The 56,333-nt window shown below is 70.0% G+C and carries 52 protein-coding genes and 4 pseudogenes (1 of these 56 running past the window's edge); 32 read left to right on the forward strand and 24 right to left on the reverse strand.

The features are described 5' to 3' along the window. Positions 1–210 precede the first annotated feature (210 nt). The gene (gene glgX, locus ACGFY9_RS29305; RefSeq protein ID WP_393759076.1) at positions 211–2,502 is read right to left on the reverse strand and encodes a glycogen debranching protein GlgX; all 2,292 of its coding nucleotides are present in this window, start codon (positions 2,500–2,502) and stop codon (positions 211–213) included. A gap of 152 nt (positions 2,503–2,654) precedes the next feature. Between glgX and ACGFY9_RS29310 the strand changes: the two genes are divergently transcribed. The 7 genes from ACGFY9_RS29310 (at position 2,655) to ACGFY9_RS29340 (ending at position 9,813) form a co-directional block, all read left to right on the forward strand. Next, positions 2,655–3,887, forward strand: a complete 1,233-nt coding sequence (locus ACGFY9_RS29310) for an Ig-like domain-containing protein (RefSeq protein WP_393759078.1) — start codon at positions 2,655–2,657, stop codon at positions 3,885–3,887. Between the two features lie 168 nt (positions 3,888–4,055). Continuing rightward, positions 4,056–5,303, forward strand: coding sequence for an Ig-like domain-containing protein (locus ACGFY9_RS29315; protein ID WP_393759080.1), 1,248 nt, complete (start codon positions 4,056–4,058; stop codon positions 5,301–5,303). An 80-nt stretch (positions 5,304–5,383) separates the two neighbouring features. Continuing rightward, the gene (locus ACGFY9_RS29320) at positions 5,384–6,151 is read left to right on the forward strand and encodes an enoyl-CoA hydratase/isomerase family protein (RefSeq protein ID WP_393759081.1); all 768 of its coding nucleotides are present in this window, start codon (positions 5,384–5,386) and stop codon (positions 6,149–6,151) included. A gap of 309 nt (positions 6,152–6,460) precedes the next feature. Then, complete coding sequence (locus tag ACGFY9_RS29325; RefSeq protein ID WP_393759083.1) at positions 6,461–6,964, forward strand: ATP-binding protein; 504 nt, start codon at positions 6,461–6,463, stop codon at positions 6,962–6,964. Between the two features lie 158 nt (positions 6,965–7,122). After that, positions 7,123–7,914 carry a polysaccharide deacetylase family protein gene (locus tag ACGFY9_RS29330; protein WP_393759085.1) on the forward strand — a complete coding sequence of 264 codons (792 nt, stop codon included), beginning with the start codon at positions 7,123–7,125 and terminating at the stop codon, positions 7,912–7,914. Next, positions 7,914–9,092: a hypothetical protein gene (locus tag ACGFY9_RS29335; protein ID WP_393759087.1), complete on the forward strand. Its 1,179-nt coding sequence runs from the start codon at positions 7,914–7,916 to the stop codon at positions 9,090–9,092. Before ACGFY9_RS29330 ends, ACGFY9_RS29335 begins: the two co-directional genes overlap by 1 nt. A 112-nt stretch (positions 9,093–9,204) precedes the next feature. Beyond that, entirely contained in the window at positions 9,205–9,813 is a 609-nt protein-coding gene (locus ACGFY9_RS29340; protein ID WP_393759088.1) for an ADP-ribosyltransferase, read from the forward strand. A gap of 20 nt (positions 9,814–9,833) precedes the next feature. Here the strand turns inward: ACGFY9_RS29340 and ACGFY9_RS29345 are convergent, their stop codons facing one another. Beyond that, entirely contained in the window at positions 9,834–10,469 is a 636-nt protein-coding gene (locus tag ACGFY9_RS29345; RefSeq protein WP_393759090.1) for a GNAT family N-acetyltransferase, read from the reverse strand. A gap of 58 nt (positions 10,470–10,527) precedes the next feature. Between ACGFY9_RS29345 and ACGFY9_RS29350 the strand changes: the two genes are divergently transcribed. The 4 genes and pseudogenes from ACGFY9_RS29350 (at position 10,528) to ACGFY9_RS29365 (ending at position 13,251) form a co-directional block, all read left to right on the forward strand. Beyond that, positions 10,528–11,445 (forward strand): MerR family transcriptional regulator, encoded by a 918-nt coding sequence (locus tag ACGFY9_RS29350; protein ID WP_393759092.1) that lies wholly within the window; start codon positions 10,528–10,530, stop codon positions 11,443–11,445. A gap of 48 nt (positions 11,446–11,493) precedes the next feature. After that, complete coding sequence (locus tag ACGFY9_RS29355; RefSeq protein WP_393759094.1) at positions 11,494–11,706, forward strand: EF-hand domain-containing protein; 213 nt, start codon at positions 11,494–11,496, stop codon at positions 11,704–11,706. 222 nt (positions 11,707–11,928) lie between these two features. Next, positions 11,929–12,472 (forward strand): annotated as a pseudogene (locus ACGFY9_RS29360) (FadR/GntR family transcriptional regulator). Positions 12,473–12,552: 80 nt separating this feature from the next. Further along, positions 12,553–13,251, forward strand: a complete 699-nt coding sequence (locus ACGFY9_RS29365) for an NADPH-dependent F420 reductase (RefSeq protein ID WP_393759096.1) — start codon at positions 12,553–12,555, stop codon at positions 13,249–13,251. 20 nt (positions 13,252–13,271) lie between these two features. Here ACGFY9_RS29365 and ACGFY9_RS29370 read toward each other — a convergent pair whose 3' ends face one another. Continuing rightward, a complete protein-coding gene (locus ACGFY9_RS29370) occupies positions 13,272–13,829 on the reverse strand; it encodes a GH25 family lysozyme (RefSeq protein ID WP_393759098.1) in 558 nt (185 codons plus the stop codon). Between the two features lie 35 nt (positions 13,830–13,864). Next, entirely contained in the window at positions 13,865–14,905 is a 1,041-nt protein-coding gene (locus tag ACGFY9_RS29375; protein WP_393759100.1) for a phosphatidylinositol-specific phospholipase C domain-containing protein, read from the reverse strand. A 287-nt stretch (positions 14,906–15,192) separates the two neighbouring features. Between ACGFY9_RS29375 and ACGFY9_RS29380 the strand changes: the two are divergent. The 3 genes and pseudogenes from ACGFY9_RS29380 to ACGFY9_RS29390 all read left to right on the forward strand — a co-directional run. Beyond that, a pseudogene (locus ACGFY9_RS29380) lies at positions 15,193–15,737 on the forward strand (LLM class flavin-dependent oxidoreductase). Between the two features lie 24 nt (positions 15,738–15,761). Then, positions 15,762–15,974 (forward strand): hypothetical protein, encoded by a 213-nt coding sequence (locus ACGFY9_RS29385; RefSeq protein WP_393759102.1) that lies wholly within the window; start codon positions 15,762–15,764, stop codon positions 15,972–15,974. A gap of 397 nt (positions 15,975–16,371) precedes the next feature. Continuing rightward, positions 16,372–17,178 (forward strand): annotated as a pseudogene (locus tag ACGFY9_RS29390) (sensor histidine kinase); the annotation flags it as partial. Here ACGFY9_RS29390 and ACGFY9_RS29395 read toward each other — a convergent pair. Next, positions 17,120–18,088: an aminoglycoside phosphotransferase family protein gene (locus ACGFY9_RS29395; protein ID WP_393759104.1), complete on the reverse strand. Its 969-nt coding sequence runs from the start codon at positions 18,086–18,088 to the stop codon at positions 17,120–17,122. The pseudogene ACGFY9_RS29390 and the gene ACGFY9_RS29395 overlap by 59 nt on opposite strands. 544 nt (positions 18,089–18,632) lie before the next feature. Between ACGFY9_RS29395 and ACGFY9_RS29400 the strand changes: the two genes are divergently transcribed. Together ACGFY9_RS29400 and ACGFY9_RS29405 are read left to right on the forward strand one after the other, a co-directional pair. Beyond that, positions 18,633–18,989, forward strand: a complete 357-nt coding sequence (locus tag ACGFY9_RS29400; RefSeq protein ID WP_393759106.1) for a PRC-barrel domain-containing protein — start codon at positions 18,633–18,635, stop codon at positions 18,987–18,989. A gap of 53 nt (positions 18,990–19,042) precedes the next feature. Continuing rightward, positions 19,043–19,330, forward strand: a complete 288-nt coding sequence (locus ACGFY9_RS29405) for a hypothetical protein (RefSeq protein WP_393759108.1) — start codon at positions 19,043–19,045, stop codon at positions 19,328–19,330. 20 nt (positions 19,331–19,350) lie between these two features. Here ACGFY9_RS29405 and ACGFY9_RS29410 read toward each other — a convergent pair whose 3' ends face one another. The 9 genes from ACGFY9_RS29410 to ACGFY9_RS29450 form a co-directional block, all read right to left on the reverse strand. Then, on the reverse strand, positions 19,351–20,562 hold the full coding sequence (locus tag ACGFY9_RS29410; RefSeq protein ID WP_393759110.1) for a N(5)-(carboxyethyl)ornithine synthase: 1,212 nt from the start codon (positions 20,560–20,562) through the stop codon (positions 19,351–19,353). 143 nt (positions 20,563–20,705) lie between these two features. Beyond that, positions 20,706–21,281 carry an NADPH-dependent F420 reductase gene (locus tag ACGFY9_RS29415; RefSeq protein WP_393759112.1) on the reverse strand — a complete coding sequence of 192 codons (576 nt, stop codon included), beginning with the start codon at positions 21,279–21,281 and terminating at the stop codon, positions 20,706–20,708. After that, positions 21,278–22,513 (reverse strand): beta-ketoacyl-[acyl-carrier-protein] synthase family protein, encoded by a 1,236-nt coding sequence (locus ACGFY9_RS29420; RefSeq protein WP_393759114.1) that lies wholly within the window; start codon positions 22,511–22,513, stop codon positions 21,278–21,280. The genes ACGFY9_RS29415 and ACGFY9_RS29420 overlap by 4 nt, the downstream gene beginning before the upstream one ends. Continuing rightward, positions 22,510–23,436: a formyltetrahydrofolate deformylase gene (gene purU, locus ACGFY9_RS29425; RefSeq protein WP_393759116.1), complete on the reverse strand. Its 927-nt coding sequence runs from the start codon at positions 23,434–23,436 to the stop codon at positions 22,510–22,512. Before purU ends, ACGFY9_RS29420 begins: the two co-directional genes overlap by 4 nt. Position 23,437: 1 nt before the next feature. Beyond that, positions 23,438–24,712, reverse strand: a complete 1,275-nt coding sequence (locus tag ACGFY9_RS29430; protein ID WP_393759118.1) for a beta-ketoacyl-[acyl-carrier-protein] synthase family protein — start codon at positions 24,710–24,712, stop codon at positions 23,438–23,440. Further along, a complete protein-coding gene (locus tag ACGFY9_RS29435) occupies positions 24,709–25,173 on the reverse strand; it encodes an SRPBCC family protein (RefSeq protein ID WP_393759120.1) in 465 nt (154 codons plus the stop codon). Before ACGFY9_RS29435 ends, ACGFY9_RS29430 begins: the two co-directional genes overlap by 4 nt. Beyond that, the gene (locus ACGFY9_RS29440; RefSeq protein WP_393759122.1) at positions 25,160–29,158 is read right to left on the reverse strand and encodes an amino acid adenylation domain-containing protein; all 3,999 of its coding nucleotides are present in this window, start codon (positions 29,156–29,158) and stop codon (positions 25,160–25,162) included. Before ACGFY9_RS29440 ends, ACGFY9_RS29435 begins: the two co-directional genes overlap by 14 nt. A 32-nt stretch (positions 29,159–29,190) precedes the next feature. Further along, the gene (locus ACGFY9_RS29445) at positions 29,191–29,496 is read right to left on the reverse strand and encodes an acyl carrier protein (protein ID WP_393759124.1); all 306 of its coding nucleotides are present in this window, start codon (positions 29,494–29,496) and stop codon (positions 29,191–29,193) included. 50 nt (positions 29,497–29,546) lie between these two features. Beyond that, on the reverse strand, positions 29,547–31,373 hold the full coding sequence (locus ACGFY9_RS29450) for an acyl-CoA dehydrogenase family protein (protein WP_393759126.1): 1,827 nt from the start codon (positions 31,371–31,373) through the stop codon (positions 29,547–29,549). Between the two features lie 715 nt (positions 31,374–32,088). Between ACGFY9_RS29450 and ACGFY9_RS29455 the strand changes: the two genes are divergently transcribed. From ACGFY9_RS29455 to ACGFY9_RS29475, 5 genes are all read left to right on the forward strand, one after another. Next, positions 32,089–32,580, forward strand: a complete 492-nt coding sequence (locus ACGFY9_RS29455; RefSeq protein WP_393759128.1) for a MarR family winged helix-turn-helix transcriptional regulator — start codon at positions 32,089–32,091, stop codon at positions 32,578–32,580. Between the two features lie 285 nt (positions 32,581–32,865). Further along, positions 32,866–34,482, forward strand: a complete 1,617-nt coding sequence (locus ACGFY9_RS29460; RefSeq protein ID WP_393759130.1) for an MFS transporter — start codon at positions 32,866–32,868, stop codon at positions 34,480–34,482. A 436-nt stretch (positions 34,483–34,918) separates the two neighbouring features. Continuing rightward, positions 34,919–35,839, forward strand: coding sequence for a phosphotransferase (locus ACGFY9_RS29465; protein WP_393759132.1), 921 nt, complete (start codon positions 34,919–34,921; stop codon positions 35,837–35,839). Continuing rightward, positions 35,836–37,737, forward strand: a complete 1,902-nt coding sequence (locus tag ACGFY9_RS29470) for an ATP-binding cassette domain-containing protein (RefSeq protein WP_393759134.1) — start codon at positions 35,836–35,838, stop codon at positions 37,735–37,737. The genes ACGFY9_RS29465 and ACGFY9_RS29470 overlap by 4 nt, the downstream gene beginning before the upstream one ends. A gap of 28 nt (positions 37,738–37,765) precedes the next feature. Continuing rightward, positions 37,766–38,821, forward strand: a complete 1,056-nt coding sequence (locus ACGFY9_RS29475) for an NUDIX domain-containing protein (RefSeq protein WP_393759136.1) — start codon at positions 37,766–37,768, stop codon at positions 38,819–38,821. A gap of 354 nt (positions 38,822–39,175) precedes the next feature. On the opposite strand, the gene ACGFY9_RS29480 is transcribed toward ACGFY9_RS29475, so the two are convergent. From ACGFY9_RS29480 to ACGFY9_RS29490, 3 genes are all read right to left on the reverse strand, one after another. After that, positions 39,176–39,505: a GAF domain-containing protein gene (locus ACGFY9_RS29480; RefSeq protein WP_393759520.1), complete on the reverse strand. Its 330-nt coding sequence runs from the start codon at positions 39,503–39,505 to the stop codon at positions 39,176–39,178. 105 nt (positions 39,506–39,610) lie between these two features. Next, the gene (locus ACGFY9_RS29485) at positions 39,611–40,276 is read right to left on the reverse strand and encodes a response regulator (protein WP_393759138.1); all 666 of its coding nucleotides are present in this window, start codon (positions 40,274–40,276) and stop codon (positions 39,611–39,613) included. Beyond that, positions 40,273–41,490, reverse strand: coding sequence for a sensor histidine kinase (locus tag ACGFY9_RS29490; RefSeq protein WP_393759140.1), 1,218 nt, complete (start codon positions 41,488–41,490; stop codon positions 40,273–40,275). Before ACGFY9_RS29490 ends, ACGFY9_RS29485 begins: the two co-directional genes overlap by 4 nt. A gap of 165 nt (positions 41,491–41,655) precedes the next feature. On the opposite strand from ACGFY9_RS29490, the gene ACGFY9_RS29495 reads away from it, so the two are divergent. The 3 genes from ACGFY9_RS29495 to ACGFY9_RS29505 are packed head-to-tail and all read left to right on the forward strand — an operon-like array spanning position 41,656 to position 43,707. Continuing rightward, positions 41,656–41,859, forward strand: coding sequence for a hypothetical protein (locus ACGFY9_RS29495; protein ID WP_393759142.1), 204 nt, complete (start codon positions 41,656–41,658; stop codon positions 41,857–41,859). Continuing rightward, a complete protein-coding gene (locus ACGFY9_RS29500; protein ID WP_393759144.1) occupies positions 41,852–42,679 on the forward strand; it encodes an ATP-binding cassette domain-containing protein in 828 nt (275 codons plus the stop codon). The genes ACGFY9_RS29495 and ACGFY9_RS29500 overlap by 8 nt, the downstream gene beginning before the upstream one ends. Continuing rightward, on the forward strand, positions 42,676–43,707 hold the full coding sequence (locus ACGFY9_RS29505) for an ABC transporter permease (RefSeq protein ID WP_393759146.1): 1,032 nt from the start codon (positions 42,676–42,678) through the stop codon (positions 43,705–43,707). The genes ACGFY9_RS29500 and ACGFY9_RS29505 overlap by 4 nt, the downstream gene beginning before the upstream one ends. A 258-nt stretch (positions 43,708–43,965) precedes the next feature. On the opposite strand, the pseudogene ACGFY9_RS29510 reads toward ACGFY9_RS29505, so the two are convergent. The 4 genes and pseudogenes from ACGFY9_RS29510 to ACGFY9_RS29525 all read right to left on the reverse strand — a co-directional run. Further along, positions 43,966–44,097 (reverse strand): annotated as a pseudogene (locus ACGFY9_RS29510) (carboxyl transferase domain-containing protein); the annotation flags it as partial. Between the two features lie 198 nt (positions 44,098–44,295). Continuing rightward, positions 44,296–44,742 (reverse strand): hypothetical protein, encoded by a 447-nt coding sequence (locus ACGFY9_RS29515; protein WP_393759148.1) that lies wholly within the window; start codon positions 44,740–44,742, stop codon positions 44,296–44,298. A gap of 426 nt (positions 44,743–45,168) precedes the next feature. Next, the gene (locus tag ACGFY9_RS29520) at positions 45,169–45,894 is read right to left on the reverse strand and encodes a hypothetical protein (protein WP_393759150.1); all 726 of its coding nucleotides are present in this window, start codon (positions 45,892–45,894) and stop codon (positions 45,169–45,171) included. A 26-nt stretch (positions 45,895–45,920) separates the two neighbouring features. Then, on the reverse strand, positions 45,921–47,417 hold the full coding sequence (locus ACGFY9_RS29525; protein ID WP_393759152.1) for an NACHT domain-containing protein: 1,497 nt from the start codon (positions 47,415–47,417) through the stop codon (positions 45,921–45,923). A 231-nt stretch (positions 47,418–47,648) separates the two neighbouring features. Between ACGFY9_RS29525 and ACGFY9_RS29530 the strand changes: the two genes are divergently transcribed. The 8 genes from ACGFY9_RS29530 to ACGFY9_RS29565 all read left to right on the forward strand — a co-directional run bounded on the left by ACGFY9_RS29530 (position 47,649) and on the right by ACGFY9_RS29565 (position 53,709). Then, positions 47,649–48,563: an LLM class flavin-dependent oxidoreductase gene (locus tag ACGFY9_RS29530; RefSeq protein ID WP_393759154.1), complete on the forward strand. Its 915-nt coding sequence runs from the start codon at positions 47,649–47,651 to the stop codon at positions 48,561–48,563. A 4-nt stretch (positions 48,564–48,567) separates the two neighbouring features. Then, positions 48,568–49,104, forward strand: a complete 537-nt coding sequence (locus ACGFY9_RS29535) for a hypothetical protein (protein ID WP_393759155.1) — start codon at positions 48,568–48,570, stop codon at positions 49,102–49,104. Continuing rightward, positions 49,091–49,945 (forward strand): hypothetical protein, encoded by an 855-nt coding sequence (locus ACGFY9_RS29540; RefSeq protein ID WP_393759157.1) that lies wholly within the window; start codon positions 49,091–49,093, stop codon positions 49,943–49,945. Before ACGFY9_RS29535 ends, ACGFY9_RS29540 begins: the two co-directional genes overlap by 14 nt. Then, complete coding sequence (locus ACGFY9_RS29545; RefSeq protein ID WP_393759159.1) at positions 49,942–50,820, forward strand: RimK family alpha-L-glutamate ligase; 879 nt, start codon at positions 49,942–49,944, stop codon at positions 50,818–50,820. Before ACGFY9_RS29540 ends, ACGFY9_RS29545 begins: the two co-directional genes overlap by 4 nt. Further along, positions 50,817–51,527, forward strand: coding sequence for a hypothetical protein (locus ACGFY9_RS29550; RefSeq protein WP_393759161.1), 711 nt, complete (start codon positions 50,817–50,819; stop codon positions 51,525–51,527). The genes ACGFY9_RS29545 and ACGFY9_RS29550 overlap by 4 nt, the downstream gene beginning before the upstream one ends. A 405-nt stretch (positions 51,528–51,932) precedes the next feature. Then, entirely contained in the window at positions 51,933–52,499 is a 567-nt protein-coding gene (locus ACGFY9_RS29555) for a dihydrofolate reductase family protein (RefSeq protein ID WP_393759162.1), read from the forward strand. Between the two features lie 234 nt (positions 52,500–52,733). Beyond that, complete coding sequence (locus ACGFY9_RS29560) at positions 52,734–52,883, forward strand: hypothetical protein (RefSeq protein WP_393759164.1); 150 nt, start codon at positions 52,734–52,736, stop codon at positions 52,881–52,883. A gap of 397 nt (positions 52,884–53,280) precedes the next feature. Further along, the gene (locus ACGFY9_RS29565) at positions 53,281–53,709 is read left to right on the forward strand and encodes an ester cyclase (protein ID WP_393759166.1); all 429 of its coding nucleotides are present in this window, start codon (positions 53,281–53,283) and stop codon (positions 53,707–53,709) included. Between the two features lie 163 nt (positions 53,710–53,872). Here ACGFY9_RS29565 and ACGFY9_RS29570 read toward each other — a convergent pair whose 3' ends face one another. From ACGFY9_RS29570 to glyA, 3 genes are all read right to left on the reverse strand, one after another. Further along, on the reverse strand, positions 53,873–54,367 hold the full coding sequence (locus ACGFY9_RS29570; protein WP_393759168.1) for a hypothetical protein: 495 nt from the start codon (positions 54,365–54,367) through the stop codon (positions 53,873–53,875). A gap of 307 nt (positions 54,368–54,674) precedes the next feature. Continuing rightward, on the reverse strand, positions 54,675–56,042 hold the full coding sequence (locus tag ACGFY9_RS29575; protein WP_393759170.1) for an L-serine ammonia-lyase: 1,368 nt from the start codon (positions 56,040–56,042) through the stop codon (positions 54,675–54,677). Between the two features lie 92 nt (positions 56,043–56,134). Beyond that, positions 56,135–56,333, reverse strand: the end of a protein-coding gene (gene glyA, locus ACGFY9_RS29580; protein ID WP_393759172.1) for a serine hydroxymethyltransferase. Its footprint extends 1,076 nt past the window's final position; only the last 199 of its 1,275 coding nucleotides appear in the window; its start codon lies off the right edge, out of view; it ends in the stop codon at positions 56,135–56,137.

Raw genomic sequence — 56,333 nt, forward strand, 5'->3', positions numbered from 1 at the left:
GGTGCCACCAGGACCGGCGACAGCACCCCCCGGATCATCAACAACAGGGGCAAAGAGTCCTACCGGACCTGGAGGCCACGAGCCCGAACCGGGCTTTACAAAGAAGGTAATGGGCACCCCCATGTGATCAGCCGATCCGCCCCAGGCCAGCCACCCGCCCCGGAGTTCACGGACCTGAAACGTCGCCCCGGCCGGAACCGCGGCGGCCCTTCAGCTCACCACTTTCAGCAACAGCACAGCCCGCGCCGGCACCGTAATAGCCGCCCCCGCCCGATGAACCACCCCCGGCGCCTCCCTCTGCTCCTCCCGTGACGTGTCGACGACCACCTCGTACCGCTCCGCCCACGGCGGTCCCGGCAGCGCGAAGCTCACCGGGCGGTGGCCCGCGTGCAGGACGGCGAGGAAGCTGTCGTCGACGATGGGGGCGCCGCGTTCGTCGCGGCCGGGGATGTCCCGGCCGGAGAGGTACATGCCGAGGGTGGCGGCGGGCGCGTACCAGTCCCGTTCCGTCATCTCCGTGCCGTGTGCCGTGAACCAGGCCAAGTCCCTTATGCCGTCGGCCGAATGGGCCCGCCCGGAGAAGAACGCCCGGCGACGCAGCACCGGATGGCGGTGGCGCAGGTCGATCAGCCGGGCGGTGAGGTCGGTCAGCGCCGCCCAGCCGGGGTCCTCCCGCAGGCCCCAGTCCACCCAACTGATCTCGTTGTCCTGGCAGTAGGCGTTGTTGCTGCCCCGCTGCGTCCGCCCCAGCTCGTCACCCGCGACCAGCATCGGCACGCCCGTGGAGAGGAGGAGGGTGGTGAGGAGGTTTCTCAACTGCCGTCGCCGCAGCGCTTTTACGCGCTCGTCGTCCGTCTCGCCCTCGACCCCGCAGTTCCAGGACCGGTTGTCGTCGGTGCCGTCCCGATTGCCCTCGCCGTTGGCCTCGTTGTGCTTGCGCTCGTACGACACGAGGTCGCGGAGGGTGTAACCGTCGTGCGCTGTAATGAAGTTGACCGAGGCGTAGGGGCGGCGGCCTCCCCACGCGTACAGGTCGCTGGAGCCGGACAAGCGGTACCCGAGGTCCCGTACGTCCGGCAGCGCGCCGCGCCAGAAGTCCCGGACGGCGTTGCGATAGCGGTCGTTCCACTCCGTCCACAGGGGCGGGAAGGCGCCCACCTGGTAGCCGCCCGAGCCCACGTCCCAGGGCTCGGCGATCAGCTTGACCCGTCGTAGCACCGGGTCCTGGGCGATCACCGCGAGGAACGGGGACAGCATGTCGACGTCGTGCATCGAGCGGGCCAGCGCCGCCGCGAGGTCGAAGCGGAAGCCGTCGACGCCCATCTCGGTGACCCAGTAGCGCAGGGAGTCGGTGATGAGCCGGAGCACGTGCGGCTGGACGACGTGCAGGGTGTTGCCGCAGCCGGTGTAGTCCGTGTAGCGGCGGGCGTCGCTCTGGAGGCGGTAGTAGCCGCGGTTGTCGATGCCCTTCAACGACAGCATCGGGCCCAACTCGCCCGCTTCGGCGGTGTGGTTGTAGACCACGTCGAGGATGACCTCGATACCGGCCTCGTGCAGCGCCCGCACCATCCGCTTGAACTCGCCGACCTGTTGACCCGCGGTGCCCGTCGCCGCGTAGGCCGCGTGCGGGGCGAAGTAGCCGATGGAGTTGTAGCCCCAGTAGTTCCTCAGCCCCTTGCGCAGCAGATGGTCCTCGTGAGCGAACTGGTGGACGGGCAGCAGCTCCACGGCCGTCACGCCCAGCTTCACCAGGTGCTCGATGGCCGCCGGGTGCGCCAACCCGGCGTAGGTGCCCCGGAGTTCCTCGGGTATCCCGGGGTGCAGTTTGGTGAAGCCGCCGACGTGGAGTTCGTAGATGACCGAGTCCGCCCACGGTGTCTTCGGGCGGCGGTCGTCCATCCACTCGTCGTCGGTGGTGTCGTCGTGGACGACGACGCCCTTCGGGACGTGGGGCGCGGAGTCCCGGTCGTCGCGCACGGTGTCCGCGACCTGCTGCTGCGGCCAGTCACGGACATGCGCGTACACCTCGGGCGGCAGCCCGAACTCGCCGTCCACCGCGCGGGCGTAGGGGTCGAGGAGCAGCTTCGCCGGGTTCCAGCGGGCGCCGGTCCACGGGTCCCAGCGGCCGTGCACCCGGAAGCCGTAGCGCTGCCCGGGCAGCACACCCGGCAGGAAGCCGTGCCAGATCTCGTGCGTCAGCTCGGTCAGCGGAGCCCGGGTCTCCACCCCGTCCTCGTCGAAGAGACACAGCTCGACCGCCTCCGCACCCCCCGCCCACAGCGCGAAGTTGGTGCCCGCCACCCCGTCCGGGCCGACCCGGTACCGGGCCCCCAACGGCATCGGTGCCCCCGGCCACACGGGCATCGGCGGTCCGGTGTGCGGGGCGCCGTTCAGCACGGGTGCGGCGCGTGGCGACGGCACGGCCTCCACCGCGTGCTCCATCGGCACGCCGTCGTCGACGTGCCCCTCCTGCACGGCCTCCTGCTCGGCTGCGCTCGACACCGTCCGGCCTCCTGCGGCTCATGGAACGACGAGGTGAAGGGCGCGCGGCGTCCCGGTCGCGTGTGCCTGTCATGTCGTCCTCCCCACTGTTCTGCCCAGAGCTTGCGTCGCACTCACGTTTCCCTGAGGCGGGCCCGCTCGTTGGGCACCCCGTGAGGCATGCACAAGGACGCGCGCGACGCGCGGGGGCCGCACTGGCCGCCGTACTGACATGGGCAGGACTGCTGGCCGGAGCCGCCGGCTGTACTTCGGACGGCTCGGGCGGGGGCGGTATCGACGAGATCTTCGGCAAGGCGCCGTCGCCCGAGGATGTGATCCGGATCTCGCCCGAGGACGCCAGCAAGGGCGTCAAACCGGACCAGCGGCTCGTGGTCCGGGTGCCCAGCGGACGCCTGGAGTCCGTGCAGGTCGTGAAGTCGCAGGACGCCCAGGACAGTCCGGTCCCCGGCCACATCTCCGACGACGGACTGCGCTGGGAACCCGAGGACGGAAAGCTCGCGCTGGCCGCCGAGTACACCGTCGACGCGGTCGCCCTCGACGGCCACGGCCGCCGCTCGGCCCGGCACACCACGTTCACGACCTACGTCCCCGACGAGCGGTTCATCGCCTACGTCACCCCGGAGAACCGCGCCACCGTAGGCACCGGGATGATCGTCTCCCTCGGCTTCAACCAGGAGATCGAGAACCGGGCCGCCGTCGAGCGCGCGGTCCACGTCACCGCGAAACCGGCCGTCGAGATCCGCCCGCACTGGTTCGGCAAGGCCCGCCTGGACTTCCGTCCCGAGAACTACTGGAAACCCGGCGCCCAGGTCACCGTCTCCCTCCGCCTGCGGGACGTGGAGGGCGCGAAGGGCGTCTACGGCCTCCAGTACAAGACGTTCTCCTTCACCGTCGGCCGCAGCCAGATCTCCCTCGTCGACGCCGCCAGACACACCATGGAGGTACGGCGCGACGGCGACCTGCTGGCCACCGTGCCCATCACCGCCGGCGCCCCCGGGAAGACCACGTACAACGGGAAAATGGTGGTCATGGAGATGCTGGAGGTGACCCGGATGAACAGCCGCACGGTCGGCTTCGGCGGCGAGTACGACATCCCCGACGTCCCGCACGCCATGAAGCTCACCGACTCCGGCACCTTCCTGCACGGCAACTACTGGGCGCCGTCCGCCCCCGGACACGTCAACGTCAGCCACGGATGCGTGGGGTTGAGGGACGTCAAGGGCGGCGGCTCGGACACCCCGGCCGGGTGGTTCTTCGACCGCAGCATCGTCGGGGACGTCGTCGAGGTCGTGCACAGCGACGACAAACAGGTCGCTCCGGACAACGGCCTCGGCGGCTGGAACATGGGTTGGAAGGAGTGGACGGCGGGCAGTGCCCTGAGGTGACCGGAGAAGGGGGCCGGGTCCCTGTGTCAGGCGGCAGTTGAAGTTGCGACCGAACGGTGACATTCGCCTGACATGAAGCTCAAATCCTGACGGTTAATATGCGCGGACGTGCACGTCAGATGCGCGAAGGGGTGCGGGCCGGACCGGGCCCGGCGAGGGGAGAAAGTCTTGAACGTGCGACCGATATCGGGGGCGTCGGTTGACGCGCGCGGCCGGAGAAACAAGGGGCTGCTGGCGCTGATCCTCGGCGTGCTGCTGCTCGCCGTGACCGCGTGCGGAGGCGGCGGTGGCTCCAACTCCGGGTCCGGCTCGGGCGACAGCAAGGCCAAGGGGTCGGACACGGCCGAGACCAAGCAGTCGCAGGCCGTCGTCACCATCGCCCCGAAGAACGGCTCGAAGTCCGTGGACACCAGCGGCGCCCTCAAGATCAGCGCCGCGAAGGGCAAGTTGACCGAGGTCGAGGTCAAGGACGCCGACGGCGCCAAGGTCTCCGGCACGATCACCGGCGGCGGCGCGAGCTGGACGCCGGCCACGCATCTCGCGGCCTCCACCAAGTACACCGTGCACGCGGTCGCCAAGGACTCCGACGGCCGGGTCGCCGCCGAGGACTCCAGCTTCACCACGCTGACCCCGAAGAACACGTTCATCGGCGACTTCACCCCGGAGGACGGCTCCACGGTCGGCGTCGGAATGCCGTTCTCGGTCAACTTCACCCGGGGCATCACACACCCCGACGCCGTGAAGAAGGCCTTCACCATCACGACCGTGCCGGCCGTCGACGTCGAGGGCCACTGGTTCGGCAACGACCGCCTCGACTTCCGCCCCGAGAACTACTGGAAGTCCGGCACCAAGGTCACCGTCAAGCTCAACCTCGACGGCGTCGAAGGCCGCCCCGGTGTCTACGGCAAGCAGTCCAAGACGGTCTCCTTCACCATCGGCCGCAACCAGGTCTCCGTGGTCGACGCCAAGAAGCACACCATGAAGGTCACCCAGGACGGCAGGACCATCAAGACCATCCCGGTCACCACCGGCAAGCCCGGCTACGACACCTGGAACGGCCAGATGGTCATGAGCGAGAAGCTCGAAGTGACCCGGATGAACGGTGAAACGGTCGGCTACGGCGGCGAGTACGACATCAAGGACGTCCCGCACGCCATCCGCCTCACCACCTCCGGCACCTTCATCCACGGCAACTACTGGGGCGGCGGCGCCTTCGGCAACTACAACGCCAGCCACGGCTGCGTCGGCCTGAGGGACGTCAAGGGCGGCTACAGCAGCAGCGTTCCGGCCGCCTGGTTCTACAACCACTCGATGATCGGCGACGTCGTGGTCGTCAAGCACTCCAACGACGAGACCGTGGCGCCGGACAACGGGCTCAACGGCTGGAACATGTCGTGGGCGAAGTGGAAGGCGTAAGACGCTAGTTGACCTGCGGGTCCGGTGCTGTGACACACAGCACCGGGCCCGTTGTCGTTAGCGCGCGTTAACCTTCCGGCATGACCGTGAATCTCGAAGTCGCCGAGGGCGTCGGCACCATCCGCCTCGACCGCCCGCCGATGAACGCGCTGGACGTCGCCACCCAGGACCGGCTCAAGGAACTCGCCGAGGAGGCCTCGCGTCGCGACGACGTGCGGGCCGTGGTGATCTATGGCGGGGAGAAGGTGTTCGCTGCGGGTGCGGACATCAAGGAGATGCAGCGGATGGACCATGCGGGGATGGTCGTACGGTCGCGGGCGTTGCAGGAGTCGTTCACGGCGGTGGCCCGTATCCCGAAGCCGGTGGTCGCTGCCATTACGGGTTATGCGTTGGGCGGGGGTTGTGAGTTGGCGTTGTGCGCTGACTTCCGGATCGCGGCGGACGACGCGAAGTTGGGGCAGCCGGAGATCCTGCTCGGGTTGATTCCGGGGGCGGGTGGTACGCAGCGGCTGGCGCGGCTGATTGGCCCGTCGAAGGCGAAGGACCTGATCTTCACGGGTCGGATGGTCAAGGCTGATGAGGCGCTCGCGCTGGGGCTCGTCGATCGACTGGCGCCCGCCGCCGAGGTGTTCAGCGAGGCGCATGCGTGGGCGGCGAAGTTGGCGCAGGGGCCGGCGATCGCGTTGCGTGCCGCGAAGGAAGCGATCGACACCGGGTTGGAGACGGACATCGAGACCGGGCTGGCGGTCGAACGCACTTGGTTCGCGGGGCTGTTCGCGACCGAGGACCGTGAGCGGGGGATGCGGAGCTTCGTCGAAGAGGGGCCCGGCAAGGCGAAGTTCCAGTGAATCGGATCATCGAAGTTCCAGTGAACCGGACCGTCAAATACCGCTCAACCACTTGCAATTGACGTGATGTCTCATACAGGTCCCTCGATGGGGCGGTTTATGGGAACCTTAACGTGACCTTAAGCCTGCCTTGTCGAGGGAGCCTGTCGATTGCCTCCAACAGAGCCTTCACCGCAGGTCGGAGGGGCTGTCGCGAGCCCTGAAATGCCACTGGCACATGCCAATCAGATGTCGCGGAACGGGGGCTTCCGGGGGGCGTATTCCTCCGGAACAGCCCCGGAGCCCGTTCGGGGCGGCCATGATGGACGCATGGCGGGGCTGGAAGGTATCGGACAGCCGCGGGGACAAGGCCGTGCGACCGCGGCGCGCTGGTCGCCTGCGGTCGAGGACGAGCGGGCACTGAAGGCGATCGAGTTGTTCGGCAATCCGACGGAGGCGGAAGTTCCGCTCCCGTCCCGGCCGGAGTCCGCGGCGGCGGCCCGTCGGCTCACCCAGATTGTCGTTCTGCGGCACTGGGGGCTCAGCCCGAAGCTGACCGAGGATGCGGTCTTACTTGTCTCGGAGCTTGTCGGCAACGCCGTACGGCACACCGGTGCGCGGGTGTTCGGGCTGCGGATGAAGCGGCGGCGGGGGTGGATTCGGGTCGAGGTGCGTGATCCCTCGCGTGGGTTGCCTTGTCTGATGCCGGTTCAGGAGATGGATCTGAGCGGGCGGGGGTTGTTCCTCGTCGACCAGCTTTCCGATCGGTGGGGCGTGGATCTGTTGCCGCGTGGGAAGACGACGTGGTTCGAGATGCGCGTTTCTGATCGCTGAACCCGCGAAAGACCGTTGTTTTCTGCGGGTCCGCTGTGGCTGGTCGCGCCCACGCGGCGGAGCCGCACATCGATACAGCCCCGCGCCCCTTTGGGGCGCGACCCGTGCAGGTCCCCCGAACGGGTTAATGCCCCGGTTTCTTACTTGGCGCCCCTTAAATGGGGCGGGTGACCACGACCGACCGCCGTACGGCGTTGCGTGCGGGTGCCGGGCTCGTCGCCGGGGGCGCTCTCGCCGCCGGATGTGCCACGACCGGCTCCACCGCATCCCCCGCCGCCCCCGCCAGCGGACCGGCGCCCGCCGCCAGGGCGACGCCGCCCACCGCTCCCGCCCCCCGCGCCTTCCCCCAGCAGCCCGCGCAGATCACCCACGGACCCCGCGACCACCCCAGGATCGCGCTCACCTTTCACGGCCAGGGCGACCCCAAGATCGCCACCGCCCTGCTCACCGAGGCGGAGAAACACGGCGCCCACGTCACCGTCCTCGCCGTCGGGACCTGGCTCGACACCCACCCCGGGATGGCCCGCCGCATCCTCGACGGCGGCCACGACCTGGGCAATCACACCCAGCGGCACATCGCCGTCAACACCCTGTCCGAGGCCGACGCGCTGGCCGAGATCACCGGCTGCGCCGACCGCCTCAAGCGGCTCACCGGCTCGATCGGCACCTGGTTCCGGCCCTCGCGCGCCCCGGCCGCGTCCCCGCTCGTCCAGCGCCTGGCCCACCGCGTGGGCTACCCGCACGTGCTGTCCTACGACGTCGACTCCCTCGACTTCACCGCGCCCGGCGCCCCCGCCGTCACCCGCAAGGTGCTCGCCGAGGTCCGCAACGGCTCGGTCGTCAGCATGCATTTCGGGTACGCCGACACGGTCGCCGCGCTCCCCGCCGTACTGGAAGAACTCCACCGCCGCGGACTGCGCGCGGTGACGACCACGGAGCTGCTGAGCTGATGCGACACATCCCCCTCACCCGCGCCCTCGTCGCCGGGATCGCCCTCGCCGCCCTCGCCGGCTGCGGCTCGCAGGACCACGCCGACGAGGCCCTCGGTACCAAGGCCGCGCTCCAGCCGCAGCAGCAGAAGAAGCCGCAGGTCGCGCGGGCGCTGCCCGGTATGCCGCCGGTGCTCGACCCGGCAGACGTGTACGCGGCCGACCGCCCCAATCAACTCTCCCCGGTCGTACGGGACTTCCCGTCGCGGGTCTACGTCCCCAACACCAACTCCAACACGGTCTCGGTGATCGACCCGAAGACGTACAAGGTCGTCGAGACCATCCCGGTCGGTGTCCAGCCCCAACACGTCGTCCCCTCCTGGGACTTGAAGACGCTGTGGGTCAACAACGACCGGGGCAACACCCTCACCCCGATCGACCCGCGAACGGGCAGGGCGGGCAAGCCCGTTGACGTGCACGACCCGTACAACCTGTACTTCACGCCCAACGGCAAGTACGCGATCGTGATGGCCTCGCTGGACCGGCAGCTGGTGTTCCGGGACGCGCACACGATGAAGACCGTGAAGGCCGTCCCGGTCAGCTGCTACGGCGTCAACCACGCCGACTTCTCCCCGGACGGGCGGTACTTCATCGTCTCCTGCGAGTTCAGCGGCGAACTGCTGAAGGTCGACACCGAGAAGATGAAGGTCATCGGGCAGCAGAAACTGCCGTTCCACGGTTCGATGCCGCAGGATGTCAAGATCTCGCCGGACGGCAAGAAGTTCTACATCGCCGACATGATGGCCAACGGCATGTGGGTCCTGAACGGCGACACCTTCGCCAAGCCGGACTTCCTGCCCACCGGCAAGGGCTGCCACGGTCTGTACATCAGCCGGGACTCGCGCGAGATGTACATCTCCAACCGCGGCGAAGGCACCATCTCCATCTTCGACTTCACCAAGAACAAGCTGACGAAGAAGTGGCACCTCCCGGGCGGCGGCAGCCCCGACATGGGCGGCGTCTCGGCCGACGGCAAGGTCCTGTGGCTGTCCGGCCGCTACAACTCCGAGGTCTACGCCATCGACACCCGCACCGGCACCCAGCTCGCCCGCATCAAGGTCGGCGGCGGCCCGCACGGCCTCGCGGTGTACCCGCAGCCGGGCCGCTACTCGCTGGGCCACACGGGCATCTTCCGCTGAGGCCTGTATGCAGGAGTCCGCTGTATTCCGGCTGAAATCCGGTCAGTTGGACACGCCCCCGTACGGGTGAAGATCCGCGACTCGTCGCCGCAGAACCGGGATCGTGCTCCGCATGATCACGATTCACCTGCGGCGACGAGCCGTTGCCGCCGCCCTGTCGCTCGCGGCCGTCTTCGCCACCACGGCCGCCACCGTTCCCACCCACACGACCCACGCCCCGGCCCGTGCCGCCGCGCCCGCCTGCCCCGTCGTCGCCGACCCCGCGATGGCCGCCGTCGACCAGCGCGTGGACATCAGCCGCATCACCCCCGACCCGGTCTGGCGCACCACCTGCGGCACCCTCTACCGCAGCGACAGCCGCGGCCCCGCGATCGTCTTCGACCAGGGCTTCGCCCCCAAGGACGTCGTCGACGGCCAGTACGACATCGAGAAGTACGTCCTCGTCAACCAGCCCTCGCCGTACGTGTCGACGACGTACGACCACGACCTGTACAAGACCTGGTACAAGTCGGGCTACAACTACTACATCGACGCCCCGGGCGGTGTGGACGTCAACAAGACCATCGGCGACACCCACAAGTGGGCCGACCAGGTCGAGGTCGCGTTCCCCGGCGGGATCGCGCGGCAGTACGTCATCGGCGTCTGCCCGGTCGACAAGAAGACCAAGGTCGAGATCATGAGCGACTGCGAGAGCAACCCGAACTACCGCCCGTGGCACTGACGTTCAGCGCGTACTGACGTCTACCGCGCGCTGAGCAGCACCGCCTCCGAACCCACCGGACGGTAACCCGCCGCCAGGAACGCCCGCAGGCTGCGGGCGTTCCCCGGCGCGACCTGGGCCCACAGCGGCTCTGCGGCGAGGTGGCGGGCGGCGGTCACCAGGGCCCGCCCCAGCCCCCGGTGCCGTACGTCCTCGTCGATCTCGACGGAGACCTCAAGGCGGCCCCCGACCCCGCGGCCCAGCACCGCCACACCGCCCTCCGTCGTCCATGCGCGCACGTCGTCGCGCCGACCGCGGGCGTACACGATCCGCGGATGGTCGCCGTCCGTGATCTCCGTGAGGGTGAGCGGCGGTTCGCCCGCCAGCGGGGACCCCACGAGCATCGCGTCGATCGTCTCCGCCCTGCGGCCCGTCCGCTCCAGCAGGGCCATCAGGAAATACGGGTTCATCGGCGCCGCGAGCGCGTCGCACGGTACGGCAGCAAGGGTCTCGTGGACCCACTGCGGATCCTCGTCGATGAAGACGACGGCGTGCGCGGTGAAGGCGAGGATCCCCGCGTCCCGTTCGGACATCTGCGGTACGACGGTGACGCGACCGTCCGCCGGCGGGAGGTCGTCCCGGGCCACCGCATCGAGAATGTCCCGAAGAGTCTCCATCACCAAGCTCCTTGCGCCGCTTGAGTCTCCACCCACTGGAAGGCCCACACTCACAGACATGATCGACGACGGCACCGGACTCCTCACCATCGGGGAACTGGCCAGGTCCACCGGACTGACCGTGCGCACCATCCGCTACTGGTCCGACGAGGGCGTCCTCACCCCGGTCACCCGCTCCGCGGGCGGCTATCGGCTCTACGACGCCGAGTGCGTCGCCCGCCTCGAACTGATCCGTACCCTGCGCGAGTTGGGCCTCGGCCTGGACGCCGTGCGCAAGGTGCTGGCCGGTGAGACGACGGTCGCGGAGGTGGCCGCCGCGCATGTGGTGGCGCTGGACGCGCAGATCCGTTCGCTGCGGGTGACCCGGGCGGTGCTGTCGACCGTCGCGAGACGCGGTTCGACCGCGGAGGAGATGACGCTCATGAACAAGCTGGCACGGCTGTCGGCGGCCGAACGCAGGCGGATCATGGAGGAGTTCGTGGAGGAACTGTTCCACGACCTCGATGCTGTCGATCCGTGCATCAAGGAGCGGATGCGCTCCATCGCAGTGGACCTGCCGGACGATCCGACCCCCGAACAGGTCGACGCCTGGGTGGAGTTGGCGGAGATGGTGCAGGACCCGGAGTTCCGGGCGCAGATGCGCAAGGCCGTCGAGTTCAACGCCTCGGACCAGGAGCGTGCCGCTGTCCGCGGCCGGTCCACCTGGTTTCCCATGCGGCTGGTGCAGCTGGGCGCGGAGGCCAGGGAGCGGGGGATCGACCCCGGGTCGCCGGAGGCCGAGGCGATCCTGCGGGAGGTGCTCGGCGACGGCGGCGACCCGGCCGTCGTACTCGAACGGATGGAGTCGGCGTCCAACGAACGGCTCGCCCGGTACCGGGAGTTGCTGGCGACGGTGAAGGGCGGCGGCCCCGCGGCGGCGCACCGGCCGGAGTTCGCGTGGGTGGTCGCCGCACTGCGGGCGCGTGCGGCCGGTTAGTCTGACGTCCGTCAACAGGCAGTAAAGCGTTACGAAGGGGCGGATCCGGTGGCGGACATCGAGGAAGCACGCAAGCATTTCCAGCGGATCGACACGGACGGTGACGGCTTCATCACCTCGGCCGAGTTCAAGACCGCCCTGGCCCAGGGAGGCGACTGGAACGTCACCGAGACGGTCGCCGAGGCCATCATCAAGAGCCGGGACCTCAACGGGGACAAGGTCCTGTCGTTCGACGAGTTCTGGGCCCACCTGAACAAGTGACCTGATCGGTCGGAAGGGGCGCCCGTCCTGCGGTGGACGGGCGCCCCTTCCGCCATGTCCGGCGGTGAGTCAGGGCCGGCTGCTCCTGATCCGTACGCTCCAGCGGTCCTCGCGCCGCTCCAGGACCAGCGGCAGATGGAAGCATTTGCCGACCTGGTCACTGGTGAGGACGTCGGCCGCCGGGCCCTGCTCGAGGGGGCGGCCGTCGCGCGGGAGCCGCCCGTGCCGCTAGATCCCGTCCGTCCCCGTCCCCTCGTCGAACAGGCCGCCGAGCGGCTGCGGGCGCAGATCACCGCCGGTGAGTGGCCGGTCGGCAGCAAGCTGCCCGGTGAGACCACGCTGGCCGCAGAGCTGGGCGTGGGCCGCTCGACGGTCCGCGAGGCGTTGCGGGCGCTCGCCGGGGCGGGGCTGGTCCGGCCGCGGTGACCGACGTCTACGAGGTGCGGATGGGCGTCGAGGCCCGGGCGGCACGGCTGGCGGCGAGCCGTCGTACGCCCGAGGGCGTGACAGTGATGGAGCGCGCGCTGGAGGCCCGCCGGGGCGCCTCCGGGGCGGACGACATCGCGTTCGTCGACGCCGACATAGCGTTGCACGCGGCCGTGGTCGCCGCGGCCCGCACCCCCGTACTCGCCGATATCTTCGGCCAGTTCACGCCGGTGATCCGAACACCGGGGACGAGGCGCTGGTGCGGGCGGTCGCGGAGGGGGACGCGGAGACGGCGGCGGAGGTGCTGCGGGCGGAGCTGGAGGATCCGTTCGGGGAGTAGGTGCCGCGAGCGCGGTGTCACTCGTACGGGGGAGGGGCCGGAATAGGCGGCGGACACCCGGGGTTGCAGCCGCCAGAAGCATGCGCGTGCATGGATTCCGGATCGGCGAAGGGTCTGTCATGAAGATCGGCATCATCGGCGCGGGCAACATCGGCGGCAACCTCACCCGGCGGCTCACGGCCCTCGGTCACGACGTCTCCGTCGCCAACTCGCGCGGCCCGCAGACGCTCACCGCACTGGCCGAGGAGACGGGCGCGACCCCCGTACCGGCCGCGGAGGCGGCGAACGGGGCCGAAGTCGTCGTGGTCACCGTCCCGTTGAAGGCGGTCCCGGACCTGCCCAAGGGCTTCCTGGACGGCGCGGCCGAGAACGTCGCGGTCATCGACACCAACAACTACTACCCCGGGCGCGACGGCCGGATCGCCGCGATCCTCGACGACGGCGTCACGGAGAGCCGCTGGGTCGCGCAGCAGATCGGCCACACCGTGATCAAGGCCTTCAACGGCACCTACGCCCAGGACATCCTGGACCGCCCCCGCCCGTCCGGCGCCCCCGACCGCCTCGCCCTCCCAGTGTCCGGCGACGACGAGGCGGCGAAGCGCGTGGTCCGGGCCCTGATCGACGACCTCGGCTTCGACACGGTCGACGCCGGCACCCTCGACGAGTCCTGGCGGCAGCAGCCGGGGACGCCGGTGTACGGGCTGCGGGAGGGCGTCGACGGGATCGTGAAGGGGCTGGCGGGGGCTTCGCGGGAGCGGAAGGGGGACTTCAAGGGCTGAACGGCCCGCTCACGTGACCGTCAGGCGTCCTTCGCCCACGTCTGCAACGCCGCCTTGGACGTGAAGTCGGCGACGTCCTTGTCGTGGGGGTCCGAGGTGTACTGGTGGAACTTCCAGTCCGCCTTGATGCGCGGCTTGCCGGCTGTGGTGTAGTCGGCGATCCACAGGCCGTCGCCCGCGTAGGAGGTCTTGTCGATGGTCAGCCAGAAGGTGCGGTTGCAGTAGAGGACGACCCGGTTGTTCGGGCGGAGGGACTTCACCTTGCGGATGAAGCTGTCCTTCTCCGCGTTCGTGGCGTGGGTGCCGTCGCCCGTGGTTTCCCAGTCGACGGCCAGCAAGTCGCCTGCCTTTTCGGGGGCCTTGCTCACGAAGTACTCCGCCTGGGCTGTGATGTTGCCCGGCCAGAGGAAGTGGTAGAAGCCGACGACCAGTCCCGCGTCACGGCCCGTCTTCGTCTGGGCGGTGAGTCTGGGGTTGACGTACGAATGGCCCTCCGTCGCCTTGATGAAGACGAAGGAGGAGCCGTCCGTGTCGTACGCGGTGGACTGGAACGCGCTTACGTCGATGCCATGCAACATGGGGGACTTGTGCCCCGTCCCCGCTATCCGGAACCTCAGGTTCTGGTGGCCACCGACGACAGGACCGACGCCGACTTCGACGACCAGTCAGAAGTGATCACGCTTGCGTGGTCCGCTGCCAGTAGTGCCAGTTTGGCGGCGACTTCCGCGTCCGTGGGGGCAGTTGAGGAGATCGCCGGGGCCACCGCGTACGCGTCCGTCATGATCAGGATGTAGTGGTTCGTGGAGTAGAACGACGTGTCGTAGCCGTTGTTGACGTATGTCGCCGCGTCACCGTCGAAGAAGATGAACCACGGGCGGATCGAGGTGTCGGAGGTCCAACGGCTCGCCCGGGGATCGCCGTTGGCCGCGCCCAGCACCGCCGGGAAGGCCTGCGCCTGCGCGATCGTGCCGGCCGCGTACAGGTCGCGGAGATGGTCGCCGTACTCCTGGTCGGTCCAGTAGTGGTCGAAGGGGTTGGCCTGCTCGACCGTGCCGGGGATCAGTTCGAAGATGAACTTGCCCTTGAGGTCGTCGCGTGAGGGCCACGCGTTCGCCTGGGCCGCCGCGTCGAGCGTGGAGTAGGAGGAGCCGAGCAGGTCGGACGGCTTGTAGACGCTGCTGCCGAGCTTCTGCGAGACCAGGGTGTCGAACGCGGTCGGGCCGAGACCGATGGTCTGGTTGAAGCCCACCTTCATCTCCACCTTGATGATGATGGGCGCGTGGTCCGGGTGCAGGGTGTTCCAGGCGGCCATGTTGTCCAGGCAGCTGCCGAGGTCCTGGTTGCGGTCCTTGCTGTACAGGTCGGCGGGGGTGCTCGCGTACTCGCAGTTGTTGTCGTTGGAGAACAGGTCGCTGTGGCTGACCCGCCACCGCTTGCTCAAGCTGTCGACGTAGACGTCGAGTTCGAGCAGCGAGGCCCCGGAGTCCAACGCCTGCGCCCAGTACGTGTACTTGTCCTTCTCGTACGCGTTGTGCGTCCCGATCGTCGTCGTATCGGAGAACTTCGCCGCCGCCGCGTGGGCGTTGCCCGCGGCCCCCGTCAGCAGCAGCGCCGTGGCGCCGAGCAGCGCCGCCAGCCGTCTTATCGCCTTCATGGGTGTCAAGTCCCCTTCACCGTGGCCTAGTTGGCGCGTTGTTGGCGGCAGCAGCGTAGGGCGAAGGGGTTACTGCTCGGTAGAGGCTGGGGGAACATCACCTTCCGCTGGGTTGGTAAAGGTTGTTCCTGCTCGTGGATATTGCGTTCTCCATACCGAGGAATCATATTCTCGAACGATGACTGGTTCTGGCGTGGCGTTCGCTCTTCGATTCGACTTCCGCAACCCGGAGTCGGCACAGTTCGCCGGACGGCTATCTGCCAAGCCCGGTCCAGATGCTCGCGGCGATGGCCGCCTGTACGAAGCAAGTCCGGTTCCTCGTCGCCGCGTTGATCGCGCCCTTCCACGATCCGCTGCGCCTCGCGAGGAGTTGGCGGTCCTCGACAACATCAGCCGGGGGCGTGTCGATGTGATCGTCGCGGGCGGGTATGTGCGCGAGGAGTTCGCCATGTTCGACGTGCCGATGAAGGAGCGGGCGAAGCGGGTGACCGAGGTGGTCACCACCCTCAAGTCGGCTTTTGCGGGGGAGCGGTTCGGCTATCGGGGCCGTACGGTGCGTGTCACGCCGGCGCCGTACCGGCCGGGCGGCCCCGCCGTTCTGCTCGGCGGCAGCAGTGAACCTGCGGCGCGCCGGGCCGCCCGGATCGCCGACGGGTTCGTCCCCTCCGTGCCCGGGGTGTGGGAGTACTACCGCGACGAGGTGGGGAAGTTGGGGCGCCCCGACCCCGGGCCCAGTCCGATCGGGCCCAACCAGGTGGTGGCCCTCGCCGAGGATCCCGACGACGGGTGGGAGCGGATGGCGCCGTTCTTCCTGCACGAGACCAACGCCTAAGGCGAGTGGCAGGCCCAGGACGACGTGGCCGCGCCCTTCCGCACGGCCGACGGCCTGGCGGAACTGCGGCGCGGCGACCAGTACCGGGTCCTCACGCCCGAGCGGTTCGTGACCGAACTCAAGGCCGCGCCAACGCCGTTCACCCAGTTCCATCCGCTGTGCGGGGGCATGCCGATGGATCTGGCGTGGTCGAGCCTGCGGCTGTTCGAGCGGGAGGTGCTGCCCGCCTTCGGATAGCGGATAGCGGAGAGCCGCCAGTGGGTCGCGCGGCAGGGCGGTTCTGGGAACTTCCTGGGAACGGGACCGGACACATCGGCCGTACCGCCCCCGTGACCTGCGTCCCGCTCGACCGACTCTCAGAAACCTCCCAGAACCTCTCCGGAACCCGGCAATCGCGTACGCCACCTTGTGCGGGACGACGTCCCCGAAAGCCCCGGAGGGTTCCCGCGATGCCTGCTTCGACGACGACGGCCACGACCAGTACAAGGTCCCGTCCCGTTGCCTCCTTCCCCAGTCCGGACGGTCCGGGAGCCAGCGCCGTCGAAGGAGCGGCGGCCGCGCTGTGCGGGCTCGTCGCGATGGCCGGTGTCGCGTGGCTCGCGCTGTGGTTGCTGGGGGCGGGTTCGGTGGGATCGCGCTGAACGGGATGCTCGCCCAGGTGGAGACCGCGTTCGCCGCGCGCGCGGAGTCCGAGGCGCGGATGACCCGTTTCGTCGCCGACGCCAGTCATGAGCTGCGTACCCCGCTGGCCGGTATCAAGGGCCTCACGGATCTGCACCGCATGGGCGCGGTCTCCGACCGGGAGGACATCGACGCGACGATGGCCCGTATCGCCCGGGAGTCGGACCGTCTCGCCCGGCTGGTGGAGGACATGCTGCTGCTGGCGCGCTTCGACGAGCACAGCCTGGGCGCCACCGGCGACTCCGGTCCGGCCCTCGAACTGGCCCCCACGGACCTGCGCACCCTCGCCGCCGACGCCCTGCACGACATACGGGCCCTGGACGCGACCCGCCCGGTCGCCCTCACCGGCCCGGAAGGCGTCGGCGCCCCCGCCTCGGCTCCCGCCCTGGCCGACGAGGCCCGCCTGCGCCAGGTCGTGACCAACCTCGTCGGCAACGCGGTCGCCCACACCCCGCCCGGCACCGCGATCCGCATCGGGGTGGGCACGGTCGGCGAGGACGCGGTCCTGGAGGTGGCGGACGAGGGGCCTGGGCTCACCCCGGCCCAGACCGCGCACATCTTCGACCGCTTCTACCGCGCCGACACGTCCCGTACGCGCGCCACCGGTGGCGCCGGGCTGGGGCTGGCCGTCGTCGACTCCCTGGTCGGTGCGCACGCGGGGCGGGTGGAGGTCGACTCGGCGCCCGGGCGGGGGGCGACCTTCAGGGTCCGGCTCCCGCTTCATTCCGAACTACGGGCGCCGGCCGGTCTGTTGGGGTGACTCGCGGGTGCTGCGTGCTGAGTGCTGCGTGCTCGGTGAGGACCTCGGTGAGCTGGCGGGTGGTCTGTCGGGCGATGCGGGGTTCGGTGGCCGCGTAACTCGTGTACGCGTTCAGCGCGGTGGTCAGGGCCCAGCCCATGCCGCGCGTCCAGGTGGCGTCGTCCACGCCGAGCGCGGCGCGGAAGAGCGGGCGGGTCGTGGCCGACAGCAAGGTGTACGCGACGACCAGATCGCAGGCGGGGTCGCCCATGCCCAGGCCGCCGAAGTCGATGACGGCGGAGATACGGCCGTCGACGGTGAGCAGGTTCCCCGTGTGGAAGTCCCCGTGACACCAGACCGGTTCGCGGTTCCAGGCGGGGGCGTCGAGCGCGTTGTCCCAGATCTCGGTCAGGGCGGCCGTGTCGAAGACTCCGTCCACGGCCTCGATCGCCGCCCGGGTCGACTGGTCGCGGGTGGCCAGCGAGGGGCGGGTCAGTTCGGGGTGGGGGCCGGGGAGCAGGGTGTCGGCGGCGGGGATGCGCTGCAACGTCCGTAGGAACTCGGCTAGTTGAGCGGCCGCCAGGTCGGGATCGGCGAGGCCGTCCACGGTCGCCGTCGTCCCGTCGAGCCAGCGGGTGACGGACCAGTGCCACGCGTAACCGCGGCCCGGCGCGCCGAGCGCGAGCGGTTCCGGTACGGCCAGGGGCAGTTGGGGTGCCAGGAGGGGGAGCCAGGTGTGTTCCTTGGCGGCCTCGCCGTCCGCCCAGTCGCTCCGGGGCAGTCGTACGGACATGGTGTCGCCGAGGCGGTAGATGACGTGATCCGAACCGGCGGGATCGACGTGTTTCAGGGGCAGTTGGGACCACTGGGGGAACTGCGCGGCGAGCAGTGCGCGGACGAGTGCGGGATCGCTGGCGGGGGCGATGGTCATCTCTCCCTTTCGTGTCCTCCTGGGCGAGGACGACGCCGACCGGCCCACCGGGCGGGTAATGCGACCACGTTACCGGGCCAACCGATCAACTACCTCTGCAATAAACCGCGTTCGCCCCGCCCACGGCCGAAGGCTCACCGGCCGACGGGTTGCCGTCGCCCGTCCCCGCCCCGGGAGATCGTGCCGGCTCCGGCCCGCCTACCCCGTTGTGCGGCTGCATCGGGTGGCCGTCCGCGCCGCCCGGTCGTATGGCTGTCCACTCCGGCTGGCTCCCTGTCGTATGGCCTTCCGCTTCCGGGTGGCTGCGTCGGGTGGCCATCCCGTTCCGGCCGCCCCGCTCGCAAGCCGCCGCCCCCGATCACTGTCTGCGTCCCGTGCCGAGGACTACGCTGGTTGAACCGGCCCTGGTCCCTGTCTTGGCTCAGGTCTTGGCCCTGGCCTTCGCCCCGCAATGACGCGCCCCCCGCCCCTGCAATGACGAGCCCCCGCCCCGCAATGACGCTCTGGACCCCGCTGTTGGACGAGTTGTCCGAAGGAGAAGGTCATGATTCACGCAGCCGATGTTCGGGAGTGGCGGGAGCGTGACGTCGTGGATGTGGAGGCGCACAAGATCGGGGTGTTGGAGGCCGTGTATGTGGATACCGCGAGCGATGAGCCGGCCATGGCGACGGTTCGGGTCGGGTTGCCCACGCGGCATCGGCTGATCTTTGTGCCGTTGGACGACGCGATCGTGGGGCCGGACTATGTGAAAGTCGGGTATCCCAAGGCCCTGGTGAAGCAGGCTCCTTCGATCGGTACGGACGACGTGCTGCCCGCCGAGCACGAGGAAGGGATCTTCAAGCACTACGGCCTGCCGTACCAGCCGGGTGCCGGCGGCGAGCGCCAACTGGCCCGCCGTTGACGGCACCGGACGCCGAGAGGTTTCAACCCGGCGTTCCGGGCCACCCGTTGAACATGTCCACACGCTACGGCGGAAGCCCCGCGGGGACGGTCATCTCCGTCATCGCGGACATCGCGGCACTGATCCTGATCCTGTGGATCGCCCTCTATCTGTTCAACGCCAACAGCGCGAACAGCTCGGTCGACTGGGTCCACGACGCGGCCAACTGGCTCTCGGGCTGGTCGCACAACCTGTTCACCATCCACTCGGCGGACTGGCGCACCGTGGTCAACTACGGCCTGCCCGCCCTCGTCTATCTCTTCATCGGCCACGCGGTGGCCACCGGGGTCAACCGGAGCTAGACCCCGGGGCGGGACCTCCGCTAGACCGCCACCGGACCACCAACCGCCTTGCCGTCAGGCTGCCTTGCCTCATGGCCTTCAGGCCGTTGCGCCTCGGGGCGGTGCGGGTAGGCGGCCGACCGGTGCTGGAAGGAGAGGATCTTCGGGTTCTGGACGACACCGTCCCGGATCTCGATGGCCTTCCGGACGGTGACGTCGTCGTCCCAGGTGGCCGGTCCGCTCATGACCGTACGCAGATACGGCAGGAGCGCCTCGCTGATCTCCCACGTCGCGGAGTTCCACAGGTGGGACGGGCTGTGGTCCACGGCGTAGTAGTGGCAGCCCGGTCCGACCGTGGACATCGGGTCGCCGAAGCCGCTCGGCCGGGCCCAGGCGAAGCCCATGCCCTCGTCGCAGGCCACGTCGATGAAGAAGGTCCCCGGCTGGAACAGCGCGAGTTCCTCGTTGTTGACGAACATCAGCGGCGCGTCAGTGTCCTGCAGAACGCAGTTGACGACGATGTCGAACCCGGCCAGATACTGCGCGAGCGGCACGGGCCCGAGCCCGGTGACCGCCTGGAGGCGCGTCGGGTCGTCCTCCTGCTCCTCGAAGTGCCCCATCACGACCGACGGCATCGGCGACGCCACGGCCGCCGCCGCGCGCTGCGTGAGCACCGTGACGTCGGAGACACCCATGGCACCCAGGCCCGTGACCGCGCCGCGCGCCGTGGCGCCGAAGCTTATGACCACGGCACGCAGCCGGCGGCCGTAGCTCCCGGTCAGCCCGCCGAGCTGGAGGGCGTGCAGCACCGAGCAGTAACCGGCCAGCTCGTTGTTCTTGTGGAACACATGGACGCTGAAGGCGCCCGTGGAGGTCCAGTGGTTCATGGCCTCCCAGGCGATCAGGGTCAGCCGGCGGTCGATACCGATCTGCGTCGTCTTCTCGTCCTGCACACAGTGCGGCCAGCCCCACAGCACCTGACCCTCGCGCAGCTCGGCGAGGTCCTCGTGCATGGGCTTGGGCAGCAGCATGATGTCGCACTCGGCGACCAGTCGCTCACGCGAACGGAGGCCGGCGACGAGGGGGCGCAGCGCGTGGTCGGCGATGCCGAACCGTTCGCCGTAGCCCTCTTCGAGGAAGATCCGCGCTCGTAGGTCCGGATCGATCCGGTCGAGGTGGCGGGGGTGCAGCGGCAGACGGAACTCGTTCTCCTTGCGGGAGGAGTGCGGTACTCCGAGACTCATGAGACTCATGTGGGGCGGCTCATTTCCGGCCGGGCACGAAGCGCTCCGGCGTTGCCGTTCCCCGAGGGCGACGCCGAAACGGCTGACGGCGTGCGAGGTGCGCTCGGTAATGCCACGGTACTCCAGTCCTCGAAGGGCTGGATTCCACCGGTTCAGGCCGCGAGCACCCCCGCCGACCCCACCCCGCGCAACGCCATCCGCTCCACCCGGCGGGCCTGGTCCAGGCCGCCGCCGTCGGTGTAGGTGAAGGGGGTCGGTGTGCACAGGTCCAGGAAGGTCCGTTTCGCCTCCAGGTCGTCGGAGATCACGTGGATGTCGGGGACGGACGGGTCGGCGGTGCCGGTGAACGTCTCCCACCAGACGCTCTTGAAAGCGCCGACCAGCCGGGCCTCCGGGAACGCGGCGGCCAGGTCCGTGGTGCCGCCGGTCGCCCAGGGGCCCACGAAGTCGACGTGGCCGCCGGTGAACGGGTTGGTGATGTCCACCAGGATCTTTCCGCGCAGCCCGGCGCGCCAGGGGCGGAGCTGCTGCACCGCTCCTGGCACGCCGAGGGCGGCGGGGATCACGATCGAGGACTCCGCCACGACGTCTTCGTGGCGCCCGTCGAGCCGTACCTCGTGCCCGGCACGGGCGAACATCGTCGCGAGTGCGACGGCGATGCCGCCCGTGCCCAGTACGCCGATCGTCGGCGTCACGTTCCTCTGCTCCTGCTCCTGCTGCTCGCTCATGGTGTCCGTTTCAGGACCAGGCTGACGTTGTGGCCGCCGAAGCCGAAGGAGTTGGCGAGGGCCGCGTCCCAACTGCCCTTGCGGTTCTCGCCGTTGACCACGTCCAGGTGGATCTGCGGGTCGAGTGTGTCGAGGTTGCGGGTGGCCGGGACGACACCGTGCTGGAGGGAGAGGAGGGCGGACATCGCGCCGAACGCCCCCGACGCGCCCAGCATGTGGCCCGTCATCGACTTGGTCGCGGTCACCACCGGGTGCGTACCCAGCGCCTTCGCCACCGCGTCGGCCTCCGCGAGGTCGCCGCCGGAAGTGGAGGTGGCGTGGGCGTGCACATGGCCGATGTCGGACGGTCCCAACTCCGCGTCCCGCAGGGCGGTTCGGATCGCGCGGACCTGCCCCTCGGTGTCGGACGCCGAGATGTGCCGGGCACTGGAGGTGACGGCCGCGCCGGCCACCGCGCCGTAGACGCGGGCACCCCGGGCCCGAGCGAACTCGGCGCGTTCCAGGACCAGTACGGCCGCGCCCTCGGCGATCACGAACCCGGAGCGGCCGGCGTCGAACGGCCGGGACACGGCGGCCGGGTCGCCCTCCTGCCGCGAGAGCGCCTTCATCTGCGCGAACGCGGCGACCATCAGCGGATGCAGACTCGCCTCGGTGCCCCCGGCCACCACGACATCGGCCCGGCCGAGACGGATCAAGTCCAGTGCCAGGGCGATGGATTCGGCACCCGAGGCACACGCGCTGACCGGGGAGCGGGCGCCCGCGCGGGCGCCGAGGTCGATACTGACCCAGGCCGCCGGGCCGTTCGGCATCAGCATCGGGACGGCGTACGAGGACAACTTCCGCATGCCCGACCGCTCGTAGACGTCGTTCTGGCCGAGCGTGCTCAGGACGCCGCCGATGCCGGTGCCGACGACCACGGCGAGTCGTTCGGGTTCGACCGGTGGGCGGCCCGCGTCCTCGAAGGCCTCCCGGGCCGCCGCTACAGCCAGTTGCTCACCCCTGTCCAGCTTCCGGGCCTGCACCCGGCCGAGGATCTCGACCGGGTCCGCGGACACCGAGCCCGCGATCCGCACCGGTAACTCCTCGGGCCAGGAGCCGTGTTCGTCATGCAGGGTGCGCACGCCGGAGCGTCCGTCGAGGAGCCCCTGCCATGATTCGGGTGCCGTCGCGCCGAGCGGGGTGATGGCACCCAGGCCGGTCACGAGCACGTCCACATCTCCGAGTCGGTTCATGCGAAGACGATCGTGTGGTTGCCGTGCCGGAGCACGCGGTCCTCGCCGTGCCACTGCACTGCCCGGGTGAGTACCGCCCGTTCGACGTCCGCGCCGCGTCGTTGCAGGTCGGCGGCGGTGTCCGCGTGGCTGACCCGGACCACGTCCTGCTCGATGATGGGGCCCTCGTCGAGGTTCTCGGTGACGTAGTGGGCCGTGGCGCCGACGAGTTTCACGCCGCGTTCCTTGGCCTTGGCGTAGGGGCCCGCGCCGATGAACGCCGGCAGGAAGGAGTGGTGGATGTTGATGATCGGCACGTCCAGTCGCTCGATGAAGTCCGCCGACAGGATCTGCATGTAGCGGGCCAGCACGACGAAGTCGACGTTGCCCCGCAGCAGCCTCAACTGCTCGGCCTCCGCAGCCGACTTGTCAGCGCCTGCCGACGGCACGTGGAAGAACGGGATCCCGAACGACCGGACCTCCTCCGCCGTGTCCGGGTGGTTGGAGATCACCATCGCGACGGTGACGGGGAGTTGACCGCGCCGGTGCCGCCAGAGCAGGTCCAGCAGACAGTGGTCGGACTTCGAGGCGAAGATCGCCACCCGCTTCGGCACCGACAGGTCCCGCAGGGTGAACTCCAACTCGAAGTCCCCGGCGAGCCGTTGCCGCAGCCCGTCCTCGATCGCGGGCAGCGCCGCCCCGAGGTGGTCCAGGCCGAACACCGTCCGCTGGAAGAACGCGCCGCCCTGCGGATTGTCCGAGTACTGGTCGAGGGAGACGATGTTCGCGCCGTGCTCACCGAGCACCGCGCCGACCGCCGCGACGATGCCGGGCCGGTCCTTGCCCCGGACGGTGAGGGAGGCGTGCCGGTGCCCGGTGCGAGCGGCCGGGGCGGGGGCCGTCGCAGCACCAACGGCCTTTGCGGCCTCCAGAGTTGACGTCACGTCACTTGCCCTTCTGGGCGCGGAAGGTGAGGGCCACGTTGTGGCCGCCGAACCCGGCCGAGTTCTTCACCGCGACGATCTGCTCGGGGCCCAGCTTGAGCGGGCTGCCGTGCACGATGTCGACGGAGAGTCCCTCGTCGAGGCGGGTGAAGTTGCGGGTCGGCGGTACCAGGCCGTGGTGGAGGGCGAGGACGGTGGTGATCGACTCGATCGCGCCGGCCGCGCCGAGGCTGTGCCCGGTCATCGACTTGTTCGCGGACACAGCCGGACCCTGGGTGGCGTCTGCGTTGCCGAACACCGTCATCACCGCGCGTGCTTCGGCCGCGTCGCCGGGTGCCGTCGCGGTGCCGTTGGCGTTGAAGTGGGCTACGTCCGCCGGGGTTACGCCCGCGTCGGCGAGGGAGGCGCGGACGGCCGCGGCGGTGCCGGTGCCGTTCGGCTCGGGCTGGACCATGTGGTAGGCGTCCGAGGTGATGCCAACTCCCGCCAGTTCGGCGTAGATCCGGGCGCCGCGCTCGCGCGCGTGCCGTTCCGATTCGAGTACGAGGATGCCGGCGCCCTCACCGAGGACCATGCCGTCGCGGTCCGCGTCGTAGGGGCGGCAGGCGGACGCGGGGTCGTCGAAGCGCTGCGAGAGCGCGCGCATGGCCGCGAACGAGGACAGGACCATGGGGTGCAGCGGCGCCTCCGCGCCACCCGCCACCACGACGTCCGCCTCGCCGCGCCGGATCAACTCGGCCGCTGTGACCAGGGCCTGGGTGCCGGAGGAGCAGGCGTTGACGGTGGCGTGCACGCCGAGGCGCGCGTTCACCAGCAGCGCTACGGCCGCCGCCGAGCCGTTGCCCATGGACATCGGGACGGTCATGGGCGGGACGCGCCGCCAGCCCCGTGTCTTCAGGATCTCCCAGCCGTCGATGATCGAGGTCATGTCGCCCAGCGCGGCCGAGACGGCCACGGCCACCCGGCTCGGGATCGCGGTGTCGTCGTCGAGGCCGGCATCGGCCCAGGCCTCCGCCGCCGCCGTCACCGCGAACTGGGCGGAACGGCTGAGGCGTCGGCGCTGCTGGTGCTCAAGTCCCGTACCGGGGTCGACCTTCGCCCGTCCGCCGAGCAGCGGCGGCAGGTCCTTGGCCCACGACTCGTCCTCCAGCAGATTCAGTCCGCTCTCGCCGCGCAGCATCGCGTCCCAGGTGGTGGCGACGGTCCCACCGAGCGGGGTGGTCTCGCCGAGGCCGGTGACGACGACCTTGTTGTTCTCTTCCTGGCGTGTCTTCATCGGTTGCGCGCTCCCTGTCCGAGCTGTGCGGCGAGCTTTCCGGAGTCCTTCTTGACCGAGTTGACGAGCACCTTGCGCAGCAGGGACTTCGGCATGATCCCGAAGTAGTCCCCGGGGTCCACCTCGAACGTCCAGTGCACGGTGGTGGTGCCGTCCTCGCGTGCGACGAACTCGTAGGTGCCGACGTAGCCGAACGGCCCCTGAAGGGTGTGGAACCTGGAGCGTCGGCCGGGCTCGAACTCGCTGATCTCCACGGTGAACTGCATCCGCTTGCCGATCAGCTGGAACGTGATCTCGTACTGGCCGCCGGGCCGTGCCGGGCCGTTCAGCAGCGTCACGTCCACGCAGGCCGCCTGCCAGACCGGGTCCTGGACGGGGTCGGAGATCAGGGCGAACGCCTCGTCGGGCGACACCGGGAGGTGGAACGCGTACTCGGCTGTGACCTGCTCAGTCTTGGTCATCGTCGGTGGGTCCTTCCATGTGGGGAGCGATCGCGCGGGCCGCCAGCTCCGCGTACGGCGGGTACATCACCGAGTTGTGGTCCCCGGCGACGTCGATGACGTGCAACTCGCCCTTGATCAGCGCCTCCCAGCCCAACTTCGGTCCGTAGTCGGTCTGTTCGTCGGCTGCGCGCAGCAACACCAGGTCCAGGTCGGCCGGTTCGGGGAGGTAGGTCTGCAGGGCGATGCCGTTGGCGAGGTAGGCCTCGAAGTAGCGCAGGATCGTCGCGCGGTCCGCGTCCTCGGCCAAGACGCCGATCGCGGCGGCCTGTTGGAGGATGTGGTCGAAGGCCGCGTCGCCGCCGAGGGCGCGCAGTTCGTCCGCCGGGATGTCCAGTGTCTTTCCGGCGGGTACGGCGAGGTCGCGGGCGAACCAGGACAGGATCGTCGAGTCGTCCGCGGACTCCGGGATGTTCTCCTCGACCGGCGCCCGGCTGTCGATGCCGACGACGAACTCGATCTCCTCGCCGAGCGCGCGCAGTTGACCGGCGACCTCGTAGGAGATGACCCCGCCGAAGCACCAACCGCCCAGCGCGTACGGCCCGTTGGGCTGCACCTCCCTCAGGAGGTCGATGTAGCGGGTGGCCATGGCCTCCACGCTGATCTCGGCCTCGCCCTCGTTCTGGATGCCGGGCGCCTCGACCGCCAACACCGGCCTGCCGGGCGGGAGATGGCGGGTCAGCTCGACGTAGCAGAAGACGGTGCCGCCGAAGGGGTGGAACAGGAAGACCGGGCGCAGGGCCGGGTCGCCCTCGCGCAGGACGACGAGCGGGCCGCGTGCGGTCTCCTGGCCGCCGGACCGGACGATCGCGGCGAGTTCGGCGACGGTGCCCTGCCGGCCGAGCATGACCGAGATCGGGATCTCCACGTCCCACTCGGCACGGATCGCCGAACTGAGCCGGACGGCGAGCAGCGAGTGGCCGCCCACATCGAAGAAGTGGTCGTGGACGCCGACTTGGGACACCCCCAGGATCTCCGTCCACATCCGCGCGAGGGTGATCTCGGTGGCGTCACGCGGCTTCTCGAACCCCGCGTCCGAGGAGACCACGGGCTCCGGCAGCCGATTGCGGTCGATCTTCTTGTTCGCCGTCAGCGGCAGCTCGTCCAGCACCATCACGATGCCGGGCACCATGTACGGCGGCAGGGACACCCCGGCCGCCGAGCGGACGTCGGACGGCCTCAACTCGGCGCCGTTCTCCGCGAGCAGATACGCGACAAGCCTGTCGTCGCGGACCACGACCACGGCCGTGGAAACGCCCTCGACCGCCTCCAGAACCGTCTCGACCTCGGAGAGTTCGATGCGGTAGCCGCGCAGCTTGACCTGGTTGTCCAGACGCCCGTGGTGCAGCAGCCGCCCCTCGCTGCTCCAGCGCGCCCGGTCACCGGTGCGGTACAGCCGCCGCTCCGGCGCGGCCGGCAGCCCGGTCACGAACCGCTCCTCGGTCAACTCCGGCCGGTCCCAGTACCCGACGGCCAGACCCTCCCCGCCGATCCACAACTCACCCGGGAAACTCGGCTCCACGGCACGGCCCTGCGGATCGAGGACGTACAGCTGTGTGTTGTCGAGGGGCGCGCCGATGTCGATCCCCGACGCGGGCTCCACCACACCGGCGGTGGACCAGATGGTCGTCTCGGTCGGGCCGTAGACGTTACGCAGACTCGCGACCCGCGAGGACAGGAACTCGGCCAGATCCAGGGGGAGTTCCTCACCACCGCACAACACGTTCAGCTGCGGTGCGCCCGTCCAGCCGGCGTCGCGCAGCATCCGCCACGAGGTCGGCGTCGCCTGCATCCAGGTGGCACCGCACTCCTCGATCCGCACCGCGAGCGCGGCACCGTCGGCAGCCGTGGCGCTGTCGCACACGACGACCCGGCCGCCGGTCAGCAGGGGCAGGTACAGCTCCAGTCCGGCGATGTCGAAGGAGATCGTGGTGACCGCGAGGAGACTGTCCGACGCCCCGAACCCGGTGGTCTCCCGCATCGAGAGCAGCAGGTTCGTCAGCGCGTGGTGGGGGATCGCCACGCCCTTGGGGCGGCCGGTGGAACCCGAGGTGTAGAGGATGTACGCCAGGTCGGAGGGGCCGGCGGCCGGGTCCGCAGGGGGGGAGGCCGTGGTGTTGTCGCTCCCGGCGTCCGCCCCGCCGCCCGTGTCGCCGCGCACCACCCCGGCGCCGAGGTCGTCCTGACCCAGCACCGGAAGCCCCGGCAGCCAGCTCTCCTGCAGGCCGGACTGGCTCAGCAGCAGCCGGGCCCGGGAGTCCTCGGCCATGTAAGTCAGCCGCTCCACCGGCAGGTTGGGATCCAGCGGCACATACGCCGCCCCGGCCTCCAGCACCCCCAGCAGCGCGGCCACCAGCGGCGCGCCGCGGTCCACCATCACCGCGACCCGGTCACCCGGGGCGATCCCGGCCGCCCGCAGCGCCGCCGCGGTCTCCTCGACCGACGTGAGCAGACGGCTGTAGCTCCACTCCTCGGCGCCCGCGACCAGCGCGACCGCGTCCGGTGTCCGCCGCGCCTGCTCGCGGAAGAGTTCCGGCAACCGGGCCGCGGGCAGGGAGCGTTCGGGTCCCGAACCCCACTCCGTGAGCTGCGCCCGCTGCCGTTCGTCGCCGCGCGCCAGCTCGCGCAACGGCTCGTCCGGGCGGCCGGCCAGGGTCTCCACCGTGGTGACGAACGTGGCGGCCAACTCCCGTGCCGTGCCCGCCCCGAAGATGTCGGTGTTGTAGCGCAGCACCCCCGCGAAGGCGCCGTCGCGCTCCGCGCCCATCTCGACCCACAGGTCGGTCTGACCCTCCTGCTGCGGCAGCGGATACGGCCGCAGGGTCGCGCCCGCGATCCCCAACTCGGCGCCCGGGCCCGGCTCCAGGAGGAAGAACGCGTCCATGTCGTTCAGGAACGGCAGCCGGTCCCAGGCGAAACCGGCCTGGTACAACGGCGTCCGGCTCGGGTCGCGCGTCGGCGCCAACTCCCGTACCAGCCAAGGGAAGGGCAGCTCCTGCGCCCGCATCGCCTCCGACACCCGCTCACGCGAGGCCGCCAGCGCCTGACGGTACGTCGACTCCTCGTCCACCTCGCCCCGTACGACCACGGTGTTCACGAAGTTGCCGAGCGCGTCCCGGAACTGCCGGTGCAGCCGCCCCGAGGTCGGGGTGCCGACCACGATCTCGGACTGCCCGCTCAACCGGCTCAGCAGCACGAAGTACGCGGACAGCAGCACGCTGTACGGCGTCGACGAGGTCTCCCGCGCCAGCCGCCGTACCGCCTCCGTCGCGGCGACGGACAGCGCGAACGGCGCCGAACCGCCGTCGTAGGACGGCACCGGCGGACGCGTCCGATCGCCGTACAGATCCAGCGCGGGCGGTATGTCCGCCAGCCGCTTCGCCTCGCCGTCGAGCAGCGTGCGCGCGTTCTCGCCGGCGAGGAAGGCCTGTTGGCGTTCGGCGTACGCGGCGAAGGCGCCGCCGTCGAGCGTGAAACGGTTCGGTGTGCCCTCCAGCCGGCTGCGCACCTCGGACAGCAGCAGGGCCAGCGACCAGAAGTCCGCCGCGATGTGGTGCATCACGACGGTGAACACCCAGGTGCGCTCACCGGTGCGGTACAAGTGCACGCGCCACAGCGGGGGTTGGGACAGGTCGAAGGGGCTGCGGCTGTCGGTGCGGACGAGGTCGCGCAGCGCCTCCGGGCTCAACTCCCGTGTGTCGGTGGGGCGGATGTCCAGCGGTAAGGCGTCCCGCACGAACTGCTCCGGGCCATCCGGGCCGGCGCGGAAACCGATCCGGAGAGCGTCGTGCTCACGGGCCAGGTCGGCGAGTATCTCCCGTACCTGGACGCCGAGTTGAGGATCGGCGGTGACCTCCGCGCCGAACACGATGTGGTAGGCGGAGCACCCGGGATCGGTCTCGTGGATGAACCAGAGGCCGGCCTGCTGGGCGTTCACAGAGTTCACGGAGTTCACGGAAGTCCCGGGATGCACAGTGCTCATCGCTGACCGTCCGCTGCGGCGGTGGCGGCGACGGGCTCGGCGTTCATCAGCTTCCACAGGGCCTCGGCCAGGGTGTCCACCGTGGGGTGGTCCCAGAGGAGGTCGACCGGCGGGTCGGCGAGACCGCACACGTCCTCGATCTCCATGCCCACCGAGAGCGCGGCCATGGAGTCCAGGCCGTAGTCGGTGAAGGGCCGGTCGGTCGCCAACTCCTCGGGAGCGACGCCGGCTTCGGCGGCCACCGCGTCGACGAGGACCTTCTTCACGTCGTCGAACGTCAGGGTGCTGGTGGTGGTGTTCATCGCAGATCGATACCTTCCGGCCGGTATGTGGTCGTGGTCAGGGATGGTGGTCACGCGGCGGTCGTGGACTCGGCGTCGTCCCGGCCCGCCTCGCGCGCTCCGGGCTCGGCCATGCGCACCGGGCGGACGGAGAAGAACTCGTGGTCGGCGCGCTGGGAGTCCATGCGGGTGAACAGCCGCCGGGCGGTGGCCTGTTCGAGATCGCCGACCTCGTACTGGTGGACCTGGCGGCGGGCCAGCGCGGCCCGCAGCCACTCGCCGTCGGCGAAGAAGGCGTCGAGGTGGTCCCGGTTGAACAGCCACACGCCGAGGGCGGCCACCTTCGCGTGCAGGGAGCAGAGTTCCTCCGCCACCCGGATCAGCCGGGGCGCGGTGGACTTGCTGGACGCGGTGGGCTCCGAGGGCAGGCCGGCCGTCGAGCGCCGGATCTCGGTCACCCGGGCGAGCAGCGCGTCCAACTCCAGCCGCAGTTCCTCGGCTTGGCCGCGCAGTGCGGTCAGCCGGTCCTCGTCGCAACCGTCGGACGCCGTCAGTTCGCCGAGGCGGGCGATCAGTGCGGGCAGGCTGGCGAACGTGGCGTCCCTGCCGCGGCCGAAGACGCTCACCCGGTGCGGTTCGAAGGCGGGCAGCTCGGCCCGCAGGTCGTACAGCGGGCGCCAGTCCTCGTCCGCTCCGTGCCCATGTGCCTTGGCCAGCGCGGGGAGTTGGAGCGCGAGAGAGTCCAGGCAGACCGGTTCGCTGCCGTCGAAGACCGAGACGACGGCGCCGTCACGGAGCATCTTCTGGAACGTGCCCACGTGTTCGGCGGCCCGCAGGAAGTACCGGGCGCCCAGCGTGCGGGCCAGCACCTTGCTGTTGGTGTCGACGAGACGGGCCACCTGCACCTTCGCGAGGTTGCCCCAGATGCTGAACTGCTCGGTGTGCAGGTGCAGTCCGCGCATCGCGACGAGACTCTCGCACTCGGCGACCAGCAGGCTCAGGTACGCGTTGGCCAGGGACTCCGTGACGTACGGGATCTCGTTCGCGGGGCCGTCGTAGAGGATGCGGTCGGAGAGGAAGCCGGCCACCGTGCGCAGCATGGTGTCGCCGGTGCCCAGGGAGAGGCCGGTGCAGAAGGTGCGGGTGATCAGCAGGCCGCGCAGGGCGAGTTCGAGGCCCTCGCCCTCGGCGCCGAGCCGGGCCGTGGCGTCCACGCGGGCGTCGTCGAAGGCGACGCCGCTGATGTCGCAGCCGCGCAGACCGTAGGTCGGAACGCGGGGGACGCCGGTCACCTCGCCGGAGATGATCTGCGAGCGGTCCACGAGGAACATGGACTGCTGGCGTTTGGCCGGGGTGTGCTCGTCGCCGGTGGTGCCGAGCAGGACCACGTGGGTGGAGGTGCGGCCCCGGTTGATCGGCCACTTCTCGCCGGACAGGACGTACTGGCCGCCGTCCGGGGCGGCCGTGAAGCGGTTGGCGGCCAGGTCGGCGCCGTGCCCCGGCTCGGAGTAGGCCAGGCACGGGACGACCCCGCCGCGCAGGACCGTCGCCGCGTACTTATCCTGCTGCTCGGCGTCGCCGCCGATCCACGCGAGCATCATCCACACCTGGGTGCTCTCGCTCACCGCGACGTTCATGTCCCGGCGGGCGATCACCCGGGTCAGCATCAGGATGTCCTCGGCGGCCCGGAGATCGCCGCCCAGCCGCTCGGGCACGAAATACCGGTTGAAGCCGAAGGCGCGGACCTGGTCGATACCGGCGGAGGGGAGTTCGTCGCGCTCGTCGAGCGCCAGCGCCCCGGCGAAGGACAAAGCGTTGGATTCCACTTCCGGGTCGCCGAGCCAGCCCTCCAGAGCCTCCGCGAGGGCAGTACTCGACTGCTTATTTGAGCTTTCCATGAGCTTTCCATTCCATGCCTGAGAGGGCAGCGACACAATGACACAGCCGTGCCCGATAGACGGACCTGAAAGCGGACGTGCGAAGGTGGCGCATGAATACACGTCGCGTTGGAGAATGCAGGCGAAAGAAGCACACAGCGCGCTGCTGAAAAAGCGCAGCACTGTGCGAAAGAGTCACTTCACCTGTGTCTGACCAGCGCCGATGGGCGCGGTTTCCTCGTCGTCAGCGTCGTCCGATACAACAGCTGATGGATCTTTGAACCATTTTGAAACCCCCGTTGCGCGAAGCGCGGTTTCGTCCCCGTGTTCTTCCCCGTGTGCGCCGCCCGGTCACAGAGTGCAATGTACTGGCCAGGCGCTTCGAGACAGTAGCAGGCGCGCTACTTGGTGCCACGTGACTCAGGTCACCCGGCGTTTCTCTTTCTCCTGTCGGACGTTTGATCCTGTGATCGATCACCGAGTGGCTGACCTCGATGATCTCCGGAGAATCACCCGTTCCATTTCACGGTATGCGGAGGATCGTATTCCGTTGGATTTTGCGTCGGGATAACCGTCCGAGGGGTTGTCATGGGAGGCGGACTAATGAACTCCGTGTGACCGCGGAGGTGGCGCGGAGGGGTCGGGGTCCGGTGATTTCCCTGGCGGAGGGGGTGTCGTGGCCGTAGAACGTTGTATCTTCGATGGTGGAGATTGCGACGATCGAAGGAGTCGGCTCATGGTGCGCACAGGTGGCACGGAGCAGTACGGGGTGTCCCCCCGGGAGGACTTCCTCATCGCCGAGCGCCCCGGCTATCTGCTCCACAAAGCGGGGTTGGTGCTGGTGGAGGACGTGGAGAAGGCGCTGGGCGCGGTCGGTATGCGCATCCGCTACTTCTTCGTGCTGGCCGCGCTGGCCGGCGGGCCCGAGCTCTCCCAGCAGGACCTGAGCCGGCTGCTCAACCTCGATCCGACCACGGTCGTGACGGTGATCGACGAGATGGAGCGCAATGCGCACGTGGAGCGCCGCCGCAACCCCGCCGACCGGCGCCGCTACAACCTGATCCTCACCGAGACCGGCCGTGAGGCGCTCGCGACGGCGGACCGGGTGGCCACGGAGGTCGAGTCGGCGTTCTTCGGCGCCCTCTCCGAGGACGAGCGCGGGGTGCTGCGCAAGATGCTCGGCACGCTGATGGCCGGCCGCTGGCCCGCGTCGGTCTGCTCGGACTGACATGAGCCGTTCTCGAACTGACCTGGAACAGCCGTGAGTTGACGCAAAATGCTCGCCAACTGACGCGGTGCGTCCGTGAGTTGACGTAGAACATCCTCGAACTCGCCCCAGCCCGTGGTGCCGACAGGTGCCGCGGGCTTTGTCGTGCCCGGCGATTGTCACTCCGGGTGACTTCGCCTGCCGCGCCGACCGTGGCGGCATTGACTCATGACTTTCCAATCATCTAGATTTCCATCATCTATGGATCCCAAGGTCCAAAGTTCCTGTTGATTGGAAGGTCCCCGCATGTCCGCAGAACGCGCACCATCTCCCACTAGGTGGTGGACACTCGGGATCGTCGCGTTGGGCTCGTTCATGCTGATGCTCGACCTGAGCGTGGTCTCCATCGCGCTGCCGCAGATCCACAAGAGCCTGGGCAGCAGCTTCGCCGACCTGCAGTGGGTGTTCGACGCCTACGCCCTCACGCTGGCGATCTTCCTGGTCGCGGCGGGCTCGCTCGCCGACCGGATCGGCCGCAAGAAGGTCTTCCAGGTCGGCTTCGCCATCTTCACCGCCGCGTCCCTGGCCTGCGGACTGGCCGACGGCGCAGGGGAGTTGAGCTGGTTCCGGGCCATCCAGGGAGTCGGCGCGGCCATCATGTTCGCGGTCGGTCCCGCGATGCTCAGCCATGAGTTCCACGGCAAGGAACGGGCCACCGCGTTCACCGCGTTCGGCGCCGCCGTCGGTCTCGCCGTCGCCACCGGTCCGCTCATCGGCGGCTCGCTGATCAACGCGCTGTCCTGGCGCTGGATCTTCTACATCAACGTGCCGGTCGGCGTGCTCGCCATCCTCATCGGCGCGCTGCGCGTCCGCGAATCCCTCAACACCCGGGCCCACCCCACCGACTGGGCCGGCCTCGGCACCTTCAGCGTCGCGCTCGGCGCCCTCGTCTACGCCACCATCCGTGGCCCGGTGGAGGGTTGGACCAGCGCCAACACACTCGGCCTCTACGCGGCGAGCGTCCTCTTCCTGGTCGTCTTCGTCGCCATCGAGCGCCGCCTCGGTGAACGCGCCCTGATCGACCCGGCGTTCTTCCGCAGCCCCACCTTCGTCGGCATCTCCCTCGTCGCGATGATCGGCAACGCGGGTGCCCTGCCCTCGGTGTTCTTCGAGACCAGCTACCTGGAGAACATGCTGCACGTCGACGCGTGGGGGACAGGTCTGCGGTTCCTGCCGCTGACCGGTGCGATGTTCGTGGCCGGTGCCCTCGGCGGCGGCCTGATCGGCAAGGTCCCCTTCCGGATCCTGCTGGGCGGTTCGACTCTGGTCATGGCCATCGGCATCCTGTGCCTGAACCTCACCGAGGCCGACTCGTCCTGGACCGTGCTCGTCCCGGCGCTGGTCATCTCCGGCTTCGGCATGGGCGCCTTCAACCCGGCCCGCGCCGCCCTGGCCATCGGGGTCGCCGAGCCGGCCAAGTCCGGTGTCGCGTCCGGGATCAACGAGACGTTCCAGCAGGTCGGCATCGCCGTCGGCATCGCCGGCATCGGCGCCTACTTCCAGCACACCGTGTCCCAGGACTTCACCTCCTCGGCCGTCGGCAAGCAGCTCGGCGCCGACACCGCGGAGACCGCCGCCCACGGCATCAGCGCCGGTGGCCTCGACGCCGTGGTCCAGGCCGTCCCGGGCGCACTGCGCGAGAAGGTACTGGCCGCCGGACAGGACGCGTTCATGAACGCCTTCCACGGAGCGATGACCCTCAGCGCGATCCTCGGCTTCGTCGCCGCCATCATCGGCTTCACGATGCTCCGCACGAAGGACCTGCACGCCAGCGCCCTGTCGACGATCCCCCCGGACATCGACGAGGACGGCGAGGTGCGCCCCGACGACGCGTCGGACCTCCCGGTCGGCGCCCCGGCCTGACCGCCCCGCGAGGCTGAGGAGCCCGCCCGATGCACCGTCCCGGTGGCCAATCCCCCGCGCCACCGGGACGGTTCAGTGCTGTCCGGCAATCCCTCGATCAGGTGACGGCTCCCGGTACGGCCGATCGAACACCGGATCGTGACCACGCCTCCCAGCGGCCCCTAGGGCGGCACCCGCATCCTCGAACTTTCGTCCGACGGTTCGCCCGTCCGCACCCGTGACGGCATCGTGATCAGGCACGTTCTTCTGGCACCAAGTCACCGCACCGACCGCAGGAGGTTGCCATGAATCCCGTGCCCGTCCCCGCCCTCGTCCCCCTCGCGTTCGAACATCGCACCCCATCGGCCCCGGTTCTGCTCCCGCCCGCGATGCACGAGGTTGACGCCACGGCCGCCGCCGACGCGGATACGTCACGACGCGCACCGAGGTGGGGGGCATGACCGGAGCGACCACACTGCCGGACCCCGTCCGGGCCTGGGCCGAATCCGTCATCGGCCCCCTCACCTGCCTCAACGAGACCTCCGCCGCCCACTCCTCACGCGTATGGGAGGTGACGACACGACCGGAGAGCGGCAGCGGTCAACGCTTCTGCGTGAAACTCGCCCCCTCCCCCCTCGCCTTCACCCGCGAGACCTTCGCCCACCGGCACGCCGTGTCCTACCTCGGCCCCGGCCGCGCACCCCGCCTCACCGCGACCTCGGCCCAGCACCTCGCCCTGCTCATGACCGCCCTCCCCGGCACCCCGCTGAACGACCTCAGGACGACGGGTCCCGCGCTGGAGACCGTCCACCGCAGAGCCGGCGCCCTCGTCGCCCAACTGCACCAGGCCGGAAAACTGACCCCCGCGGCACGCGAGGAAGCGGCACAGGCACTGCGCCGCACCGCAGACAACGCCGAGCGGAGCGTCCACACGGCGGGCGACCAAATGCCCACCGCGGAACGGGAGTTCGTGCTGGCCCGCGCCGCCGAACTGCGCACCGTGGGGCGGGTCCCGCTCGGCTACATCCACGGCCACGTCGACGAGCACACCCTGCGGTGGTCCGGCACCCGGGAACCCCTCGCCCTGATCGCCTTCGAGCGCGCCCGGTTCGCCCCCGTCGTCCAGGACTTCGTCCCCCTGGCCTGCGGACCCTGGGCCGAACAACCCCGCCTGAGAACCGCCTTCTTCACCGGCTACGGCCGCCGCCTCATCCCGGAGGAGAAGCGCGCCCTGTTCTGCCTGACCGCGCTGCACCGGGTCGCCGCTCGGGCGGCTAGTGCGGGAGCTGTCGGGGGAGGCTGCCGTATGACTCAGCTTGAACACCGTCTGCCCGAACGGCAGTTGACGTCCCGCCGCGCCGAGATCACGGCCCGATGAGCGCCGGGACGACCGGCCCGGCACCGCTGCCCGGGACCGCCTCGCGTGTGCCGCCACCCCAGCCCGCCGAGATCCGCTACGAGGGCCGGCATGCCCAGAACCCGTTGGCCGAGGCCGAGTTCGGGAAGCTGTGCGCGCGCCTGCCCTCCGTACTCGCGCAGACCGCGCGGATGGCGTGGGCCATCGACCGGTCCGCCGTGCTGCTGCTGGCCGGCTGCCAACTGGCCGTCGGCGCAAGTGCCGTAGTGCTGCTGCTGTCCACCGCGCGGGCGATGCGCTCGGTGCTGGCCGCCGGGCCCGTAAGCGACCGGCTGCATCAGGCGTTGCCCGCGCTGCTGGTCATCGCCGTCGCGGCGGCGGTCGGCCGGGTCGCGAGCGCGTTGTCCTCGTACGCGGACGGCCGGATCACCCCGCGGCTGACCACGGCGGCGGACAGTTCCCTCGTCGAGGCGGTGTGCCGGGTGGAGGCCGCCGCGCGTGCGGAGGACGGTTTCGCGGACCGGCAGGAGGCCGCCGAGATGGGGGTGATCCGGGGCCATGTGATGGTGCAGGACGCCACGCGTTTCACCGCCGCCGTGGTCAGGATGGTCAGCGCGAGCGGCGTGCTGTCCGTGCTGCACCCGTTGATGCTGCCCCTGTTGCTGCTCGCGGTCGTGCCCGCGGGCGTGGGCGCGATCCTGCACGCGAAGGTCCAGTACGAGACGCACTACGCCAACATCGGCGACCGCAACGTCCGCCAGAACATGCGGGGTTGGGTGACCAGCCCGAAGTTCTCCGACGAGATCCGCGCCAACGGCATGGTCCCCTACCTCGGGTTCTGGCACCGTACGATCTCCGAACGCATCGACCGCCGGGTCCTGGACGTGGCGCCGCGCATGCTGCGGATCGTGCTGGCCAGTTCGGCGATCGGCGGTGTCTTCCTCATCGCGACCTGGGCCGCGCTCGCCTGGCTCGCCGCCACCGGACGCGTCGAACCCGCCATCGCCGCCACAGCGGTCGTCGCCGTCCAGACCACCCTCGCCGCGCTCGGCCAGCTCGTCATCTACGGCGCCGCGATGTTCCACACCGCCCTCTACCTCGCCGACCTGGAGGGCTTCCTCGCCTTCGCCGCCGAACGCGCCCCGAGGCGAGGGGAGTCGGGGCCGGGTGAGCCGGTAGAGGAGATCCGGCTCGACGAGGCCGTCTACTGCTACCCGGGCAAGGAGATCCCCGCGGTGGCCGGGGTCTCGCTGACCGTGCGACGCGGGGAGATCCTCGCCGTGGTCGGTGAGAACGGTTCCGGGAAGTCCACGCTGACCCGGCTCCTCGCGGGCATCTTCCTCGCCGACAAGGGCACGGTCAGCTGGAACGGGCACGACCTCGCCGGTCTCGCCCCGGACAGGCTGTGGGAGCTGTCGGGACTGGTGCCGCAGAATTTCGCCCAGTGGCCCCTCAACGTCCGCGACAACGTCACCCTCGGCCAGCCCCGCACCGGGGACGACCTGCTGGTGTGGGAGGCGCTGGACGCCGTAGGGCTGCGGGAGGCGGTGGAGGAACTCCCGTACGGGCTCGACACGTTGCTCGCCCGGGAGCTGTGGGGCGGTACCGAACTGTCCGGCGGCCAGTGGCAGCGGCTGGCGTGTGCGCGGGCCCTGTACCGGCAGCCGGACCTGCTGATCCTGGACGAGCCGACCAGCCAGATGGACGCCCGCGGCGAACACGCCATCCTCGAACGGATCAAGGCGATCGCCGCCCGCCGCATGACGATCGTCGTCACCCACCAACTGGTCAACACGAAGATCGCCGACCGGGTCGTGGTCATGCGGCACGGCCGCATCGCCGAACAGGGTACGTACGACGAACTCGCCCATGGCGGCGGCCTGTTCGCCGAACTCCTGGCCCTGTCGAACGACCGCTGACCGATCACCACCCCGCAGGGAGAACCCCGTGACCGACGCATGGGACGCGCACTACGCCGACGGCAACACCTTCAGCCCGCTCCGTGACTCCGAACGCGCGCTGCTCGCCGAGCACGCACCGGCCCCCGAGGGCGGCGGACACGCCCTGGACATCGGCTGCGGGCTGGGTGAACTCGCCCGCCATCTGGCCGAGTCGGGGTACGAGGTCGACGCCGTCGACTTCGCGCCCGCCGCTCTCGCCCGCGCCGAGGCCCAGCCCGCCGCCGCCAACTCGGCGGTGAAATACCGCCTGTTGGACATCGAGCACGACAGCCTCGACGCGCTTCCGCATCCCGCCTACGACCTGATCACCTTCCGCCTCAGCTGGGCCTTCGTCCACGACCGAACCCGCGTGATGAACCGGCTCCGCGAGCGGCTGCACCCGGGGGGTGTCGTCTGCGTCATCACACCCGTCGCGGAGGAGACAGCGGACAGCAGGCGCTCCATCGCCCTCGACGACGAGGAGATCCGCGCGCTGTGCGGGAGTTGGGCGGCGGCCGAGCGCTACGACGCCGACGGCCTCGCGTTCGTCGTCCTGCGTGGACCCGCCCCCGCCACCGTCACCTGCGCGGGCAAGAAGCGGCCGTCACCGCACGCCCTCACCGGTGCCGGAGTCGTCGTCACCGACTCGGCGGGGCGGATCCTGCTGGGCTGGTCGGTGCGCGGGGTCTGGGAGCTGCCCGGCGGCAAGATCGACGCCGGCGAGGGATTTCTGGAGGCGGGTGCAAGGGAGTTGGAGGAGGAGACCGGGCTGAAGGCCGACCCGGGAGGGGCGCGGCTGCTGGCCCTCCTGATGGACTCCACGCACGACATGCCCCGGCTGACGGGCGCCGTCCGCGTCACCGCCTGGAGCGGTCAACCGGCCGTCACCGAACCGCAGTTGATCCACCGCTGGGAGTGGCACGAGGTTGCCGACCTGCCCACTCTGGCGCAGCCGCTGTTCACGCCGAGCGCGCATGTCATCGACACGGTCTGGCCGGGGTTGCTGCCCGGCCTGCCACCTGTCCACCGGTACCCGGTCACTCGGGCCGCGGCTCCCGCGTAGGGCACTGTTCCGTTTTGCCCCTGTCTGCTCTAGGCTCCTGGGAGGGAAGAACGGCACCGCGACCATGTATGTCGTACGTCCGGTACCGGCGAATCTCCCCGCCCAGGCTCCCAGCCCCCGAGCCGGAATCCAGACCGGCCGGAGCCGCATCGCCGGAGTGCGCGGCTCCCGCTCCGTTCTCCCGGCAGTTCCGACGGGGTGCTCCCACCAGACCCGCCGCCGTGGAGGACACGCGCGAGGAAACGGTGGAGGGGGGCCTCTCATCCTCGTGGCCACGGCCGCCGTCGCCTCACAGCGGCGGCGGCCGTCCGGACCGTGGAGCAACAGGGCCCCAGCCGCACCCGTCTCACGCCCTCAGACCCGGCAGCGGCTCGGAGTCGTACACGAAGGCGCGCTCCATGTCGATGCCGAGGGGTTCGGCGAGCTTGCCCTTGGCCCGGGGGCGGCCCGGAAGGGGTTGAGGGCGCCGACGACCTCGTCCCGCAGCCGCATCGGCAGCGCCTGCACGGCGGTGAATCCGCTGCGGTGGGCCGTCGTGACGAAGCGCGGCCGGCGCTCGGCCTCCCGGGTCAGATCGGGGACGATCACGGCGGTGCCGGAGCGGAAGCACTCCAGGCAGGGGCCCTCGTCGTTCTGTTGGCGCTGCTCACGGTGATCCGTCGAACGCCTCGCGGAGTTGTTCAGCCGCTGGGAGGCGAGCCTCGCCGGTCTGGTCGCACGTGCGCGTGACGAGGGCCGGGTGCGCGCGGACGCGGATCCCGAGGGCGCGGGGCGCCTGTCCGCGGAGGGTCAGACCAGGCCCGCATGGTGCACGGTCAAGGCGATCTGGACCCGGTTGGTGAGTTCCAGCTTGGTGAGGATGTGGGAGACGTGGGCCTTGACGGTGGCCACGCTCATGTACAGCTCGGCCGCGATCTCCGCGTTGGTCCTGCCCTGGCCGACGGCCACGGCGACCTCGCGTTCCCGGTCGCCCAGCCGGTCGAGACGGATGCGGGCCTCGGCGGTCTCCGGCCGGCGCGGGACCGTGCCGTCGCCGCCCCGGGTGACCCGGGCGATGAGCTGCTCGGTCACCGCGGGGGAGAGCACCGGCTCGCCCGCCTTCACCCGGCGTACCGCCGCGACGATCTCGGCGGGCGGGGTGTGTTTGAGCAGAAAACCGGCCGCGCCCGCGCGCAGCGTACCGAGGACCTGCTCGTCGTCCTTGAAGGTCGTCAGCATCACGACGGCCGGTGCGCCGGGCCGGGCCCGCAGCAGCTCGGTCGCTTTCAGCCCGTCCACGCCGGGCATCCGGATGTCCATGAGCACCAGGTCGGGGGCGTGCTCGTCGACCAGGGCGGGCACCTCGCCGCCGTCCGCCGCCTCGGCCACGACCTCGATGTCGTCGGCGCCGCTGAGCATCAGCCGGAGTCCTGAACGGACCAGCGGGTCGTCGTCGACGAGCAGCACACGGATCATGCGGGCCAGGGTAGCCAGGCCCGAAGCGCGTACTCCGCTCCGTCCTCGCCATGACTGAACCGGCCGCCCGCCAGCGCGACGCGCTCCGCGAGGCCGATCAACCCCTGCCCGGCGCCCGGTACGCCGTCGCGCGGGCCACCTCGTCCGGCCGGATCGGCCGGATTGGTCAGCTCCAGGGTGAGCCCGTCGCCGGGGCCGCCCGCCACCGTGATCCTGACCGGCGCACCCGGGGCGTGTTTCCGGGCGTTCGTCAGCCCTTCCTGCACGAACCGGTAGGCGGCGAGCCCGGCGATCCCCGTCGGACCGCCACCACTACCGGACCCGGTGCCGCCCATGTCGAGGTCGACCGCCATACCGGCCGCCCGCGACTCCCTGACCAGCTCGGGCACCTCGCCGAGCCCGGTCCGCGCGGGCCCCGTCGCGGTGCTGCCGTCAGCAGCGGGCCTCCCCGCCGGCGACCGCAGCACCCGCAGCACCACCTGAAGATCCTCCAGCGCCTGATGCGAGCTCTCCCGGATCACGGCGGCGGCCCGGGTGGTCTCCCGCGCGGACGCCCCGGCGTTGAACTCCAGCGCCCCCGCGTGGACGCTCAGCAGCGACAGCCGGTGGGCCAGCACATCGTGCATCTCCCGCGCGATGTCCTCCCGCGCCTCGCGCTGAGCGCGCTGGGCACGCAACACCGCCTCCGCCTCGGCCCGTTCGGTGCGTTCGCTCAGGGCACGGACGAACAGGCCCCAGCCGACCGCGGCGGCGATCAGGACACCCAGGATCACCGCGTTGGCGATCGGCACCCCGGAGACGTAGGGACTGCTCAGAAAGTGGACGGGGATCGGCAGCAGTGCCAGCAGGCCGACGGTCAGGATCGTGCGCGCCGGCCTGAGGACGGCGACGGTGAACAGCGCGATGATCAGGGGCACCACGGCCGGCGTGACGGTCGCGGCGACGACCGCCACGACAGCGACGGCGGTCGGCCACCGCCTGCGCCACCACAGCGCCCCTACGGCGACCAGGGAGACCGGGTTCACCGCCCAGGTGAACCCGAGCAGCGGCGGCGACGAGAAGACCAGCCGGTCGAACGGCCAGGTACCGGACCCCAGTCCCGGACTCAGCGCCAGATCCCCCCTGACCTGCACCAACGAGAGGGCGGCCGACAGCACCAGGGCCAGCACCACCATGCCCAGGTCGATGGTCTTCTCACGCCGGTAACCGCTCACAAGCGACAAATGTAGAGCGGCCGCCGCCGGACACCGTACAGACTTTGGTCTAGAGACTTTGGTCGTACGACGGGGCCGGAGCACCGACTTTGAGCCGAAGCCGCCCGCGGACCGCCGCTCCTAGCGTTCCGGGAGTCACACATCGCCTCGACGGAAGGCTCGGCCTTGAAGAAGAACCTCCTCCTGCTGTCCGGAGCCCTGCTCGCACTCTGCGGCGGAGTACCGCTGGCCCAGCGGCTCTACGACCGCCTCACGCTCTGGGGTTTCGGCGTACCCGGCTACGGCTCGTCGCTGGTCAAGCTGGCCCTGGTGCTCGCCGGGGCCGCGATCCTGGTCCGCGCCGCACGTGGGCGGCAGCACAATGACTGATCCGGGAGAGCGCCCGGCGCTGGAGGCGGTCGGCCTCGGCAGACGCCACCGGCGCGGCTGGGCGCTGCGGGACTGCTCGTTCCGGCTGCCGGCCGGCCGTGTCTGCGCGCTGGTCGGCCCGAACGGCGCCGGCAAGACGACCCTGCTCTCGCTGGCCGCCGGTCTGCTGGAACCGAGCACCGGCACCATCCGGCTCGGCGGACACGCGGCCCGGTCCGCCGAGGCCCGGCAGCACACCGCGTTCCTCAGCCAGGAGAAGGCGCTCTACCCGCGCTTCCGGGTCTCCGACACGCTGCGGATCGGCCGCGAGCTGAACCCGGCCTGGCACCAGGAGACCGCCGAACGGATCATCGCCGCCGGCGACATCCCGATGGACGCCCGGGTCGGCACCCTGTCCGGCGGCCAGCGCACCCGCGTGGCCTTCGCGCTGGCGCTGGGCAGGCGGCCCCGGCTGCTCCTGCTCGACGAACCGATGGCCGACCTGGACCCGCTGGTCCGGCGGCAGATGACGGACCTGCTCATGTCCGAGGCCGCCCAGCACGGTTCGACCGTGGTGATGTCCTCCCACCTGGTCTCCGAACTGGAGGGCTCCTGCGACTTCCTGGTCCTGATCGACCACGGCACGGTCAGACTCGCCGGCGACGTGGCCGAACTCATCGCCGCCCACCGCACCCGCCCGCAGGGGCCTCTCCCGGCGGACAACGGCCAGGCACTCCCGAGCCTGGAGGACATGCTCCTGGCCCACCTGCGAACAGCCGACGCACCCCCGCTGATCACGTCCACCGCACGCGCCGGAGCGCATCGCGAGGTGACGGCATGAGCGGCTCCGTGACCACCGACCACCCTTCACCCGCGCCCAGTTCGGCACTCCGAATGCGACGACGGCTACGGCTGCGAGGCCTGACCTGGCTGGTCTGGCGGCAGAACCGGCTGTCCTTCTGGATCGGCATCGCCGCCGCGACCGCCGTAGCAGCGTACGCGATCGTGCGCCACCAGGAGATGACGACCGCCATCGCCGACGGCCACCTCAATGCCTGCCGGGGCACCACCGTCCCGGCGGGCGACTGCTCCCACAAGCTCAACTCCTTTACGCGGACGTACCAGTTCCCGATGCGCAGACCCCTCCAGGCCATGCTCGCGCTGCCGTTGGTCTTCGGCGTCTTCCTCGGCGGCCCCCAGCTGGCACAGGAGCTGGAGTCCGGCACGTACCGCACCGTGTGCACCCAGTCGGTCACACAACTGCGCTGGTTCGCGGCCAAGTTGCTCGTCCCCGTCGTCCTGACGATTCTGGTCAGCGGGACGATCGCCGCCGCGATGACCTGGTGGTGGCGGCCGGCGGGGTCCCTGCTGGGCGGCTGGTTCCCCTGGTGGCAGTGGTATCCGTACGACGGCATCGGCCCCGTCGTGGTCGGCCTGTCGGTCCTCTCCCTGCTCATCGGCGTGACCGCGGGCCTGATCCTGCGCCGCACGGTCCTGGCGATGGGCGCGACGGTGGTTCTGGGCGCGGTGACGATGTACGTACTCGAATCCGTCCGCGGCCACCTGCTGCCCACCACTCTGGCCACGGTCCAGCACCCGACCGGGACGGCGGCCCCGTCGAACGCGTGGGTCCTCTCGGAGGGCGCGGTCGACGCGACCGGCCGCCACGTGCCGGACCTGCCGAGCTGCTACGCGACCGACGACTACGCCAACTGCCTTGCCCGGCACGGCAGGACGGGCCGCTGGGCGGAGTTCCATCCGTCGTCCGACCTGTGGCCGTCGCAGTGGGCGGAGACGGGCCTGTGCCTGCTGCTGGCGGCGGGGCTCGCGGGGCTGTGCGTGTGGTGGATCCGCCACCGCCCGGCCTGACCCGTCACCCGCACACCCGACACCGGTTCCCTCGTTCAGCCCGACCGGTACGTCATCAGCGTTGGCGTTGAAGCAGTGGTCGATCCGCCGCAGACGCCTTCGCGCACCGGCGACCGCCCACGTGGCCGAGACCACGGCCAGACAGAGCGTCCCGGAGACGAACAGCGCGCCGCGTGTGCCCGCCCGGTCGGCGAGCCGGCTCGTCAGCAGTGCGCCGAAGGGCGTCGTTCCCTGGAAGAGAACGGTGTAGAGGGCCATGAGGGCGGGGCTGTAGGTCGCGCCGCCGACGCACGGACCGAGGATGACGCTGATCTGCGGGATGGCCCCGGAGGCCTTGGTGTTGCGCTGGAAGATGCCGCCGTAGCCGACGAGGGCACTGACGCCCTCCCGAAGTGGCGGAGCGTTTCCGTGCTGCGAAGAACTACTTACCGAAGAGCAAATGTTCACCCGTGATGCAGGGATGCGAGGCCAGTCGTGCAAGAGCACCGAGACCAGCCGAGATCGTTCTGTGGGGTTTTCACGGACCCGAAACAGATGTCAGCGCCGGAACGGTCGCGCCATTCCATGTACGAGTGCCTACATGCCAGGTTACGTGGCATAGGTGAGGCCTATCAGGAAAGTGAGGAAGAACTGGCTCCGCTCGGGGGACACCCACTGGAGAGGGTCAGCGGCACCCGTTCGGTGGGCGTACGGCTCGACGAGAAGGTGCTCTCGCTGCGCTCGGAGATCGTCGACCTGCTGTCCTCCTGGGCGGGACTCGTCGTGGCGGAGCGCCGATCGGTGACCGCTCCCTGCGAGGGAGTTCCCGGACTGCTCCGGTTCCTGCACAACCAGATCCACTGGCTGGCCGAGCACCCGGCGGGCCCGGATCTGGCCGCCGAGCTGTCCGCGCTCCTGGACCGCTCTCGCACGGTCCTCGGCCCGCGAGTGCACAGGGTGTCCCTGGGCGTGTGCTGTCACCCCGGCTGCACCGCCCAGCTCCGTGCGGTGCTGTCGAACACCGGACGTGGTCTCCTCCCAGGTGGCCTGCGACACAGGTCACACGGTGCCGCCCCGGGAGTGGCTGTTGTTGTCGGGACGGGTGCGGGTGGCGATGGACAGCGGTCGGCCGGGAGCCGCGGGGTGACGCGGCGCGGCAGGCGACGTACGGTACCGACCGAACTCGCCGCGCTGGCGGCGGGCGTCAGTCCGGCGACCATCCGCAAGCGGGCGAGCCGGGGAAAGATCACCCGTTACGGCAGCCCGCAGCGTGCCGAATACGATCTGGACGAGTTGTTCGACCTCGTCTCCAGCGCCCAGGAGACAGAGCTCGGCCCCTCCTCCACAGTTCGGCGCGCTCACGGTCTTCGCCGCGCGGGGCCACATCCTGTGGAGCCTGGGTGCGGGGAGGGCCTCCTGGTCGTCACCGGGCTGGTGATCGAACTCGCCGTGGACCACGATCGCGTGTCGCGAGTGCAGGCTTCACCAGTAGAGAACCCATCCGTCAACGTCGCGGATGCCGTGCCCCTGCAGAGTGATGCGCCTGTCTCCGGGATGGCGGGCGGGAACCGCGGCGATGCGATGCAGGATCGGTGTGAGCTGCACAGCCATCCTGCCGACGCGGTATTCGTGGCGCCGCACGGCCTGGGTCGCGCCGATCGTCCCGGACGTTTCGCCCGTGCGCTCCAGCCGTAGCATGTCCGCCTCGGTGACGTCCCAGACATCCATGGCTCCACCGCAGTACGGCAGGGCGATGGGCAGCGTGAATGACACGGACTGTTCGACCGGAGCGATCCGGAACGGCCAGGGCATCAAACGGTGCTGGAGGTCGAAATGCTGACTGGGCCTCGGGTCGACCGCGATACCCCCGTCCTCGAACACGTGGAAGCCGGGCAGCGCCACCCTTTCGTCGTACCGGGTGGGCATGTCCAGCAGTACGGCGAGGACGTCGGCGACCCGGTCCTGGAGATCGCCGAAGTGGTCACGGAGGATGTGGTTGGAGCGGGCGAGCCGCCCGAAGTACGTCTCCTGAGGATTGTCGGAGGCCGCTACGTCGAGGTAGGTCGCCAGGCCGAGGGTGAAGTAGCCGGTACCCCTGGTGAGCCAATGGGGGCGCAGAGACTCCAGCCGTTCGCTCACATCGGCGCACCCTGACTCGTCCAGTACGTCGACATCGACGACGGGCGATTCCACTGGCTGAGGGTTCACTCGTCTCCTTCAGAGAAGTGGCTGGGTCAAGAGGCGTGGTCCGGGAGCGCCGCGTACGCGTCTGCGGTCGTGAGGGCCCATGACGCCACCGCACGCGCCCTCTCGTCCTCATCGCGCTCCGCGCGTTCACGCAGGAAACCGGTGGTGGCGGGGGACCGCGGCCAGCCGAAGGCCAGCACGCGGAGTGCGGTGATACGAACCCTGGGAGAGGCGTCGGCGAGGGCCACCGACCGGACGGTCTCCTGCGTGTCCGGCGCCGCCTCCCCCAGCCAGGCCGCCCAGTTCAGGGCGTTACGTCTGTTGGTGGACGAGGGATCAGCGGTCATGCGGTCCAGGGTCAGCAGGCGTACGTCCTCGCGTTCGGGCCAGTAACGGGCCAGGAGCTGCGTGGCCAGCCACCGCGGACCCGGGTGCGCGTCGGCTACGGCCCGTTCGAGCAGCAGGTGCAGCCGTGCCGCCAGCTCGGGCTCTCCAGGGCAGACAACCGTGTACCAGCGTTCCGCGAATTCCTCGATCTGGCTCATCGTCAGGTCCTGGATCATGTAATGCCGGAAGCCTGCCTTGTCCAGGACGGGCCGCCGGTAGCCGATGACCCGGGAGGTCACCACGATGCGCACGTCCGGGTACCGCCCGGCGAAGGCGGCGATCCGCCGCTCCGTCTCGGCCCGCACGCGCGGGTCGAACAGTTCGTCCAGACCGTCGAATACGACGATCGCCCGGCCCTCGCGCAGCAGGACGTCCTGCACACCGCGCGGCACCGACATCCGCTCCAGGGTGCTCAGCTCGTCCAGGTAGTCCTCGAAGGACCGGTCACGGCGGCGCTCGTCCGCGTATCGGCGCAGTTCCACGATCACCGGCACCCGGCCGGCCAGCCCGGCCAGTGGCTCCGGTACGGCCTCGGAGGTGAGCGCCAGGGCGAGGTAGCGGGCGAGGGTGGACTTGCCGGCCCCGGGATCGCCCAGGAGCACTACCCGCGACTGCTGCGGATCGGTCAGGACCTCCAGCGATTCCACCGGCCGCCGCTCCCGGTAGGCCCGTCGCACCTGCTCCAGCGACTCCTCGTCGAGCCCCGGAGGAAACTCCCCCGGAGGCAGCATCCCGCTGCGGCTCTCCAGCCGCTTGCGCAGTTCCCTCGGCAGCTCCACCGGCGGTGGGTCGGCCCGCAACCGCGGGGGGACGAAGACCGCCAGGAGCTCCACCTCCGAGTGCTCCCCGTTCTGAGAAGGGTCTGGCGCCTTCAGTCCCAAGGGTCCGTGGGACTGGAGCACCTGCTCCGCGTAGGCGGCCACCTCCTGTGCGATCAGCGCGTCGTCGGGAGGCGGCTCGGTGTCGGAGCTCCGGAGATCGTTCACCGCGAGCACCAGCCCGACCAGCCCCGTAGCCGCCCCGGCCACGCTCGCCAGCCGCTCGGCGGTGCCGAGATCGACCAGCGCCGCCACCAGTACCAGAGCCAGTACGCCCAGCGCGCAGAGCCACGCCACCACCGCGACCGCGGCCCTCGCCGCCCCCGAGACTCCCCCCATGACCGGGGCCCCCTCCCGCTCCCGGGGACCACGAGGTGGTGCCGCCCCCCGAACCAGGATGGCCGCGGCCGCATCGTGTGTCGAGGGAGTCCGAGTCCGAATCCGTCCTCTGCACTCCCCTTTGCCCAAGTACCGCCCCCTGTACCCATTGTGACGCCTCGTGGCTTGCTGTAATTTCGGTTCGGGGTCCGGGCTCGCCCACGGGGGGACGCTATGAAGGTCGGCCTGGTTATGCCTCTCGCGGAGTATCCGTGGGGGCAGCCGTCGTACGGCGAGATCAGAGCGCTCGCGCTGCGGGCCGAGGACTCGGGCTTCGACTCGCTGTGGGTCTTCGACCATCTCCTGTTCCGCGAGGCCGGCGGACCGACCGAGGGCATCTGGGAGTCCTGGACGGTACTGACGGCTCTCGCCGAGGCGACCGACCGGGTCGAACTCGGCACCCTCGTGCTGTGCACCGCCTTCCGCAACCCCGCGGTACTGGCGAAGATGGCGGTGACCCTCGACGAGGTCAGCCGCGGCCGGCTCGTCCTCGGTCTGGGCAGCGGGTGGCACGCCCCCGAGTTCGAGGCCTTCGGCATCCCCTTCGACCACCGGGTGGACCGCTTCGAGGAGGCCCTGCAGATCATTCTCGCGCTGTTGCGGACGGGCCGCGCCGACTTCTCGGGCCGTCACCACCGGCTCCACGAGGGCGAGTTGCGCCCCCGCGGCGTGCGACCCGGCGGTCCGCCGGTCCTGGTGGGGGCGCACGGGCCCCGGATGACCGCGCTGGCGGCGCGGTACGCGGACCTGTGGAACGCCTGCTGGTTCGGATCCCCGGCGGGCAGCGTGGAGACCCTGGACCGGGTGCGGGAGACCTGTCTGCGGGAGAAACGCGATCCGAAGGCTCTCGGCATCACCCTCGGCGTCAACGTCAGGGTGGATCCGGAGGAGGGCGCACCGGCCGATCCCGGCCCGGGGGCGGCGCCGGACGCCGACATCCTCACCGGCTCACCGCAGGACGTGGCGCACGGCCTGGGGGCGTACGCGGCACTCGGTGTGGACCACCTGATTCTCAACCTCAACCCGCACCACCGGGATGCCCAGCGGCGCCTGGCCGCGGCACTGCGGCTGTATCGCGCGGCATCCCCTCCACGACAGGAGAGGTGAACGCATGACGTGGACCATCGACGGGTCACGGGTACGGCCGTTTCTCTCGGCCGCCGAACGACGCGACGTCACGGCGATGCTGTGGAACGCCCCGCCCGGCCGGATCTTCTCCGAGCCGGAGGACGGCGATGTGCCGCCCGCCGACGGCCGCCCGCCGACGGCCGGGAAACGGATGAAGGAATTCAAGGACTTCAAGGACGGCAAGGACGGCAAGGACGGGAAAGAGGGAAAGGAGGTCAAGGAGTTCAAGGACACGAAAGACACGAAGGATTTCAAAGACACCAAAGACACGAAGGACAGCAAGGACAGCAAGGACTCGAAGGACTTCAAGGACGGCAAGGACTCCGACGGGGCGATGGCGGCGTTCGGCCCCGCCGCCTTCGTACGGCAGCCGGCCGAGCCGCGCGATCCCGGCTCGGCCGGGACGGATGAGGGATTCGAGGCCCCGGCCGAGTCCCCCGCGGGCGGGCAGGACGACGCGGAGACGCTGCGCGGCTCCCGCATCAACCGCCTGCTGAGGAGGCGCGGTGTCGTCATCTGAGGTGCCCGGCCGCGATCCCTCCGGGCTGGTCGTCGTCGCCGACCCCGAGGACCCGGTGGCCGTCGAGGTCCGGGACTTCGTGCGGGACAGTGGTCACGCGGCGACGATCCTCGATGTGTTCGACGCCGCGCAGCTGTTCACCCTCACCGTCGACGGCCCGGCCGCGGTGGTCGAGCCCGCGCTGCCGATGTTCGTCCGACTGCCCGCCCCGCCGTTGCCGCGGGTCAGCTTCGACGCCGAGTTCCAGCTCAACGAGTGCCTGGCCCACCTGTGGGCCGTCGCCGCCCTGACCCCGGCACCGGTGATCAACCGCCCGCTACCCGGTGGCCCGGGCACCCGGGTGTCCCCGTCCGCGGCGCTCACGGAACTCAGGGCAGGTCTGCCCGTCGGCTCGCCGGAGATCTTCTCCTCCCGGCCCCCTGAGCCGGCCGGCGAACCCTCCGGCGACCAGGGGACGCAGTGGTGGGTCCAGGACCTCGGTTCCTGGCGCACCCGCCGCTGGCCCGATCTCCCGGACGGCGGTCACGCCCCCTCGGCCGACGGCGACGGTCCCTACCGGGCCAGGTGGTCGGACCCCGCTCCCCTCTTCGAGAGCGTCGTGGTCCTCGGCAGCCAGGGATGGCGCAGCAGCCCGGTCGATCTGGACCGGCTCGGCCTGGAGGAGCGCAGTACGGAGATCGCCGCTCGACTCGGGCTCGACCTCGCAGCCGTGCTCTGGCGGGTGTCACCCGACCTCACCCAGGCATGGCCGGTCGCGGTGGAGCCGTTCCCCGACGTGGAGCAACTTCGCATGGTCTGGCTCGGCCTGGGCCCTCAACTCGTGAAGGTCCTCTTCCCATGATCTACGCAGTCGGTCTCGTCTCCGAGAGCACGTTCGCGCACTTCATCGCCGAGGCCGAGGCCCGGGCCGTACCGGTCCAGGCCATCGACCTGCGGAAGGTCGTCGAGTCGGGCGACTGGCGGCTGACCGTGGGCGGGGACCGGTCGGCGAGGCTGGGCGGCCATGTGCTCGACTCCGAGGGGTCCTACTACTGCCGTATCGCCGATCTGGCGGCCCTTCAACAGGACCGCGCGTCGGCCCGGCACTGGCGCTGGCTCACGACGGCGCTCACCGCGTGGCTTGACCACATCCCCGGCCTGGTGGTCAACCGGCCCTCGATCCACTCCGACAACGGCTCCAAACCGCTTCACGAACAGTCGCTGGCCCGGGCCGGGTTCCGGGTGCCCGCGAGCATCACCGGCTCGTCGCCGCAGCGTCTGCGGGCCTTCACGGCGGCCGGACCGACCCTCGTCAAAGCGGTCTCCGGCGTGCGGGCCACCAGCAGGCTCGTCGACGCGGCCGACCTGGCCGACTTCGAGCCCGGTCAGGGTCCGGTACATCTCCAGCGTTACGTTCCGGGCCGGGACGTGCGCGCACATGTTGTCGGGGACCGGGTGCACGCGGAGGAGATCGCGTCCGGCGCGGTGGACTACCGGACCGACGGGGACGCGGAGTTCACCCCCTGCGAACTCCCCGAAAAACTCGCCGAGCAGGTGGTCCGTCACACCGCCGACCTCGGAATGTCCTTCGCGGGCTGGGACTTCAAGCTCACCGACGACGGCACCTACTGGTGCCTGGAAGTCAATCCCATGCCCGCGTACGACTGGTACGACCGGCGCCTCGGCGGAACCATCACCACATCGCTCCTCGCACTGCTCCGAGGGACGCCGTCGTGATCGACTCGCTGGAAGTGCTGACCGCGGCGAGCAGCGCCGAACTCCGTGATGCCGTGCACGGCCTCCGCCGGCACTGGACACCTCGCGGCCCGGAACCCGTCGCCTTCTTCACCCTGGGCGCACCCAGCTACCTCGACCTCGCACCCGACCCGGACTCGGCCCTCTACCAGCGGCGTGCCCAGGCCTCGCGGCCGCTGCTCCGGGACTCCTTCGACTGGCTGTACACACGCCTCTCCAAGCTGCTCGGCGAACATCTGGGCGCCCCCGTCACCTATGCCGAACACCTGGGACTGCCCGGCTTCCACGTCTGGCTGTCCGCGGCGGTGTTCACCAAACCGGTCGCGCCCCTGCACTTCGACCTGCAGTACCAGTCGATCTCCTGGCCCCCCGGGACGGATCTGACCCGGCACATCTCCTTCACCCTGGCGATCCGGCTACCCGCAGCGGGCGGCGGCCTGAATGTCTGGGACGTGAGCCATGAACAGTTCCGGCATGCGCTGAGGAAGGGGTGGGTCGAGTCCGTCGCCGACCTGAAGCGTTTCCACACCATGGAGTACGTCCCCTACACCCCTGGCCGGTTGGTGATCCACTCCGGCCACACCCTGCACCAGGTCGCCCCCAGCGCCCGCGTGCAACCCGACGACGAGCGGCTCACCTTCCAAGGGCACGGCGTGTGGTGCGACGGGCGGTGGCTCCTGTACTGGTGACCGTCCTCGTACTTCACGTTCATGAGGGAAAAACGGCGGCTGGGCCTGCTCCAGCCACGAGTTCATGGCCGTCAGCCCGCGTCGACCGGCACCCGGCATGAAGTGAGCGTAGTGGTCGAGCGTGATCTTCGGTGAGGCGTGCCCGAGCCACACGGACAGGCTCACGACCGACTCGGCGGCCGCCGGGTGCCGGGGCCCCGGGTCCATGATCTCGTTGTGGGAAAGGATTCTTCGGCAGCGTGTCGATCGGTGGGTCTCCCGTTCGACGCTTGGGCAGAGGCGCGACCCGCGGAGCGGAATCCGGACCGGCCGCGGCTCTGTGATCAGCAAGTGCTGTCTGTTCGCCGACCAGTGGTTCGGTTTGCCGGCCGCATAGCCGGCCTCCGGACGTCCCGAGGAGAAATCATGCAGATCCGCGCCCGTATGAGCATGAGTGCCGATGGCTACGTGACCACACCGAACGGGTGGCCCGCCCTGACTGCCGACCCCGCGTTCGTCTCCGGTGAGAGCCACGGTATCCGGGACTTCCTCGACGACTGCGAGGCGGCGCTGATGGGCCGCACCACCTTCGAGCCCGCGCTGACCAACGACCGCTGGCCGTGGCCGGACCTCGATGTGTTCGTGCTCGGCTCACACCGTCCGGACGGCACCCCCGATCACGTCACCACCGACAGTGATCCGGTGAGGCTGCTGGAGAAGCTCCGCTCGGCCAACCGGGGCGGCGACGTCCACCTCATCGGGGGCCCGCAGACGATCGGGACGTTCCACTCCCTCGGCGCACTCGACACCCTCGAACTGGTCGTACTGCCGCTGCTGTTCGGCGGTGGGATGCAACTGACACCCATGCTCAGTCCCGACACCGGTCTGACCTTCCAGCGCGAGCGTGCCCTCCCCGGTGGTTCGGTGGAGATCGTCTACGCCTGCCGGGGCAGCCGCACTGAACTTCCAGGCAAGCCTGCCAGCCAACGCTGATCTCGGCCAAGAGACAGATCGCACAGGTGGGAGATGCCGAGTCCACGGCCGCTGTGGACCGCGGAACCGCCTACCAGCGGTGCCAGGAAACGGCCCTCCTGTAAGCGGGAGACGGTTGCCGCCCAGCCTCGTACGCGCATCTGTCGGTGCCGGGCCTGAACCTGGAACAGGTGGCGGGCCTGACTGAACCGCGGCGCCGTGCCTGACCCGGATGCACGGTCAGCCATGAGGGCGGTGGCGGTGGAACTCGGTGGCCGTCCGGGCCGGCGCGCGCCGCGGATTCCGGGCATCGACGAGTTCGCGTTCCGCAAGGGACGGACCTATGGAACGATCCGTGTCGACATCGAGACCTCCAGGCCGGTGGACGTGCTGCCTGACAGGTAGAGCGCCACGGTCGCCGACTGGCTCCGTGGACACCCCGGGGCCGAGATCGTCTGTCGTGACCAGCTCATGGCTTTCACCAAGGCCATCAGGCAGGCGGCCCCCGACGCGCTGGAAGTGGCAGATCGCTGACGCCTTCTCCAGAATCTGTCCGGCCCGTGGCCAAAGCGTCCTCGATCCGTTCATCGACCACGTGCAGCAACTCTTCGACACAGGCCGGACAAGTTCGATGCAGCTGTATGGCGAGTTGCTTACGATCAAGAGGCAGTCGTAGGTGTCACGGAAGCGCGGTCACAACCCCCACTGGCCATTCTGCGTATCACGGTTGCCCACAACTCGTGAGTGTGTCACCCGGGCGATCGCGTTGTGCTCGACGGGAGACTGCTGAACACTCGGCAGGGTGGATACGGAGCGCAACAAGGCGGTCGTGCGCGAGTTGGACGAGCTGGGCAACGGTGGCGGCGATCTTGGTCGGCTCGATGCACTGTGCACGCCTGACATGGTCAACCATGCACTGGCACCCGGCATGCCGACCGGGATCGAGGGCACGCGACAGTTCCTGCTGCGGGCCCGCCGTGACCGGCATCCGGCCCGTTGGGTGGAGTCGCACATCGTCGCGGAGGGCGACCTGGTCGTCCAGTTCGGCGTGCGGGAGCATGAGTGGCCCGGAGGAACGTTCCGAGGCTTCGACGTGCCGAGCGGGACCTACCGGAGAGAAGTCGCCTTCGCCTATCGACTGGCCGATGGACGGATTGCCGAACGCTGGGCGGTACGCGACGACTTGGCGATGCTGCTACAACTCGGCGCGCTGAAGCCTCCGCCGCACTGAGCGCCGGCCGACGCCCCGTCAGGTCCTGCAGCAGCAGAGCACCATCGCGGCATCTGAAGCACTCGATGGCCAACCAGCCCAGCACCCTCGCGTGCCTGCGCGCGCCTCAGGTGGCCACTCCGAGCGTGGCAGTTGGCCACGGGACAGCTTCGAAGACCGCCGGTCAACCGCCCGTCGCGAAGCCGTAGAGCTCGCGAAGCCGAGCCGCGATGGCCCTCGTCGCGGCTTGGCCGGCTTCGAAGAACTCACGGCAATGACTCGGATCGCTTCCGGACGCGCGAGTCCAGTACATCGGGTAGGCGGCGGTTATCAGACGTTCCACCGCCTCGATCACCGCAGGATGCAGCAGCAGAGCGGACTCATGACTGCACCTCACGGTCGCGTGCATGGCCGCCGCCTTCAACTCCTGCCCCTCAACGCTCTCGCGCCAGTCCAGACCCACCGCTTCGGCCTTCGCCAGGTGTATGGCGATCGCGTTCACCCTGCTCAGAAGGTCGTGAATGGCCGTGTGGACAGCACGGAGCCCGTCACGTTCAAACGCCACTCGCTCCAGGCGGGCGACCTGTTGACGTTCAGCGTCGCGAACGTCCTGCACGTTCCGCGCCGTCCAACGGTTGCGGAAGAGCTCACCATCCCCGACCTGCCACGAGGTGTCCACGGTCGATCAGAGCCAACACGGAGGTGGACCCCGCGACGCCAAGGAACAAGCTGAGCGCCGGAGCGGCCAACTGAAGTGCGCAGTGGCCAAGTGAGGCGCTTAGGCACAAGGCGGCCCGTGCGCGGTCTCCAGCGCGCGTCCTGACGGCTGTCGGTGCCTTGGGCGAAGCGGAGCAGTGATCGAAGTTGTCACGAATCCCCAGGCCAGACGCCTGTCCCAGGGAGTTTCCAGGGACTTTCCGCCGCGTAAGCAAGGAAGGCCCTGACAGCACTGAAAGAAACGAACGCGCTGGTCAGGTCCTATGTCCTCAGCATTCGATGATGTTCACCGCGAGGCCCCCGCGCGCCGTCTCCTTGTACTTCACGCTCATGTCCGCCCCCGTCTCCTTCATCGTCTTGATGACCTTGTCGAGGGACACCTTGTGCGACCCGTCCCCCCGCATGGCCATCCGTGCGGCGGTGACCGCCTTCACCGCGGCCATGCCGTTGCGTTCGATGCAGGGGATCTGGACGAGGCCGCCGACGGGGTCGCAGGTGAGGCCGAGGTTGTGTTCCATGCCGATCTCGGCGGCGTTCTCGACCTGCTCGGGGGAACCGCCGAGGACCTCGGCCAACGCGCCCGCCGCCATCGAGCAGGCGGAGCCGACCTCGCCCTGGCAGCCGACCTCGGCGCCGGAGATGGAGGCGTTCTCCTTGAAGAGCATGCCGATGGCGCCGGCCGAGAGCATGAAGCGGACCACGCCCTCCTCGTCGGCGCCCGGCACGAAGTTGATGTAGTAGTGCAGGACGGCCGGGATGATGCCGGCGGCGCCGTTCGTGGGGGCGGTGACCACGCGGCCGCCCGCCGCGTTCTCCTCGTTCACGGCCATCGCGTAGAGCGTGATCCACTCCATCGCGTGCGCCAACGGGTCACCCTCCGCCCGGAGTTGGCGTGCCGACATGGCGGCCCTGCGGCGGACCCGGAGGCCGCCCGGCAGGATGCCCTCCCGCGACATGCCCCGCGAGACGCACGCCTGCATCACGCGCCAGATCTCCAGCAGCCCGGCCCGGATCTCCTCCTCCGTGCGCCAGGCGCGCTCGTTCTCCAGCATCAGCGCGGAGATCGACAGACCCGTCTCCTGAGTGAGGCGCAGCAGCTCGTCGCCCGTGCGGAAGGGGTACTTGAGGACCGTGTCGTCCAGCTTGATGCGGTCGGCGCCGACCGCCTCCTCGTCGACGACGAAACCGCCGCCCACCGAGTAGTACGTCTTGGACAGCAGCTCGGTGCCCGCCGCGTCGTACGCCCACAGCGTCATGCCGTTCGCGTGGTACGGCAGGGTTTTGCGGCGGTGCAGCTTCAGGTCGGAGTCGTAGGAGAACGGGATCTCGTGCTCGCCGAGGAGGCGGATGCGGCCCGACTCCTTGATCTGCTCGACCCGTTCGTCCGCGCCCTCCACGTCCACCGTGCGCGGCGACTCGCCCTCCAGGCCGAGCAGCACCGCCTTCGGAGTGCCGTGCCCGTGGCCGGTCGCGCCGAGGGAGCCGTACAGCTCGGTGCGGACGGAGGCGACGGAGTCCAGCAGGTCCTCGTTGCGCAGCCGGCGCGCGAACATGCGGGCCGCCCGCATCGGGCCGACCGTGTGGGAGCTGGACGGGCCGATGCCGATCGAGAACAGGTCGAAGACCGAGATGGCCACGGTGACTCCTCAGAACGCGGGACGAGCAAGGTGGTGCAAGGGGGTGGGACACCGCGCACACCTTCCAGTGTGCGCGGCGCCCCGGCGGGCGACTACAGCCCGGGATACAGCGGGTACTTCTCCGCCAGCGCGGTCACACGGGCCTTCAGACCCTCCACGTCGGCCTCCCCGAAGGGACTGGGCGCCTTGAGCGTCTCGGCGATGACGTCCGCGACCTCGGCGAAGTCCTCGGCCGTGAAACCGCGGGTCGCCAGCGCCGGCGTGCCGATGCGCAGGCCGGACGTGACCATC

The organism is Streptomyces sp. NPDC048504 (assembly GCF_043200035.1).
In the GTDB taxonomy this organism is placed as follows: Bacteria; Actinomycetota; Actinomycetes; order Streptomycetales; family Streptomycetaceae; genus Streptomyces.

What these genes read in the sequence shown, in the direction of transcription:
- ACGFY9_RS29320 (WP_393759081.1), top strand. Translation starts at nt 5,384, where the DNA reads ATGACCGTGAATCTCGAAGTCGCCGAGGGCGTCGGCACCATCCGCCTC.
- ACGFY9_RS29325 (WP_393759083.1), top strand. Translation starts at nt 6,461, where the DNA reads ATGGCGGGGCTGGAAGGTATCGGACAGCCGCGGGGACAAGGCCGTGCG.
- ACGFY9_RS29330 (WP_393759085.1), top strand. Translation starts at nt 7,123, where the DNA reads ATGGGGCGGGTGACCACGACCGACCGCCGTACGGCGTTGCGTGCGGGT.
- ACGFY9_RS29335 (WP_393759087.1), top strand. Translation starts at nt 7,914, where the DNA reads ATGCGACACATCCCCCTCACCCGCGCCCTCGTCGCCGGGATCGCCCTC.
- ACGFY9_RS29340 (WP_393759088.1), top strand. Translation starts at nt 9,205, where the DNA reads ATGATCACGATTCACCTGCGGCGACGAGCCGTTGCCGCCGCCCTGTCG.
- ACGFY9_RS29345 (WP_393759090.1), bottom strand. Translation starts at nt 10,469, where the DNA reads ATGGAGACTCTTCGGGACATTCTCGATGCGGTGGCCCGGGACGACCTC.
- ACGFY9_RS29350 (WP_393759092.1), top strand. Translation starts at nt 10,528, where the DNA reads ATGATCGACGACGGCACCGGACTCCTCACCATCGGGGAACTGGCCAGG.
- ACGFY9_RS29365 (WP_393759096.1), top strand. Translation starts at nt 12,553, where the DNA reads ATGCGCGTGCATGGATTCCGGATCGGCGAAGGGTCTGTCATGAAGATC.
- ACGFY9_RS29370 (WP_393759098.1), bottom strand. Translation starts at nt 13,829, where the DNA reads ATGTTGCATGGCATCGACGTAAGCGCGTTCCAGTCCACCGCGTACGAC.
- ACGFY9_RS29375 (WP_393759100.1), bottom strand. Translation starts at nt 14,905, where the DNA reads ATGAAGGCGATAAGACGGCTGGCGGCGCTGCTCGGCGCCACGGCGCTG.
- ACGFY9_RS29395 (WP_393759104.1), bottom strand. Translation starts at nt 18,088, where the DNA reads ATGACCATCGCCCCCGCCAGCGATCCCGCACTCGTCCGCGCACTGCTC.
- ACGFY9_RS29400 (WP_393759106.1), top strand. Translation starts at nt 18,633, where the DNA reads ATGATTCACGCAGCCGATGTTCGGGAGTGGCGGGAGCGTGACGTCGTG.
- ACGFY9_RS29405 (WP_393759108.1), top strand. Translation starts at nt 19,043, where the DNA reads ATGTCCACACGCTACGGCGGAAGCCCCGCGGGGACGGTCATCTCCGTC.
- ACGFY9_RS29410 (WP_393759110.1), bottom strand. Translation starts at nt 20,562, where the DNA reads ATGAGTCTCATGAGTCTCGGAGTACCGCACTCCTCCCGCAAGGAGAAC.
- ACGFY9_RS29415 (WP_393759112.1), bottom strand. Translation starts at nt 21,281, where the DNA reads ATGAGCGAGCAGCAGGAGCAGGAGCAGAGGAACGTGACGCCGACGATC.
- ACGFY9_RS29420 (WP_393759114.1), bottom strand. Translation starts at nt 22,513, where the DNA reads ATGAACCGACTCGGAGATGTGGACGTGCTCGTGACCGGCCTGGGTGCC.
- ACGFY9_RS29430 (WP_393759118.1), bottom strand. Translation starts at nt 24,712, where the DNA reads ATGAAGACACGCCAGGAAGAGAACAACAAGGTCGTCGTCACCGGCCTC.
- ACGFY9_RS29435 (WP_393759120.1), bottom strand. Translation starts at nt 25,173, where the DNA reads ATGACCAAGACTGAGCAGGTCACAGCCGAGTACGCGTTCCACCTCCCG.
- ACGFY9_RS29445 (WP_393759124.1), bottom strand. Translation starts at nt 29,496, where the DNA reads ATGAACACCACCACCAGCACCCTGACGTTCGACGACGTGAAGAAGGTC.
- ACGFY9_RS29450 (WP_393759126.1), bottom strand. Translation starts at nt 31,373, where the DNA reads ATGGAAAGCTCAAATAAGCAGTCGAGTACTGCCCTCGCGGAGGCTCTG.
- ACGFY9_RS29455 (WP_393759128.1), top strand. Translation starts at nt 32,089, where the DNA reads ATGGTGCGCACAGGTGGCACGGAGCAGTACGGGGTGTCCCCCCGGGAG.
- ACGFY9_RS29460 (WP_393759130.1), top strand. Translation starts at nt 32,866, where the DNA reads ATGTCCGCAGAACGCGCACCATCTCCCACTAGGTGGTGGACACTCGGG.
- ACGFY9_RS29465 (WP_393759132.1), top strand. Translation starts at nt 34,919, where the DNA reads ATGACCGGAGCGACCACACTGCCGGACCCCGTCCGGGCCTGGGCCGAA.
- ACGFY9_RS29470 (WP_393759134.1), top strand. Translation starts at nt 35,836, where the DNA reads ATGAGCGCCGGGACGACCGGCCCGGCACCGCTGCCCGGGACCGCCTCG.
- ACGFY9_RS29485 (WP_393759138.1), bottom strand. Translation starts at nt 40,276, where the DNA reads ATGATCCGTGTGCTGCTCGTCGACGACGACCCGCTGGTCCGTTCAGGA.
- ACGFY9_RS29500 (WP_393759144.1), top strand. Translation starts at nt 41,852, where the DNA reads ATGACTGATCCGGGAGAGCGCCCGGCGCTGGAGGCGGTCGGCCTCGGC.
- ACGFY9_RS29505 (WP_393759146.1), top strand. Translation starts at nt 42,676, where the DNA reads ATGAGCGGCTCCGTGACCACCGACCACCCTTCACCCGCGCCCAGTTCG.
- ACGFY9_RS29525 (WP_393759152.1), bottom strand. Translation starts at nt 47,417, where the DNA reads ATGGGGGGAGTCTCGGGGGCGGCGAGGGCCGCGGTCGCGGTGGTGGCG.
- ACGFY9_RS29530 (WP_393759154.1), top strand. Translation starts at nt 47,649, where the DNA reads ATGCCTCTCGCGGAGTATCCGTGGGGGCAGCCGTCGTACGGCGAGATC.
- ACGFY9_RS29535 (WP_393759155.1), top strand. Translation starts at nt 48,568, where the DNA reads ATGACGTGGACCATCGACGGGTCACGGGTACGGCCGTTTCTCTCGGCC.
- ACGFY9_RS29545 (WP_393759159.1), top strand. Translation starts at nt 49,942, where the DNA reads ATGATCTACGCAGTCGGTCTCGTCTCCGAGAGCACGTTCGCGCACTTC.
- ACGFY9_RS29555 (WP_393759162.1), top strand. Translation starts at nt 51,933, where the DNA reads ATGCAGATCCGCGCCCGTATGAGCATGAGTGCCGATGGCTACGTGACC.